Raw genomic sequence first — 57,671 nt, 5'->3', positions numbered from 1 at the left:
TACCACCAACCTCACTCGCAAAGTCAACGCCAAATGACGGACCCCAAATGGTTAAAATACCGTTAATAAAGTAGTTAAACATTAAGTAACCCATGACAGCTGATAATACAGCTCGCCCAGGCGCTTTTTTCGCCAAAGAAATCGGAAGACCGATAACAAACACAAGCTCCATTTGATTAAATACGGTCCAACCGCCATTCTCAATTAGTGACCAGATTTGATACCAAAGACCATCTGGATTAGCCAACTCCCCCATGACAGCCTCATTCTTGAACAATGTAGCTAAACCTACAACAATACCGAAGAAGGGAAATAATAGCACTGGTACAATCATTGCACTTCCAAATCTACGAATTGCATTCATCAACATCCACCACCTATATATTTGATTTGATTAAAAATCATTTTGAACAGCAAAGGCTTATTTCTAATTTCCTTGCTAGACTGCCGTCACTTGAAGGTACCTTTCTCACAACCTAGTTAAAAGTAAAAAACAGATAGTATATACCATCAAATTATCTTAGTGAATAAGCTAACAAATGAATGTACACTATGATTTCGCTTTCACTTGTTACATTCAGTATATGATTGGCAACGCATTCATTCAATAGGTTTTGAGGGGTTAGGGAAAGCGTAACCATTTATGAACGCGTTTTCATAACGTGGGAATTTTCCCAACCAAGACAGAAAATGGGGCGAAATATCGCATCTACTCAAAGCGAAAAGTGCAATTTTTTTGCAACGCAAGTTTATTTTTTATACAATAGGAACAAACGTTTGCGATTTATCACTTTATTGCTTTAATCAAATATGCCAATAGGATAAGGAGACCGCTTTAATGACTAAAGCTAAAATTGAAAAACCAAGAATCGGAACAGATTTACCGTCTGCCACTCTTTTAGATATTGATGATTACGAAGAAGCGCTTTACCATTGCATCCTTTCTAATTGTGATGGTGAAAAAGAAAACTACGATCGAACAGAATTTACCGAAGTTGTGTTTAAACAGGTAAAATTTAATGGAGCTTCATTTAAAAATGTGGAATTAACCGATGTTGTTTTTGAAAACTGTGATCTTTCCAATGTAGATTTTTTAGAAGCCATTATTCATCGTGTTGAATTTAAAGATACAAAAATGGTTGGCGTAAATTTTGCAGATGCTACATTAAGAAATGTTCGTTTTGACGACTGTTTAATAAATCTAAGCTCATATAATTATAGTAGTCCTAAACAAGTAATGTTTGATCACTGTTCTTTAAGAAATACTGATTTTTATGCATGCAAATTTAATAAGGTTCAATTCCAGCAATGCGACTTAAATGAAGTCAATTTTTCTCAGACTCCATTAAAGAATGTAGATCTTAGTAATTCTACTTTTGAAAGGCTAATTGTTTCTTTAGACGAACTAGATGGTTGTGAAATTTCCCCTCAACAAGCAATCGCGTTTGCTACAATGTTAGGATTAAAAGTGAAAGAATAACCGCGTGCAGGGTCAAAAAGAAGGCTGCAACTGAAAGTATTCAGTTAGCGAAAGAGGGGAAGGGAATACATTAACTAATGCAAGGAATAGAAAATAAGGCATACCGAACATCAGCGCATTTCTACAGGAAATAATGCTATACTGGATGTAATCAACGTTTTTAGGTAGGAGTGTCCGATGAAATTAGAATCCTTAATCAACAAAAATTATGATAAATTAAACAAAAATGATTTGCATGTGCTGCAATATATCTTAAGTCACCGCGAAACATGCTATGATCTCAGTATTGTTGAATTGGCAAATGCCTGTTATGCTTCACGTTCTTCCATTCATCGTCTAACCAAGAAGTTAGGTTTCAGTGGCTATAGCGAGTTTAAAGTCTTTTTAAAATGGGAAGGAGAAGCGCAGCATGAAACTAATAATCTGATGGAGGCATTCCAATCAGATATTGCACAAACATTAAAAAACATAGAATCAGTTGACTTTGAAAATATCAATCAATTACTTTTTCGTGCAGATCGTATCTATATACACGGTACTGGAACCGCTCAATTAATGTGCGCTAAGGATTGTCAACGTATGTTTTCCATAATTGAAACATTTATCATCCTTATTCACGACCAAGTAGAGTTTGAAGCTATGTACCGGGGCATGAAGGATACAGACGTTGTTATTATTATTTCTTTATCCGGCGACACTCCGACGCTTATCCCTAACATTAAACAATTAAATGCTAAAGGAATTGATGTAATTACCATTACCAATTTAAAAAATAACAAGCTTGCGCAAATGTCTCCAAACAATATTTACGCTACAACAACTCCAGGATCAACAAAAGATGGTACAGAGATCACTTCGTTTGTCCCTTTCTATATCGTTATTGAAACGATGTACCGTAAATATATTGAGTATTGTGAGCAGCAAAATTAGCTAAGTATTTAAAATAAATGTCTCTAGGCAGCCCTTTTTAAGGTGTAGAACCTTTTGATAGGGCTTTTTATATAACAGCTATTCAGCAATTATTTTACATAGACTGTTTCTCTCCTAACCATTGCTATGTTATCCCAACACTTAAAAGCATAAATTGGTATATCAACACTTAGTCACCATTTTTCCTCTGCTTTGGCTGTACCAAACATTTCATGACTCTAAAAGATCGACTCAACAATAGGCTCCACTCTATAGGGAAAATTATGAATTAATTATTTTTCATCCAATTATAAAAGCTAAAATGATGATATCGTCGTCTAATATGTAGAGCCTAATAATCCAAGGAGGTGTAATTTTGAAAGGTCTCATTAAAAAAGCTCAAAATAGCGATGAAAAAGCATTTGCAAAAATATTTGAGAAGTATGAAGCTGATTTGTATAAAGTTGCGTATGTGTACGTTGGAAATCAAGATGCTGCTTTAGATGTTATTCAAGAAACTGCATATCGTTCATTCAAATCAATTAAATTCCTAAAAGAAAGTCAGTATTTAAAAACATGGCTAATCAAAATAGCAATTAATTGTTCAATAGATTATATTCGAAGTCAAACAAAAAATAAAATCATTGATATAGATAAATTGCCACTAGTTAACGAAGATTCTAGAGACTTCACGGATAATATAGATTGGAAAATTACGTTAAACGAATTAATCCAACAGCTAGAGCCTGCTGAGAAAACGGTGATTATTCTTCGATTCTACAATGACTTAACAATAAAACAAGTAGCCAAGTTATTGGAGATACCTTTAGGAACGGTTAAGACCATCTTATATAGAGCCTTAAAAAAACTGAAAAATAACATGAAAGGAGAGAGCAAACTTGAATAAAGTGAAACAAGAACTAGATAAAATATCTATTCCGAAAGAACTTAAATATAAACGAGACCTAGGCATCCATCGTGCAAAATCAGAAATGCCACGAAAAATCAGAAGTTTCAAGCTTATATATGCAGTAGCAATTACAGCTTTTCTAGCCACATTAAGTTTATTATATTTTAATAATGATAATCCACCTGAAAATCCAAACGTGCAGACGATAGAGTCAAATTATGTAATTAACATTAATGATCCGGAAGAAGTTGTTGAATTTGCAGATAATGTATTTGTCGGAAAAGTTGAGAAAGTGGATGAAACCATTATTACTAATTATCCTGAAACAAGATTTTTAATTAAAGTTTTAGAAAACATTAAAGGGAAATTAACAGAAACTGCATTAATTAACCAAATTGGCGGATATGAGGGAAATGACCTATTTTTGATGGAGGAGGATGAATTGCTTAAAGAAGGTAACACTTATCTATTTGCCACTATAAATTCTAATGAAAATGACACGAAGACGATAATCCCTGTAGGAGGAAGCATTGAAATTGGCGGAGAAGCCGAGCAAGCACAGTTAATAGAAAAGTATAACAAAATATATCAAAGCAAATGACTTTAAATACCTGGCATTCTCAGATTAAAACACAAATAATAAATTCAAAATTAATCATGGAGTGGGAAAACCCGAACTTTTTTCATTCTAATTGTCGAATTTTAAATTAAAGTTCTGGTTTCCCTTTAGCTATCAGCTATTTTCTAGCTCTATTTACTTTTTCTTGTAATTCAGAGACAATAGGATTTTTAACTGCTTCCTCAAATTCACTTAACAATCCACTTTTATTTACAGCACTCCCATCATATTTTGTATTACCATATAAAGGAATTAATAATATATTACCATCTTCTTGTTTATTAGCAGCAAATATATAAGCTTTTCCCTTTTCTAGTAATGGATCTCCTTCAAATAGATATAAAGTTTCGATTGTTTTTCCATCTACCTCTTCTTTTAAGTGTCCGCCATATTGGTTAATCACTACTTCTTTAGAAGGGAGATTACCTTGTAATTGGTGAATAGCTTCTACTTTAAATTGTGTAGTTGGGTAAGCGAAATTATCTACCTCTCCCAAATTCTCTAATACTTTGCCTGTAAAAATATAATCAACTGTTCCTGCTAATATTTGCTTATTATCAAAATCAGCCATAAAAGTTGCCCCAATTTCTATAACTTTATGCTCCTTAGGGGTAGCATTCACATTGGAATTTACCTTATTATAGCTAAATAATCCAATTACCATTATCGATATACTAAGAATAATAAATAACGTTTTTCTTTTCATTAATTTATACCTCCTTAGTTAATTGATATTACCAGCGCTGCCTTAAATCCGCCTTATCATGTTCACCTAAAACGCTTTGACAAATTCTCCCTGATCTCATAACACTTCCTGCAACATTGTTATGGTCAAGGTTTAAAGCATGCCCTAATTCATGCAGGGCAGTGTGGTTTCTTTGGCAGGAAGACATATTATTGAAATAGGTATTATTAAACATGATCTTATCAGCCCCAGTATATTGTGTCCATGAGCCCAGTACTCCGTCTGAAGCTGAATAATCAGTAAACGATAGATCTTCAATAGTAGTTGCAGTGTCGCCAGCAATATTAATGATGCCCTCAGCATCCCATCTATTGATGGCTGTATTTCTAGCCGAAGTCCATTGAGTACCACCATGGTAAGTTCCCCACCTTATTTCCCCATTATCCACGGAATGTCTATCTCTTTCCATAAAATGTGCAGATACTGGACTCGTAATTGAAAAAATTAACAGTAAGACAAAAATGGAGAATAAAATAGTTTTTTTCATTTTATAACCATTCCTTTCCTTTATAATAGTACATTTAGGTGGAAGCTTCGTTTAGTAGTTGGCTACAGGTCTATTGATAAATATGTCAAATTATTTTTATAATTTATAATAAAGATATTCATCCTCCTTTTTTGAATATTTAAATCACTTAATATAACAGTTATTCTATAAAACTTATAAAAATCCTCCCTTATTCCAAAAATATAGTTGAGTTATAAGTAGATTAAAGAAGAGCTGAGATAAAGCGTAGAAAGAGAAAAAGGAAGCTTAATGTAGATTTGATCCATATTTTGATGTAAAACCTGCAATATACAAAGCTACTATGAAAAATAATTGATTTTTCAGAGCTTGCAATTCATCAAGGTATTCCTGTTACAATCTAATTATGCACAATGAGCATGCTTCATTTACGAATAAATAGTAGTTAAAATATATAATTACGAGATAGTCTTCTTGTTTATAGGGAAGATAATCGTGTCAACCATTTTTCCTTTCCGCTATTTAGTATGGGAGCAGAAGGTAGTTTAAGGAGGTTTTACGTGGAGTGGCGGACATGATAGCATTTCTATGCGTGAGCCAATATCCCTTTCATATTGGCGTCTTGGCTCGTAAATCATGTCTGCCGAGGCTCCATGTCATACCGACTACGAATCTATCTTTTGGTTATGCTCCCAACATCAAATAGCGAGGATCCCCATTTTTCCTTTCCATATACATGTATTCTAATATGTTTGAAATTCTTGTTGCTTATCAAAGTTCACTCAGGTTTTTTCTATCTAAGAAAAATGGTATCGCCTTTTTTTGGACTGGTAACCTATCCGGATTTCATACAGTTTCCAACATAAAATAATAAACTTGCCCCTAAATTCTGTTACACAAAGCATCCCAGAATAAAATGACAAGTTTATAGTTCACAATTTATAACCCAATTTATTACTAAGAACATACTAATAATGCTAGTAAAAATTAAAAAGAGGTGCAATACCAGTCTCGACATCTGCTGAAAACCAGACATAAGAAGGTCGCTAGCTTATTGATTAGCTGATATGTAATAAACCCCACAAGGGGCTTAGATATAATATCAAGATGAAGAAGAATCAGAGCAATTAATATTCTTTTCGTAAATTCAGTTTTATAGATACATAGCTACATAGCTACTTTACTATTTGACCTGCCACCCTTCGTCATTCAAAACTTTCTTAGCAGTAAATTCGTCAATCACTAATGAATTAATATATTTACCACGAATTGCCGCAAGAGTAATATCATTTTTAAATGAGTGGCCAACCACTCCAATCGACCACTTTTTATTTAATAAAGATTCTAATGGTACACCGACAACATAATTATTTGGTAGGTTAACCTTTTCTCCCTTTTCATCGACCATTTGTGCAAGGATATGACCAACTACACCCTTTTCAAGGTATTCTTTTCTTTTCGTCTCTTCTAAATAGCCAGTCCGATGCAAACTTGAATTTTTTTCTGATAGTGAGCCGAGTCCCATTATTACAATCTTACAGCTTTCGGCAACCTGTAACACCTCTTGGATTTGCTGCTGATGGAGCAGAGCATTTTTTACTTGTTCATCCGAAACAACCGCAGGACTATTAATATATTTATAGGTGCCCTTGAATCGCTCTGCCATTTTATATGCAAGCTCAGGTCCGTCAATGGCTGGGTCCCCGCTCCCCAAGGACCCAACTAATTGGATGACATCTACATTGCTAAGATCTGTTTCAGTGATAGAATCGACAACATGTTTTATCGTCCTTCCCCATGAGATTCCAATCCGATCATTTGGTTCAAGTAAACTAAGCAGAAATCTTGAGGCAACATACCCGACGCGTTTTAACGTTACATCCGAGTTTTCGTCATCTGTCTTAACGACCAAGACATCCTTTATATCAAATGTATTTTTAAGTTGATCGGACAACTTATAATCTAGTTCTACAGGTGTATTAATGTTAATACTCACAAAACCTCGTCTTTTAGCCTCTTGAATCATTCGTGAAACGGTCGGCCTTGAAACCCCTAACAATTTGGAAATCTCTTGTTGACTTATTTCCTGTTTATAGTATAGCTCGGCTACTCGCAATACTTGATGGTCTTTAATATTCATTTGCCCTCACCTTTTAAAATTTATTTACAATAATCATAACATACACCTCTATATCGATTAAAAAAACATACCCTTAGCAATTTAACATCGCTAAGGGCTGTTTATTTTAAAACTTTCATTTTTTGATTTCCGCATTGGAACTTATGCCTTTTGTCGCAATGAGGCCTCCCGTTTTGTTCTTTCTGACTTTGGCAGATTTAATTCTTTGATATCTACTCCTTTTCTCTCTAACCGTTTAACCAAGAAAGTGATAAACAAAGGTAAGCCTACTAGACCTACAACTACAGCGGTTGCAATCTGAACCGTAGCAATCTCCATCATTGGTGCAAATGCAGGACTCGCCGCAGCGATAACGGCAGGAGTGGGAATTGCATTGCCTGCTGTTGTTCCTTCTGAAGCACCAACAATTGGATTCCATCCAAACCAGCTGTATATCAAATAAGCGGATCCGCCAGTTAGAACAACAGTTAAGATACCGATGAGTACTCCTCCTATTCCTCCTTCAACTAATGACTGCAATGAAATCCCCATCCCAATACAGAATGCAAAAAATGGAATTAATAAATCTGTTCCTTTTGAAAGAAGCCTGCGCATATCTTCATCAAGATTTCCAAGTATAGCGCCGACTACTATTGGTAAAATAACCGAAATTAAATCTGTAAAATTAAAGAGACCATCGATAAACCCCATCATTCCAAACAATGATAGAGCTACCATCGTAAGGAAAGGACCATCATTAATGGCAAGAAACGGATAAGCTGCAGTATCATCTTCACGACCATACTCTCCAGCAACCGCCAGATAAACGGCACCAGCACTATTACTCATAGCTGCGAGGATAGCAAGTGGCGCCATTCCAAGAAACAGACCATTCATACCAGCAACAGAAAAACCAATTACAGCGATTACAGCAGCGATAAACCATTTTAATAAAAGTAGGGTAAGACCTTTCTTAACAGCTGAACCAATCATATTTACACGAATTTGAGCACCCACACATACTAAAAATAAAGCAATAAACGGCAGCGTGCCATTCACTAGCAATGCTTCGGTGAATCCGCCAATTCGTAGTAGTCCCGGTGCAATTGAATTAATTATCATCCCTAAAAAGAGCGGGACGACAACCATTCCAGCTGGGATTTTCTCAATGGTTCGTTTTATTCTCATTTTAAACACTCCTTTTTAAAAATAGTCTTTGAGATGCTCTGTTATAATTCCTTCTGTAAAAAGTAAGGTCTTCTTCTGCCATCCTTGCTCGTACAAATCCTTTCAAAGAAAATCAGAATCGTATATTAAGCGCTTTCAAATAGTTGAACACTGACTTACCTACCATATTGGAAAAATTAATTACCGTTTACCTTCTTTCTGTAACAATCGCATATTTAATTGATAATTCAGAAAAAACGGAAATAGGTTCTTCTAAAGAATTTCACACATTATACATAAAAGCTAGCAAAACTAAACCTTAGTTAAATTTAACCTTCATCCATATATCCAAAATAACATTAACTCTACTCAGTACTTTTTTCTTTTCGTCTAATTAGCGAACAATATCTGCCCCCTCACTTTCTAACAGAGCATTAACTTCCTGCTCGTTTGTATTAACAACTTCGCCATATTGGCTCAACGCTAAAGCTGCCGTGAGAACTCCATATTTAAGGCCTTTTACAAAATCTCCTTCTAACCATCCGTGTAAAATTCCACCAGCCAAACCATCACCAGCACCTATTCGGTCAACAATCACTACTTTGCGGGCAGGCTCCTCATAAATAACGCCGTCTTCTAAACCTAGAACACTTTCAGCACCTCTTGACATAACTACTTTGTGAGCTTTTGAGATTTCTTTTAAATGACCGATCATTTCATAATCATCCCCCTCACAGCCAAATACAAATTTAGCATCACGCTTCGAGCAAAACAGTAATTCTACGTTTTGAATCATCGGTAGGAGGGTTTCATATGCTTCTTCTTTTTCCCATAAAGTGCTACGATAATTAACGTCAAAGCTAATTGGTACCTTAGCTTCATGTGCTCGTTTAATCAACTCTTGAACTACTTCTTTTGTATTTTTGGATAAGGCAGCAGTAATTCCAGTTAAATGAATAATCTTTGAATCTAATAAATAAGACCAATCGACATCTTCCTTACGAATATTGGTAAAACAAGTATTTTTACGGTCAAAAATGACCTTTGTCGAACGAGGTGGTGTTGCGTACTCCACATACAAGGTTGCTAAACGGAATTGATTGGACCAAATAATCTTATCTATATTAATTCCGTGACTTCGATATTCATTTCGAACCTTTTTACCTAACGGGTTATCTGGTAAGCAGCTTACCCATCCCGTTTTACGACCTAAACGTGATAAACATCCTACTACGTTCGCTTCGGCACCGGAAACTCCGATATCAAAGGAAGTTGCAATATTTAATCTTTTTCCAGCTGGGACAGATAAACGAAGACTTCCTTCTCCGATAGTTGTTACATCAAACCTCATAGTTGTTTTCCTCTCTTCCTTCTAATTTATTTAAATTTTCTAAAATTATGTTGATTTGGGTTTTATAAAAAAATAGACTATTTATAGTAATATAGAAGGGGTTCACTTGTTTAATGCAAGAATTACCAATTTAAAGGGTACGCGCCTTTTGAACAGATTGAAACACATGAAGGATTTCTTCAATCGTATATCTAAAGGGAGTGCCTTGTGTTGAACTTGCTAACAAGCTTTCCTTAGCTATCTCTTCTCCCTTTCCTTCGAGAAATGAAAGTGAAGACAAGGTCAGAGTCTCAAGTGAAGCTTCGTAGCGGTTAAGAATCCTCGGCAATTCCTCTACACTTAGATTCGGTTTTTCTCCTAAAATACTAGCAATCTCTTGATACTTATGAAGAATTTGTTCATCTTCTTTTTGAGCTTTCTCTATATTCATTTCGGTAAACGGACATACAAAACGAGCGCATATTTCTCCATGTGCCATTGAAGAGCGTCCTCCAATGATACTTGCCACTCCATGAATAATTCCTAAACGGCTATTACTCAGGGCTACTCCACTATATAAAGCAGCAATTTGCAAATAAAGCCGTTCTTCCGTTGACAAAGTGGAAAGCTGTTTAAGCTGAAAGCCTTTACGAAATAGGTGAAGACCCTCACGGCAAATACCATCTGTTAACGGATTCGCCTTATTGGAAACAAAAGCCTCCATTAATTGAGTTAGACAATCTAAACTTGAGTAAACTAAAACATCTAGCGGAAGATCCATGGTTAGTGTAGGATCGAGAATTGCTGCATATGGCCTTAAAGAGTTGGATCGAAGACTCTGCTTCTTATCTTCCCTCCGAATTACCGCATTAGCTGTAACCTCTGCTCCTGTACCAAATGTTGTCGGAACTGAGATATGAGGTACCGTTTTCTTTAAATAGTTTGGATGATCATAATAATAAAACAGGTTGTTTGTGTCATCTGCTAAAAAAGAAACCGATTTTGCCAAGTCAATCACACTTCCCCCGCCAATACTCACAATGACATCTGGTCGAAATCGCCCATAAAACTCTAGAGCATTGTCGACCATCGCAACAGTTGGTTCCCCTTTAACCAAAAACACTTCCTCTTCAAGACCTTCTCTTCCCTTAAAATCAGGAATAATCGTTAATCCCCGGCTTCTAGTAAAATACAAAACTCGCTTCACCTTTAAAGAAGAAAGAAGTTTTGGCATCGATTGGATGAAAGCATTATTCCCCACATACAACGAGGTCGGCATTTCAAAATGATATACAGACTCCATGATTTTGCCTCCTTCGTAGGAAAAAATAAAAAGATAAAATACTACTATTTCTACACTAATTTTATATAAAATATGTGATGTGTCTCACAATTTCAAGGAGTTTGTATCTTGGCTCTATTAATGGATAAAATTCAGATCGTTTACATCTTTAATCCTTAAAATCGAGGCAGTTCTTTCGCACAATCCTTATCAATAATAATGACATTAAAACACTTTTCTTTAACCGCAGTCCGCAGCGATCTCAATGGACCATTCCTTATTTTCATCCATAGGGTGGGCAAACAAAAGGACGATGAAGTAAACTACCTTTCTCAACTTTATTTAAATATAACCCTGCTTGTTGAAGATGACTTTTCTTTACATGAACCAATTGTACTTAGATAAATACTGGGTGGTTAAGTTTTCATAAACCATTCTTTTAATTACTTTTTTGCTTGAACTTTATACAGTTTTACTACTGACAAGATATAAACTTTTAAATTCCGCTTTTTACGTAAGATTACGGATAGCTGGGAATCTAAAGAAACAGGGGTATTCCAATTAATTTCTACAAATCCCTGTTTCTTTACCTCTTTTAGAATCCTCGAAACTGTAGTCCCCATGATTTCCGAAATCTTTTATGATGCTAGTAGCTTCCGTTGATAACATATAGCTGCCTAGGTAATCTGGGCATATTCTGTTCCAGAACAATACTCTCTTAAACAGTCGATTTTTTCTGACCGTACGTATCATGATAAATTCGATAACCTCGTTCAACAACTTCTTCGGATAAAGGTTCTATTTTTGTTCTTAACATCGCATAATGAACAGACTGTGCCGTTTCCTCTAATACAACCGCATTTTTTAATGCCTTTTCAGATGTTTTTCCAATCGTAAAAATACCGTGATTGCGAATTAAAATAGCCTCTGACTCTCCTATTTTCTCCACTATCTCCTGTCCAATTTCTTCTTCACCAATGACGGCGAATTGGGATATTGGGATAGTTCCGCCAAAAACAGCAGCTGAAGTTGTTGTATAGATATGCAACGGTTCTCCCGTAATGGCAAAGCTTGTAGCATAGGGAGAATGCGTGTGAACAATACCATGAACATCATCGCGATGACGATATACATATAGATGGGATGCAGTATCAACAGAAGGTTTTAAATCGCCTTCTATTACTTTCCCATGTAAATCGACAACCACCATTTTCTCTGGTGTCAGCTGGTCAAACAACACGCCACTTGGTTTGATAACAACATAATTTGTTTCTGGATCTCTTGCACTGACATTTCCGCTTGTCCATAACACCAAGCCGTTATCAACAAGTGCCTTGTTCTGAGCACATACCGTCTTTCTTAATTCCTCAAGTAGCATAAGCGTTACCTCCTTAAAGTGCTTCTAATTGAGTATCCTTTATATCTTCTTGCTCTACTTTTAAGTCAAATGTTTTAACCTGTTCTTCAGTGATATTGAATTTCTTATCTAATGCCTTTTCCATCGTATTTAATAAACCGAGAGCATCTAAACCAAATTTACGCATTAAATATTCTGCAGAAGCCCCATGTGCATACTTATCCGGAATACCTATCTTTGTTAATTTGGTTGTGATTCCATTCTCCGCAATCACATCAGCCACTGCTGAACCTAGGCCACCAATTGTCGAGTGATTTTCAAGTGTAATAACGCCATTTTTTGATTCATGAAGGGCTTTTACAACCCGTTCATCAGTAAATGGTTTTAAAGTAGAGATATGAAGGTGTTTCACATGTACGCCTTTTTCTTTTAATAATTCGACTGCCTTCATCGCCTCTTCTGTACAGATACCACTAGACAATACAGTAATGTCGTCACCTTCATTTAAAATTCTAGCTGTATTGAACTTAAATGGTTCATTTTTCGGGAACAAACGAGGCAAACGTCCGCGTAGCATTCGGATGTAAATAGGCCCATCGATATCATCGGTGGCGTCTAAGACGGTTTCAACATCGGTCGCATCCCCTGTTTCAAAAATGGTCATATTTGGAATGCTCTTTACAACGGAAATATCCTCGATTGCTTGATGAGTAACCCCACCTGGTGTCATTATCCCCGGCAGAAATCCAACTAAACGCACCTTTAAGTTAGGATATGCGACTGACATAGATAATTGGTCGTATGGTCTTCGATAAAGAAAGACAGCAAACGTATGCAGAAATGGAACATAACCTTCCCTTGCCAAACCACCAGCCCAACTTAACATGTTTTGTTCGGCCATACCCATGGAAACAAATTTTTCAGGCAATTGCTTTTTGAACTCAGCAATCTCTGTTGAACCTGTTAAGTCACCAGATAAGACAAGCGTATTTTCTCTTTCCCTTCCATATCTCACCATGTTTTCGGAATGAGGATTATTTACAAATTCAACCATATTTAGCGAACTCCTTTCTTCATATCTTCAAGAATCGCTTTAAACTGTTCGATTTCATGATCACGAAATCTTACAAAGTGAAGATTTGGCTTTCGATAATCTAACTCCGGTAGCCCTTGTGCAGAATTGGTATAACATAAAACGAACAGTGGTTTGTTTTCAGTTGGTGTTTGGCTTGCTCTCACTAATTCGTCAATATGATGTCCATCCACCGTGACACAAGTTCCACCAAACGCCTCGATACGGGAATTTATTGGTTCGATATTCATGACATCCTTTGTCCAGCCATCGTACTGTTGACCATTAACGTCGACATAAACAACTAGATTATCTAATTTATAATGAGCAGCAGCTTGGATTCCTTCCCAAGTTTGCCCTTCCTCTAACTCTCCGTCAGACATGAACAAGAAGACGCGTCCTTTTTCATTCCTCATTTTTCTAGCATGAGCAATTCCGCCTGCCTGGCTTATCGCTTGACCAAATGAACCCGTTGTCAATTCAAAACCAGGGGAATGTTCGGCACCGATTTGCTCGACAATGCTTCCATCGACATTAAATTCCTTCAAAGAATCTGGGGATAATCTTCCCGACTCAACTAAAGCCGCATAAATCACGACGGCATAGTGGGCAGGCGATATCAATAAACGGTCATACCCTGGGCCAGTAGGTCCGTTATAAGCCGCACCTGTTACATAGTCTTTATTGCTGTTTCCCGGTACCCCTCCAAAAGATGGAGCAACAAATGGTGCTTGGCTTTCTCCTAATTTCATTAACCCTCCATATAAAACAGAAACTATTTCAGCACTGGAAAGAGCTTGACTCAAATAACATCCATTTTTTTCAATAGTTAATTCTAATACCCGTTGGCGAATCCCATGAGCTATTTGTTCCATTTTTTTATAATCATATGGTTCATTTGGTTTTATCTTCGAACTTGTTGTGACATTTGATCTAATATCCATGTTCTTGCCCCCTTAATAATTTCCAAGCTATTTCTGCTGTTGTCGTTCCACATTTCTAAACTAAAAGGTCCTTTGTAACCAGCTTTGAAAAGACTCTCAAACACAGCTTTAAAATTGACGATTCCTTCTCCATATGGAACTCTTCTGAAAACTCCTTCTTTCGTATCCTTAAGATGGATACCAACGATATGGTTGATGTTCTCTGCTAGCGCCTGTTTAACATTAAAATGATGTGCCGTTAAATTCCCGACATCTGGATACATCTTTAACCAAGGGGAGTGAACTTCTTCGACGACTTCCTTTATTTGTTCTAAAGAAATTATGTCTCTGTCAACATTCTCAAGGCCAAGCATCACCCCTGCCTGACTGGCAAGTTCAGCCGATTGATACATTCCTTCTAAAAACCTTTTCTTAGAATAATCAGTTGATACTTCGTGTTCAAGTGTATAATAGCCGGCAATTTGAATGGTACGAATACCCATACTTGCTGAAAAATCAATAGCCTGTTCCATAATTTTCAATGCTTGTTGTCGAATTTTTGCTTCTTTACTACCGAAAGGAAAGTCGCGATGTGCACTTAGAACCAAATTATAGAAGTGGACTCCACTGTTTAATGTAGCTCGAAGCCATGTTGCTTTCTGTTCTGTCGACCATTGAAACCTTGGTAAACGGTCTTTGTCTAAAGCTATTTCATATAAGGAGTAACCAGCTTCAGCTACTGAGTGTAAAACCTCTTCAATATCCTTATTAAGCGGCAACGCCTTCTCATAGATTCCTAATTTTATTGTTTTCATTTGCAGCACCTCCATCATCCAAACACACGGATGATTTCATCTTTATACTCTTTCGCTGCCTGGAAAGGATTGGGGGAGTTAGCGATTTTCCTTCCAGCAATAAAGCAATAAACCGGGACATCTTTAAATAATTTGATTTCGTCAACGGATAATCCACCGGTAATACTCAACTGAAACCCTTTATCCGCTAAGCTCTTAAGTTCATTGATGACTTCTGGGCTCCATTTTTCTTCTTCCTCTACTACCTCACTAGAACGATGATAGATTAACTGTGTAATCCCTAAAGATCTCCAGTATTCGGTTTGTTCATTTGTAAAGGTTTGATTTATTTCTATCTGAACATCTTTGTTTTCACGCGATTTTACTTCCTTTACTACTGCTTCAATCGTGTCTTTTGAAGCATCACTTATGACCGTTACCCAATCAGCACCGGAGTCGAAGGCCAATTTGGCCAATTTTCCTCCGGCCTTGATAATGCGAATATCCGCTAATACGATATGGTCTGGAAATAGGCTTTTCATAATACGAACCGCTTTCATTCCATTTTCAACAGCGAGAATCGTTCCTACTTCCATCACATTCACTTGTGATTGGGATTTTTGAGCAGCAGCTAAAGAACTCGATAAATCATGATTATCTAAAGCCAGTTGTAATTTTGGTCTGCTCATGTTGGCACCTCTATTTTTCCATTTGATAAACTCTTGCAGGGTTATAAATCATAAACTTATCAAGGACTTCTTGACTAAATCCTTCATCAAGCAATCTTGGTAAGAAACGTTCTTTAATCCAGTTGAATCCAGGTCCATATCCGTATACTTTATGGTGAGATCTTCTTCCCATATCATTGGAAAGCATGATCTGATCTTCGTAACCATCTTTAACTAATTGTTTAAGCAATTCAATTCTCATGCTATCTGGATAGTATTTTGCTTTTCCAGGACCATCATAGATGATGTTTGCACCCGTCTTTAAAATTTGACGATGGTACCACAAATCAGGAAAACGATCCACATGAGCAACGATGAACTTACTCATATCTAATCCCTCTTCTAACACAATTTCACATTGTTCGATTCCCATCGTTCCAGCGGTTGTATGAGTATGAAGACATGTGCCAGCTTTCATTGCTGCACGTGCACCCGCTCTTAACACTTTCTCTTCGTTTGAGGTAATGTGATTATAAGCAGTACCAGCTTTAATCCATCCAGCTTTTACAGTCGTTCCATCCATCCCTACTTGGACATCATGCAACATTCTCTCCGCAATGTAGTTGATTGACCAATCTGTTAATTCTGGCTCCATGCCATGCTCTTCACAAATGTATCCTGTACATGCAATAACATGTACGCCTGATTCTTGAGAAGCAGTGACCATTCCCGGAGTATTTCTTCCCCATGATTGTGGAGTTGTTTCAATAATCGCCCCACCACCAATTTCTTTGAATTCTTTTAACATTTGAATTGCCAATGGAACACTGTCTAAATGGTGATCCAAATTATTTTTTGTTCCTTCCCCTTGTGGATTTGTAAGAATATGTTCATGTGCCATTGTAAAGCCCATTTTTGATGCTTCGATATCTCCTAATACTGTTCTAACCATTCCTTTTGCCATAAGATAATCCCTCCTATTCATTTGAACAAATGTTCAACTATATGAACTTTTGTTAACTTCATTATTAATATAACACAAAAAAAGCGTTTGCAAAACACTTTTTTTATATTATTTTCAGTTATTATTTTCCAAATTTTAAGCTAATACTATCTGAAAGTTATTTATTTCCACTAATAGAAGAGATGAGTGATAGAAAAGAACCTAAGAAATGCCAAAAGTGTCTTTATAACATTTAAAGAGACAGAATATTGAAAACTATAATCGGCCTTTGGATAGATAAAAATAGGTAGATGGATAGTTTCTTGCTTGTGGTGGAAATCGTTTAATTAACAGCCAAATAGAGATGCACTTAGTTAGAGCGGAGGGGGATATAAGCATGAAACAATGCCTTATTTGTAATTATCATTTAAGAAGAACATGTTACAACAAAAAGTAAAAGTAGAAAGAAGTATCTGGGTTTGCTAAATCAAAAGAGGGCAGGAGAAGTTAGGGATGAAATATAATAGTAGTTGGTACATTTTTTAAGATTTACGTTCAACAAAGTATTTTAGTTTGTTTCGCTTACTACGTTACCAAAAGTGTGACCACCTATGGGATTGTTTATATCAAAACTACATATAAGTGGCAGCATAAAAATAAATCTGGCATATGGAATTACACGCCAGAGAAATGACCGCTAAAATTTGTACCAGATATTTGCATAAGGCTGGGGGCTTTGAGCAAAAGAGAGCGACTTATGTTAATTTTGTGCCGCCGAATGTGGAGTGAACATATAACAGTTCTTTATATAAAAAGTAAGAGGTGCTGAGATTACATGTTAAATAAATTATTTTCCAGAAAAGTATTGGTAATTCTATTAGTAATAATGTTTTCTTTTAATCTTTACTGTATTTATTTAGGCTTTTTTACGGTAACCCTAAAAAAATAGTAGATACAGAAGATATAGCAAGGCAATATTTAAGAGAGGAAAAGGGCTATCAATACTCTGATATTGCTGTAATTAGAGGAAATTATAACTGGAAGGATATCCCTGAACAAAAATACGGGGGAGTAATAATGTTGGAAGGTGACGAAAAGCAATATAACTTTTATATTGAAAATGATAAAGTAATTGAAGATGATAAAATACCCAAAAAAAGTAAATAAACACCATTTCCACGTAACTCATTGAGATTATAGTTACAGGAGGTGGTGTTGTGGTGGAAACACTGATAGACAATAAACCTACGCCCCCGGCAGGATTCGAACCTGCGACACACGGTTTAGGAAACCGATGCTCTATCCCCTGAGCTACGGGGGCATATAAAATATATAACTATAAATTTCAGGCTACAAGGCTAACATATCTCACCTGCTTTTTAATCAAGCACTATCTATTATACAAAATTCCTTCCTGCTTGAAAAGTACTATGGGTAACGTCACACAGTGTACATAGTTTCCACGCTTCGATTATGATAAAATAGTTTACACCTGTTCTGTTTTTAGATTGGAGGAAGAAGCGATGACAGGAGTACCATTTATTGCTATTGAGGGGCCGATTGGCATCGGGAAAACATCCCTTGCCGAAAAATTGTCCGCTCATTTTCAATTTCAGCTCTTAAAAGAAATTGTCGAGGAAAATCCATTTCTAGGAAAATTTTATGAAAACATTGAAGAATGGAGTTTCCAAACAGAAATGTTCTTCTTATGCAATCGATTTAAGCAATTAGAAGACATAGATAAACAATACTTACGTAACGATCAGCCCGTCGTTGCTGATTATCATATATCGAAAAACATGATATTTGCTAAACGTACATTACCGAAAGATAAGTTTCAAAAGTACGAGCAAATCTATCGGATTTTAACAGAGGATATGCCTGTACCCAATATGATGATTTATTTAAATGCTAGCTTGGATACTATTTTAGAGCGAATCCAAAAACGCGGTCGACAAATTGAGCAAAACATTCAAGCATCCTACCTTGCACAGCTTGCACAGGATTATGAAGATTATATGAATCAATTTGAAAAGCTGCACCCAAATATTCCAGTTATACGAATTGATGGTGATAAACTAGACTTTGTTTGTTATCAAGAGCATTTGGTTCAGATTATTGAGCTAGTATCCATGAACTTAAAGCAACTAACAATCGATTAGAAAAGTATAGAAGGGGAACAAGCAACGATGAATCCAAGAGAAAAATATCAAATCCCACATGATAGCATTATTACCATTGCCGGTACTGTCGGGGTGGGCAAATCAACTATGACAAATGCGTTAGCGAAAGCTCTTAACTTTAAGACTTCTTATGAAAAAGTAGACACGAACCCATATTTAGAGAAGTTTTATGCAGACTTTGAACGGTGGAGTTTTCACCTACAAATATATTTCCTAGCAGAACGTTTTAAGGAACAGAAGAAAATTTTTGAATATGGTGGCGGCTTTATTCAGGATCGCTCTATTTACGAAGATACAGGTATATTTGCAAAAATGCATTACGATAAAGGCACCATGTCCAAAACCGATTATGAAACCTATACAAATTTATTTGAAGCAATGGTCATGACACCATATTTCCCACACCCTGACCTGCTTATTTATTTAGAGGGCTCCTTTGATGCTATTATTGCTCGTATTCACGAACGCGGTCGCGAAATGGAAAAAAACACCCCCATTTCCTATTGGCAAGAACTATATAAACGCTACCAAAATTGGATAAATAATTTTAATGCTTGTCCTATTCTTCGCATTAATATTTCGGATTATGACTTGATGAAAGAAGAAACATCGATTGAACCCATTTTAGAGCGTATCGGACATTTTATCCAACAATCTCGCCGTTGGAAATCACGTGATCGTGTATAAAGTTGGTTGGATCATATGAGGAAATCCATCTTAGAAAAGAAATTAGCGTTCTGTTGACCACCCTTACAAGAATTGACCTCATCAACTTTTGAGCTTACAGCTTTAAATGTTGAAACTAAACAAAAGGCTAACTAATATAAACTAAGCTGTGAAAGAGAAATGCTTCCTCACTATTTCCTTCACAGCTTAGTTTTCTTAGTTTTAATTGACCACCAAAAGCAGGTTCGAACCTTTCGAACCTGCTTCTTGTTCATTAACTCTCCTGAAATTGTGAACTTCGGCGATTTTACTAAAACTTCCAATAGAGCTGCTTACCAGCACTTTATTCCCCTAATTCTATAGACCGATCTCTTGCTGCATAGATACAATTCTTTATCATTTGTTGAAAATGATTCTGTTCTAATGTTTGAATGCCTGCTTCTGTCGTTCCGGCCGGGCTTGTTATTTTTTTTCGTAATTCTGTTGCGGACTCATTCGTTTGGTTCAACATTTTTCCAGCCCCAAGCAACGTTTGATGAATCAGCTGTTTTGCTGTAGCTGAACTCATGCCAGCTTCTACAGCTACTTGCTCCATTGCCTCGATGAGATAATAAATATATGCTGGACCACTTCCAGAAATCCCTGTTACCATATGCATTTCCGCTTCGTTCACTTGAACCGTCGTTCCAATCGTATTGAATAATTGCTCCGCTATTTGTAAATGCTCCGTTATGGCGTAAGCGCCTATACATAAAGCTGTTGCTGAATAGCCAATAGAAGCAGATGTATTGGGCATTGCGCGAATAACTGGTATCTTTAATCCAATCCATCGTTCAATCCTCTTTGTAGATATTCCTGCTGTAACAGAGAGAATCAAGTGATTATCCCTCATATATGGTTGAACGGATGCAATGGCCTGCTCCATATCACATGGCTTTGTAGCTAATAGAATAATATCTGCTTGTTCCATTAGTTGTTGTTTATTTTGCATACTAATTATTTGATACTTTTCTTTTAAGTAGGATATTCGTTGACGATTGTTCCGATTCGTAACGATGATTTGTTGCTTATCAATAATTTGCGACTGAATCAAGCCGGAAATAATTGCTTCTGCCATGGAACCTGCACCAATAAATGCAATTTTTTTATCCATTGTATATCGACCTCCTTTTTTATATCACGAAAAATTGGCTATTTATTATCATTTCTATCCTCTACATGTTTATTTTCTAATCATACCGTTAACGATTTTAAAACATTCTCCTTCTGAAGATAAAAAAAACTCCTTTCATCCTAACAATAAGGACGAAAAAGAGTTTTCCGCGGTACCACCTAATTTGACATAGTTTTTACTATGCCCAGCTTATATTGTCAACACAGATTTGATCTGCGGTCAGGTTTATTCTAACAGCTCACAGGTAGGTTCGTATCTGTCGTCTACGTTTTGGGATCTTTCAGCCGGTGAATCCCGCTCTCTGTCGTTCGTACATGATACTACTGGCCTCATCATAGCTTTTACATTTTTATTTGGTTAGTAATGTACTATATGTGTAAATGTAAAAATTGTCAAGTAATAAAGGTAAAATGATACTAATCTAGCCAACATATATTAAAAAAATCGCTACAGTGTAACGATTTTTTATATCTCCAAAATTTTATGCGCTAATTTTAAATGGAGGAGGTAGAGGGATTCGAACCCCCGCGGGCTGTTACACCCCTGTCGGTTTTCAAGACCGATCCCTTCAGCCAGACTTGGGTATACCTCCGTGGCGACAAGATATAATATACCATGTTTTTTATAGGCTTGTCAATTCCTAATAGACATTTTGAAAATTTTTTAATGATAATAATGTCTACATTATCTAAGAAGAAAAATAGCACAGCTGCAATCAGAAGGTTGTAAGATAACAGCTGTGCTATACGCGTTTGTTATACTTCTTTTACTATCGTACCAGAGTAGCGATCATGCGGAAATACGGCACCGTCTTTCTCTTCAAAAGAATTGCGATTAATGATGTATTGCAAGTTACTTAAAGTATCACGATAAGCCATCCGTTTAAAAATTTGTATCGGTGTTAATTCAAAGCCTGTTTCACTCTGCAATTCCAACCCCATTTGGTTGTAACCAACTGTTTGCCCGCGTTGTCGCAGCTGTATGTACTCGAGTGACCACATGACAACTGTTGGCGTAACGATAGCATGCACAACCTCATTCTTTACTTTTTTCCGTAAAACATATTCTACACCAGCTGTGACAGCAGCAGAAATTGCCACATCAATAAAAAAAGCTTTCATCCGTTTTTTCGTTAACGATTTCACTTCAATCCCCCCCTTCACTCGTTTAGTCCTTATACGTACAGTCTACAAATAAGTTCCCTTTAAAACCAATAGAACTTATTTATCATTTAATTAAAAAAGAGCCCGTTAACCGATGTTCCCACTAGGGGTCATTGAAAATTTCTAATAAATTCTAGTAGTGGGGATGGAATAGCTTTAAATGGAATTTTTTGCTAAACCAATTGTCAGTCAAGATACATTTGTTAAACCAAACATATCCTACTTGATTTTTTACTGATAAACTCCTTATGCACTCGCTCATAAGCTGCATCATCTGTTAACAGCTTTAATGCTGTGAACGCTGCTGCTTTTGCCCCCACAATTAGTGCTTTATCAGCTTGCTTTGATTTTGCAGCTTCTCGAAAAAGAGTCGTATGGCCAATCAAATCACTTGGGCCAATTTTAATATGTGGATGAATGGTAGGGACTACTTGGCTAATATTCCCTGCATCTGTGGAGCCTAAAGCTTTTGACTGTCTTTTATGAACCGTCTCTCCTAATTGCTCTATTTCTGTTTTAAAAATGGCATCCATACTTTCATTCAGAATAAAATTGTCCACCTCATTTTGAAATGCGGATATCTTAACTTTTGCACCCGTCGTCATAGCTGCACCCTCCGCAATTGCTTTTACTCGCTCCGTTACCTCATTTAATGTTTCTCTTGTGGCCGCCCGAATGAAGAACCTAGCCTTTGCGTAATTCGGTACGACGTTAGGAGCATCGCCTCCATCCGTAATAATACCATGTATGCGCACATCATTTGCAACATGCTGACGTAATGCGTTAATGCCATTAAAGAGTTGGATTACGCCATCTAACGCATTAATTCCTTGCTCTGGGTGAGCAGAGGCATGGGCAGTTTTGCCAAAAAACTCGAAATCCAGCGGATCGACAGCAAGGGTAGGGCCGGTTAGATTCGTTTCTGCACCAGGATGAATCATAATCGCTGCATCAATCGTTTCAACCAATCCAGCTTTGACAAAACTTCCCTTCGCACTTCCATTTGGTCCACCTTCTTCAGCAGGTGTGCCAAAGACAATTACTTCACCTCCCACTTCATTTATCACTTGACTTAAACCTATAGCAGCGCCAACACTCATTGTACCAATCAGATTATGACCACAGGCATGCCCAATCTCTGGTAATGCGTCATATTCAGCTAAAAAGGCAATCGTTCTTCCCTTTATTGGACTTTTCTTTTTAGCAATAAAGGCGGTTGGGTGACCCGCCACATCCAATTCCACTTCAAATCCGTTTTCCACTAGTATATCTGTCAATGTTTTGGCAGCGTATGTTTCCTGATTCCCAATCTCAGGGTGTGCATGAATATCATGACTAATCGTAATATACCTTGTCTTATTTTCCTCCATATTAGCTGCAATTTCTTGTTTCCAAATAGTAGTAGATTCTGTAGTAATTCCCATTAGTTCACCTCATTTTAAATTAATATCCAATCTCACTTAACGGTACAAACGTTGGAATGGAATTCCCATCACGTTCCTTTTCAATAAATTTTGCCACATCGTCCGTCTGATAAATGTCAGCAAGCTTTTTTAGTACTTTGTCGTTTTTATCTTTTTCCTGAACAGCAATAATGTTTATATACGGAGTTGCCGTTTCATCCTCATGGAAAATCGAGTCAGCCAACGGGCTTAAGCCTGCATCGACTGCAATCCCATTATTTATAATCGAAGCATCCACATCTGGGAGCACTCTTGGTGTTTGCCCAGCTACAAGTAATTCAAATTGAAGATTTTTTGGATTTTCAACGATTTTATCTAACGAACCATTGCCATCAAAATCGTCAGCCAATTTTATCAAACCAGCATCCTGTAGCAATAATAAGCCTCTGCCCATATTCGTAGCTTCTTTAGCTAAGGCAATTGTTCCGCCTTTAGGAATGTCCTCTGGTTTATCATGCTTTTCTGAATATAACCCCATTGGGGCAATTACCGTTGTCGCTATAGGCGTTAAATCTAAATCATGCTCTTTAATAAAGGCATCGAAATAAGAAACTGTTTGGAATGCATTTGCATCAATCTCTCCTTCTGCTAAAGCCAAATTAGGTTGAACATAATCGGAAAAGCGGACAATTTCGACGTTAATTCCTTCTTTTTTCGCTTTTTCTGCTACATAATCCCAGATTGACGTATCAGAACCGCTAATTCCCACCTTCACCGTTGAACTGGCTTCACTACTGGAACATGCACTGATAATGACCGATGTAATTAATAGGAAAAATATGAACGTTACTTTTTTCATTTTAAACAACTCCTTTTGTTTATCTTCTTCTCACTCGTTTGGAAAGATAATTTCCGATTGATTGTAATCCTTGCACCATTATGATAAGAATGCCTACAGTAAGGAACATAACAACCGTGTCAAATCGCTGGTAGCCATATGTAATCGCTAAATCGCCGAGACCTCCACCACCGACTGCTCCAGCCATTGCCGATGCGCCTACTAAACCAATGGTTGCTATCGTAATTCCTAGTAGCAAAGAACTTAATGCTTCTGGCAGAAGAAAACGTATCATAATCTGCCATGGTGTAGCTCCCATTGCCTGTGCTGCTTCCATAACTCCCGGATCAACTTCAAGCAATGAATTTTCAATTAATCGCGCAATATAAGGACCAGCAAATAGAATCATTGGTACAATTGCTGCCGCTGTCCCGATGGATGTTCCGACAACAAGTCTTGTAAATGGGATGACAGCAACCATCAAAATAATAAATGGAATGGAACGAAAGATATTAATCCCTGCATTCAAGATGGTGAAAACAACTTTGTTTTCCCATAAATGACCTTTTCTCGTTACTACTAATAAAACACCTAATACAAGCCCGATAAGAAATGAAAATAGCAATGACACACCGACCATGACAATTGTTTCCCAAAGCGCCTGTACTATTTGTTGCTGGTCAACTAACATTTGCCAACACTTCCTTTACCGTAATCTTTTGTTGATGAATATACATCATAGCCCGCTTTATTTCTTTCTCATCCCCTGAAAATTGAACAATTAAATTGCCTAAAGGAACACCTTGTAATTCTGTTATATTGCCAAATAAAATATTGACGTCCACTGCATACGTTTTAGCGATTTGCGATAATAAAGGTTTCCCAGCGCTATTTCCGACAAATACAATCCGATAGATATGTCTGCCTGCTGTCTGATTGTTAAGCAATGAATAGACTGAATCAGGTATCGTATCATGCATTACCGAACGGACAAACTTAGCAGTTACTGCTGTTTTCGGTTTAGAAAACACATCAAACACACTTCCTGCTTCCACGATTTTTCCTTTGTCTAAGACAGCAACTTTATCGCAAATCTCTCGAATCGCATTCATTTCATGGGTAATCATCAAAATCGTTACTCCATATTCTTGATTCACTTGCTTCAACAACTGTAAAATAGCTTTTGTTGTTTCTGGATCAAGTGCTGATGTCGCCTCATCGCATAAAAGTACTTTTGGCTTCGTTGCTAAGGCACGCGCAATTCCAACCCGTTGTTTTTGTCCTCCCGACAGTTGCTCTGGATAACTATTTGCTTTATCTTCTAAACCAACAAAAGTGAGTAAATCCATGACACGTTTCTTTACTTCCTCCTTCGCCACTTTTGCTACCAATAGGGGCATCGCGACATTTGTATACACCGTTTTAGAATTTAAAAGATTAAAATGCTGAAAAATCATCCCAATATCTCGCTTAGCTTCGCGCAATTCTTTAGCGGAAAGACTTAATAAGTCGTTTCCATCAACCATCACTTTACCAGAAGTAGGTCGCTCTAATAGATTCACACAACGAATAAGGGAGCTTTTTCCTGCACCACTAAATCCGATAACACCGTAGATTTCTCCTTTTTCCACCTGTAAATCGACGTCATCTAGCGCTTTGACTGGCCGATCTTTTCCTTCATACACTTTTGTTACATGATCAAATGTAATCATCAAGCAATTCCCCCATACTTATTTTTAGAATTGTTTTACTTAAAAATTTGTTCCATGTGAAACAATGCTTTAGAACCTTACTCCACCTAGCTTAGATCGCATCTACTCATACATTTCATTTTATCGCCATAAAAAATACCCCTTTCGAAAGAAGAGGTTTTATTATATGAGTATCCTCTTCTTATCTTTCAAACAACATGTTTGCTGGATTTGGCACAGTACTATATATTAGTCCGCTGCCGAGGCTTCTAAGGGCCAGTCCCTCCACCTCTCTGGATAAGAAGTATTCAATTGTAAAAGTATAGCTTAACCACATGTTAAAGCTTTTTTTAATGGATAAGAATATTAACATGCTACACGCGTTAAGTTCCGTGTCACTCTAATGGTTCAAGGTCATAAATTTATATAACTCTTTTCCTATATTATCGAACAAAGGCTCGGGGCGCCCGTTTAGCAACGTAGCGAATGGAACGAATCAACTAAAGATAAAGGAATCATGCCACTAACAGGGGGTATGCCGACGTGTGGGCGGCAAGCCCGTTTTTAGACGGCCTTCCTCTTAGCGACGATGATGACTTATCGTAGGGCGGCCTAGTCGCTGGGTGATGGAGCCGGACGTGGCTATCCAGTTATTTTTTTATCCCCAAGCATCTAATTTTATACTTTTGTATGAAAAAAACGCTATTTACCATTATATAACTTATTTATCTTAGGTAGTATTTCAGAATCTAAACATTATAAAGCAAAAGTTTTTTCATGATAGATGGTGGCTCGCGCTCTAGGTGAGCCATGCTGGTTTCTTATCTTATAAAAAAAGAAATCCCTCCTTATGTGATTAAGAAGGGATTTCCAATCTATGGATCCTCTTCTTATTTTTCAAGCTTACCTGCTTGTTGGATTTGGCACAGTACTATCAATAGTCCGCTGCCGAGGCTTCTAAGGGCCAATTCCCTCCACCTCTCTGAATAAGAAGTAATATTATATTTACTTTTCAGGATATTGTTTTATATCATACTACGGTTTCCTTTACCTGTCAAATAGTTTTTTAAATAGACATGTGTCAGATTTTTCACGACACTGTTATAACCCTCAATATTTCCACTTTAGATTCTTTCCAGTAGTTACAATTCTTCATATATAGCTGTACGAATTTACAATCAAAACAGCTTTACTTATACACAATCTTCTTTGCTTCACTTATTCAATCGCTTTTAAACCTACCGCCCCCGCAATGATAAAACTTAGAAATAACATACGTTTCCACCCTGCCGACTCTTTAAAAAAGAGGATGCCCATTAAGACAGCACCAGCTGCCCCTAATCCTGTCCAAATGGCATATGCCGTTCCTAGTGGAATTTCCTTCATTGCTAATGACAAAAAATAAAATCCGAATCCAAAAGTGATAACAACAGCAAATAGTCGCCCAATGCTTTTTTTCTGATTATAAAAATTTATGCTCATGACACCAAAAATTTCTCCAAGGCTTGCAATAATAAGATACACCCATGCCAAATTAATCTCCTCCGTCTGAAGGGGTTTTAAACTTTTCTTGTTTCTCGTCTGTCGTTATTTTAATCCCCACTACTCCAATAATAATTAAGCCGATAAAAATTAGTTTTGTAATCGAAAAATCTGCTCCAAAAACAATAAAGTCAATCAATACAATAGCAGCAGCTCCAGAACCTGTAAAAACAGCATAGACAGTGCCAGAAGGTAATTTTTCGCATGCTTTAATCACAAAGTAGAAGCTGAAAATAATCATTATGATCGTACCAATCCATTCCCAAAATGTTTGCGAATATCTTAAACCAATCACCCAAAACACTTCAACAATAGCAGCGAAGAGAACATATAACCATGCCATTTGATAATACTCATCCTCCTTCACGTATATTTTACCACAGGAAGAAAAACATCCTTAATAGGGGCGGATAACTGGTTCAATGTTTGATAAAAAGAAGGTATTATTATCGCCGAATGACTACTATGGGCACAAAATATCGAAATCGACGAAAGGCTGTTTCAAAACGCATTCTAAATAAAAGTTAAGTCTATTACTATAAACTATGATTGTTAGAATAAATAAAGCTATAACTTTCAACGTAATTAAGAGTTGGAATATGTTAAGTTTTCAAAAGAGTACCGGTAAACGACGCAGTAATGTACTATTTTAGTATAGAGCCTACTTTTTGAACAATCTCTATAAAAACTCGAATTTAAGAGGGTTTTGCACTTTTTTGTAGAAGAATACTATATATAAAGCAAAAAGGAGGGGGTGTCGTCATGGCTAATAGAAACAGAACGAACGTGCTGGTGAAGTATAAGAAAAAAATGGAAAGAGACCAGGCAGCAGTGATGCTCCAAACCATTGCGACAAAATTAAAAGAAGAAGGTTCTTTTACGCTTCACCAAGGTGAACAGTACAAATCGTACAGCCAGCAGAATCTGTCACAGTGGAAATCGAACTCGAAGAAAGAAATGGAAAATATGAATTTGAATTTGAACTGGAATGGCATGAAGGAGCAGAAAAAGCCCCATTAAAAATAGAATAATGTTCGTAGTCGTTATGCAATCAAAATAACTTTATCCGCGGATGAAACGCTGATTAAGCCTAAACTTTTTGCATCCGCGGATATTTGCTGTTATCTTTCAAGCTTTTTGTTTCCCTTGTTGAAATAAGGTGCTTTAGCTGTTTTTGCACCTGTCGTTTATGAAATGAGTTGCGACTTTTCTCTTCTACTTATCATTTGGTTGACACACAAAAGATTCGACAAACCATATGGATAATGGTTGACTTCGCTTATTGAATGACTTCTTTCCCACCCATATAAGGATGTAATGCAGTTGGAATAACAATCGTTCCATCCTCTTGCTGATAATTTTCTAAAATAGCGGCAACTGTACGGCCAACGGCTAAACCAGATCCATTTAACGTATGGACAAATTCCGGTTTTGCTTTTGGTTCTCTACGGAAACGAATATTGGCACGTCTTGCCTGGAAGTCTTCAAAATTAGAGCAAGAAGAAATCTCACGATACGTATGCTGACTCGGAATCCAGACTTCAATATCATATTTCTTGGCTGCTGTGAAACCTAAATCCCCTGTACACATACTCATCACACGATATGGAAGCTCTAATAATTGTAATATCTTCTCTGCGTGATTCGTTAACTTTTCTAATGTTTCATACGATTCTTCAGGTTTTACAAAATGGACAAGCTCGACTTTATTAAATTGATGCTGACGGATAAGACCTCTTGTATCTCTTCCCGCAGATCCTGCCTCAGAACGAAAGCAGCTACTAAAGGCAGCGAATTTTTTCGGTAAATCATCTACCTTTAAAATATCATCACGATAATAATTCGTTACTGGTACTTCTGCAGTCGGAGCTAAATAATAATCCCATTCTTCTAGCTTAAATGCATCTTCAGCAAATTTAGGTAGTTGCCCTGTTCCTGTCATACTAGTACGGTTCACAATTTGTGGAGGTAGCATTTCTTCATAGCCATGTTCATCGACATGTACATCCATCATCAGATTCCATAATGCACGCTCTAACCTTGCACCAAGTCCCTTATAAAATACGAACCGGCTTCCAGTTACTTTTCCTGCCCGTTCAAAATCAACAATATCCAAATCTGTTGCTATATCCCAATGAGGCTTTGGCTCATAGGTAAATGCCGCCTTCTCTCCCCAAGTTCGAACCTCTATATTATCCTCTTCATCTTCCCCAACTGGGACACTTTCATGAGGAATATTAGGGATGGATAGCATGATTTGCTCCAGCTGTTCATTAATTTGTTTTAATTCACTATCTAAAACAGCAATTTTATCGCCTACTTCACGCATTTCCTTAATGGCTGGCTCTGCGTCTTTCTTCTCTCGCTTCAACACAGAAATCTGCTTCGATACTTCGTTTCGCTTTGCCTTTAATTGTTCTGTTTCTGAAATCAGCTGACGACGTTTTTCATCCAATTCACCAAAGTGATCCAGTTCTGATAAATCCTCACCACGATGTTGTAACTTTTGCTTTACTTCTTGAAAATGATGACGTAAAAATTTCATATCCAGCATATTTACTGCCTCCTTATATGAATTAAAAATGAATTTTTCTTTATATTACGTTTATAAACGTGATACGTAGCTTACCAACACAAAAAACTCCCGTCCCATTAGATTAGGGACGAGAGCTTTACCCGCGTTGCCACCCTGATTGAAGAACACATCACTGCACTCTTCCAGCTTATCGTGATAACGGCACGTAACCGGGTTTATTTACTCTATCAAAGTGTTCGATAAACCAGTTCAAGGATGGATTCATAGCTGTTTTACATCGATTTCCACCAACCACCGACTCTCTACTGAAAAACAAACTACTACTATTTCCTGTCAATACTGTTTATGTCTTCTTATTATCTTCTATCATAGCTGATTTTTTATACGTACGCAACCGGCATAAACAAATTATTATTTGGCTTGAGCTACCATATCCATAAAATAGGAAATTAACCGATGGTCATCCGTTAATTCTGGGTGAAAGGCTGTAGCTATAAATGGTCCTTGACGAACAGCGACAATATGTTCTTTATACGCAGCAAGAATTTCCACGTCGTCCCCTACTTCCACCACATATGGAGCACGAATAAACACTGCACGGAAGTCGTCCGCAATACCAGCCACGTTGATTTCTGCCTCAAAACTTGCCACTTGACGTCCAAATGCATTCCGGGCAACTGTCATATCAATGAGACCAAGATGCGCTTTTGCTTGTCCCTGAATCAATTTGGCCATGATAATCATTCCAGCACATGTGCCAAAGATTGGTTTACCTTGACGTGCAAAATCTTGAATGGCCGTGAAAAAACCATAGCTATCCATTAACCGTCTAATGGTCGTGCTTTCACCACCTGGCAAAATTAAACCATCTATTTCCGCTAACTGTTCTTTTCTTTTTATCTCTATTGCCTGAGCATCACATGCTCGAATAGATCGAATATGCTCGCGAACTGCTCCTTGCAATGCCAGTACACCAATCGTTGTCATAAGAAAATTCCTTCTTTCTTACTCGCTGCGATCTTGCATCCGATCATGAGCCTCAATCGTTCCCATATCAAGACCCTTCATCGCCTCTCCAAGATCTTTGGATAATTCTGCGATTAATTTATAATCTTGATAATGTGTTGTTGCTTCAACAATGGCTTTTGCAAATTTAGCTGGGTTTGCTGATTTAAATATACCAGAGCCTACGAATACACCATCAGCTCCTAATTCCATCATAAGTGCTGCATCACTGGGAGTAGCAATACCTCCTGCTGCAAAGTTAACAACAGGTAGTCGGCCTTCTTCACGAATCTCGAGCAATAATTCAAATGGCGCACCGATTTCCTTTGCATATGTCATGACCTCATCACGAGACATTGCTGTCAACATACGAATTTCCGATTGTACCTGACGCATATGGCGTACAGCTTCTACAATGTTCCCAGTACCAGGTTCTCCCTTAGTTCTTAGCATAGAAGCGCCTTCTCCTATACGACGGGCAGCTTCACCAAGATTTCGGCATCCACAAACAAACGGAACTGTAAAATCTGATTTATTAATATGATAAATATCATCAGCAGGGGTTAAGACTTCACTTTCATCAATATAGTCCACACCCATTGCTTCTAGCACGCGAGCTTCCGTAATGTGCCCAATCCGTGCCTTTGCCATTACTGGAATGGATACTGCTCCAAGTACTTCCTCTGTAATAGTCGGATCTGCCATTCGAGCGACCCCACCGGCTGCCCGAATATCGGAAGGCACACGTTCAAGCGCCATAACGGCTACTGCTCCTGCTTCCTCAGCAATTTTTGCCTGCTCTGCATTGACAACATCCATAATGACGCCGCCCTTTTGCATTTCTGCCATGCCGCGTTTTACACGATCTGTTCCTATATTTGACAAAGCTATCTCCCCCTAATCTTATTCTCATCGCGTGTTCTTAGAATAAACCTTTAATCCAGTCTACCACTGTATGGAATAGATCAGCAAAGAAATCACCTATTGCACTCATTGTTAACATAAACCAATTGGATTTCTCTACAGCGCTATCGGTTACGATATCTACTGTGCTATTACTATCTTTGGTGATATATCCATAGTCATTTTCACCTTTATAAGTAATTTGCGCCGTGCCGATTTTTTCACCTTTTTTAACAGGAGCGGTTAATTCACCATCTTTATTCAATTTGTCTTTATCAATCGTATATTCTATTTCATATGAATCTTTCTCATCTGGTTTAATCGGTAAAGTTACAGATTCTGCGATTGATATACGCACATCATCTTTTTTTCCTTTTGCTACTGGAAGAGTGGCTTTATCTTCCAGTTGATATCCAGCAGGGAAAATTTCCGTGTCTTCAAATTTTTGAAAACCATAATCTAATAATCTAGCAGTTTGTTCAAAGCGCTTTGGTTCACTTTCTGTTTTCATCACAACAGATATTAAGCGACGATCTCCCTTTTTGGCAGTTCCTGTAAAAGTATACCCTGCTAAATCTGTATAACCTGTTTTTAAACCATCTACGCCTTCGTAATAGAACTTCTTAAAATTAGCCTTGTCATGCGGCAGCATCCAATTTATATTACGAAGCTCCTGTCCATCAAATTCCACAGTCGGCTTGCTTGAAATTTCCAACGCCTTTGGATAATCATGAATAAGATGGTAGGCTAGTAAAGCAGCGGATTTTGCAGAAAGGTAATTTACACCATTTGGGTCTGTCCCTTTTGGATGATTGTCTCCTAACGATTTATTTTCAATTCCAGTTGAATTGACAAATTCAAAATCCTTGAGTCCCATCTCTTCGCCCTTTTTATTCATTAATTTGACGAATTCTCCTTCTGAACCTGCAATAAGCTCAGCAAGAGCAATGGAAGCTGCATTATCCGAGTAAATCGCCATAGCATGATAGAGATCTTTTACTTTATACTCCTTCGCTTGCTTTAATCCAATTCCGGAGAAATTTGAATCTGCCGAAATGCTGTATGGGTAGTCGCTAATTTGTGTTGTTGTATCCCAGCTGATTTGACCTTTTTCAACAGCTTCCCATACTAAATACTCTGTCATCATTTTGGTCATACTAGCTGGAGGAAACAATTTATCTGCATTTTTAGCAAATAGAATTTTCCCTGTATTTGCATCTACCAAGATAGCAGATTCTGCTTCAAGATCTACTTCTGCAGCTTGGATTGATAATGGCTGTACTGCTATGGAAAACGCCATTACAACAACTGCCAGAAAAATGAAGAAACTCTTTTGAATAACATGTTTCAATTTCTTGTACCCCCAACTGTAGTTTAACCTTTTTTTCTATAAGTGGCTGTCCAAAAAGTTTGCTGCCGATATCGTTGACAGTATTAGTTATGTACAGCGATTCTACTATCAACAGTAACCTTGCTAGATCCTTTACCCAACATATCGGTCTTTCTTTTTTGAACAAACACACGAAGAATAGCGTACACATTTTTTCGTGCACTTAGATATTTTACCACATTAAAAGATAAAAAAATAGATGGGGATGTATCCCACATCTATTTTTTTGTTGCTATCTTCATACAGATTGTTCAAAAAATGTACGAACAATGGCACATCAACGTTTCTAGTTGGCTTGTTTTTCCGTTCCTTGGAAATAGATTACCCCTTTTCCTGCATGAGAATGGGTTTTCAAGGATACCTATACTAGTGCTCATGTATCTGCTGTATTCTACTAAAATCGACCACGTCTTGTGCAATTATAGAAATCAATACATCATTGTACAAGCGCACTACTCGAAACTTCACCGCCGTGAACTCAAGGTGCACAAGATGGGTTAGTATAGGCGCCTGAACAGGATACGAAAAGCTATAACAGCAATACACCGCACACAGAAAAAGTGTTTTTCTGTTTCATGGACGCTTGAGACCTTAGCCGAACTTGATATTTTTTACCTCGTTTTTGCACACGCACTTATACAATATAATTTGGTGCTTCTTTGGTAATGTGTACATCATGTGGATGACTTTCCCTTAAACCGGCATTTGTAATTCGAACAAATTGTGCATCCTGGCGTAATTTTTCAATAGTCGGCGTACCGCAATACCCCATTCCAGAACGAAGACCACCGACTAATTGATGGATGGTATCTGCTAACGGTCCTTTATAAGCTACTCGACCCTCAATTCCCTCAGGGACGAGCTTTTTAACTTCTGAATCCTCTTGGAAATAACGATCCTTAGAGCCTGCTTTCATCGCACCTACAGATCCCATTCCACGATAGACCTTGTATTGTCTACCCTGGAAAATTTCTGTTTCTCCAGGGCTTTCGGTAACCCCTGCAAACATACTTCCAAGCATAACAGCATGTGCTCCTGCTGCTAAAGCTTTTACAATGTCACCTGAGTATTTAATGCCTCCATCTGCAATAACAGGTACACCATATGCTGCTGCAGCTTTTGCACAATCATAAACGGCAGTAATTTGTGGAACACCGACACCTGCTACAACTCTTGTCGTACAAATCGACCCTGGACCAATTCCTACTTTAATAATGGATGCTCCAGCTTCAATTAAGGCTTCTGTTGCTGCCGCTGTTGCCACATTTCCAGCAATAATATCCAAATCTGGATACATTTTTCTTACTGCTTTCACTTGTTCAATCACCCCACTAGAATGCCCATGGGCGGTGTCAATCACAATTACGTCTACACCTGCTTCAACAAGCTTTTCAATCCGTTTCATTGCGTCTCCAGTAACACCTACTGCAGCTCCTGCTAATAACCTTCCTTGTACATCCTTTGCAGCATTAGGAAATTCAATTACTTTTTCAATATCTTTAATAGTAATAAGGCCTTTTAATATGCCGTTACCATCTACTAGTGGAAGCTTTTCAATCTTATATTGTTGCAGAATTTTTTCCGCTTCCTCTAAAGTGGTACCAACTGGAGCAGTCACAAGCTGTTCACTTGTCATAACATCGGAAATAGCTATTGAATAATCTTGGATAAAACGGAGATCACGATTCGTTAAAATACCTACCAACTTCTGTTCTTCAACATTATTTACAATTGGCACTCCAGAGATGCGAAATTTCCCCATCAGATGTTCTGCGTCATATACTTGATGTTCTGGGGTCAAAAAGAATGGATTTGTAATAACGCCGCTTTCAGAACGTTTCACGCGATCCACCTGTTCAGCCTGTTCTTCAATGGACATATTTTTATGAATGATCCCGATACCGCCTTGACGAGCCATCGCAATGGCTAAGCTTGCCTCTGTCACCGTGTCCATTCCTGCGCTCATTAGTGGTGTGTGCAATTTGATTTTATCCGTTAGTTTTGTGCTTACGTCCACATCCTTTGGTAATACTTCGGACTTGGCAGGCACCAATAACACATCATCAAATGTTATACCTTCTTTAGCAAACTTATCTTCACGCATCCGTTATCCTCCTTTTTTAGATTTAAAATTGTAACCTGTTTCCTGTGCATAACTATATGTGAAGCTAGAAGAAAAATACATGTATGGTAAATCCGTACTTACACAAACTAAAGTAAAGCTATTTTTATATACAATACGCCAATAGAGTGGCTTTTTCAACCCGATTTTAATGGAAATAAAAAGTAAATGGATTCAAAATTTTTGCATAGTTATGAGGTTGTTTCATATGAGTATAGAGGAGATTTTTTTAAGATATTTACAATCACAGCAGACCGCCCAATCCTATTTGCACCATTGCTATGTGCAACACAATGTGGCAGATGCGGAAATGAAGAGTTATGAAAATTGTAATGCCTTTCTCTATTACATGGATCACGGGAACCGTTTTTATAAGCAAGGGGGGCAGTCTGAACCATTCATGCAACCTATTCTATATTTTTATGGAATGGTTCATCTCATTAAGGCTTGCTTATTGACAAGACGACCTGAATACCCAGAATCCACCAACCTGCTGGCTCATGGCGTGACAGCAAGGAAAAAGAAGAAAAAGAATTACCGTTTTCTGCATGATGAAGTAAAAATACAGCATAATGGGCTATTCCCATATTTTTCAGAGCACTTATACCATCAACGTATTCCTTTTGAAAAACGCAGCATGCAAGGGTTGCTGGCACTTATTCCAGAAATGCAAGCTCTTTTTCAATTGGATTACCACCCACATTTAGTTGCGGTAGGAAGTCTTTCATCGCCGCTGTTTGAATTTCCAATCAGTCTGTTGGATAACTACCATCTAACGGAAACTGCTTTTATTCGGCGCATTCGGACTTATTTGCCGCCGATTAAATATATAGACTCAGATCAGCAAATGATTCGAATGGAGGTAGAGCATCCTATTACGGAACCGCATGGTCCTTTTTTTATGCATCAGCAAACAAAACAATTATTTTTCCCTATCAATCGGGAAGACTATTTACCGATTCATGAAGTGATGGTTCACTATTTGGTGCTTTACAATTTAAGTATGCTTTGTCGTTATGAAACAGAATGGTGGGGCGATCTCTTTGTCAATAAACCGGATATCGATTTTCCATATATTAAGCAATTTTTACAAGTAACGGCTTATAAAATTCCTTATTTATTGACAGCTGAATTATATAAGCAAAAGCATAGTTAATTCATTTATCCCGCATGTAACTGCGGTTGGAAGATAATGATGCTAGTAATTTCAAAAGTGAATGGTGTAGTCATTTTGTTCCGGAAATAGATGTATACGCCTGCGGGAGGAAAGGCATCGGCGAGACCAAGCAGCGCGTTCGCATGATGAAGCTCAAAAGCGCCCGACGTAACGACGCATATTTCCAGAAGCGGGTTAAATGTATCATCTATCATTTCTATAATAGTTTGGATTTTACTTTAATAAAAATGCTTTTGTCTCCGTTTCTTTCCTACTACGTGGTGAACCTTAGTGGAAAGCGTGAAATTCGACTGTAAGTGAAATGTCCAAATTGGTTTAGAAACTTTTAGGTCATACCCTTACAATACTAACAATCCGTAGGGGGATGAAGAACGCTCCATATTTGAAGTTTCTCCTTATTCAATTACAATAATTCTTCAATAAACAGCTGTGGATGATTGTCTAAAGCAATAATCTGCTTATTTTCATCCAGACGAACCATGGGACGCGTCGGTTTATGGTGATCGGTAAATACGATTTCTGCTAATTTTTGATTGGATAGCCTTACCCTTGTTCCAATGGAAAAATGAGTCATGATTTGGATAAATGATTGAATGGTTTCTGGATCAAGTTTGCTGAATTGTTCTTTTTGCAGTACTTCTATCACTTGAAATGGGGATTGCTTTTGCTGGTACCATCGTTCGCTTGTCATTGCATGATACGTGTCACAAACAGCAATAATACGTGCATAACGATTGATTTTTCCTTCTGTTAACCCTAATGGATAACCACTACCATCAAGTCGTTCATGATGCTGTATAATAGCCTGCTTTATTTCTGATTTCAAAATTGGTAGGTTTTTTGTTAATCGGTAGGAGTACGTTGGATGCTTTTTTATTTCTTCCATTTCTGCTTCACTTAACGTTGATTTATTATGAATTATTTCTGGAGAAATACGAGCCATTCCACAATCACTTAACAAAGCTCCTAGGCCTATTTGCAGCCATTCTCCTTTTGGATAGCCTGATTTATATGCTACATACGCTGCTAAAATAGCCATCGCTATATGGTGATGATATAAATAATCTTCTTTTTTAGCATATTGATGTAACTTAAATACAAACTTATTAACTTCTTCCATTTTTTCTAATATTGGTAAAAATAAAGCCCGTACCTCTGTAATATCAACCCCGGCTCCGTTCTGCCATTTAACAAACATTTTTTTATATTGGTGCACAATATAATGATAATGCCTTTCAAAAGAAGTGGCAGGTTGTGCTGATTGTTCTGTTTTCTTATTATCATTACGCCATGCTTCACCACTAGCCTTTTTCGGAGAAACATCTACTGTTTCAATTAAAAATTTATGCAGGACCGTAATGTGTTCCTCCGTAATCACTGTATTTTTAGGAATTAATGGACGTTGTGATTTTCCCTTTACATCCCGAAGCAAGACACAACCTGGTGACAATTCATTGGATTTCACCCACACGTGGAATTCCCCCTCCCAAATGAGTAAAGTTCATGTATCTTTATAATACATGTATCGCGTATGTAACTGGCAGTAGGTCCTGCCTTTCTATTCTGTGATGTGAATCCCTGATGGAGAAGCGTGTAATCTAACTGCATGTCCAATGTCTAATTCGATTTAGAGACCTTTAAGGATCATACCATTCTCGATAATAACAATCCCTAAGATGAATAAAGCCCCACTAACTGTTAAATGTAATCGCTTTTACAATAATTAAATGAAAGGAACATGCATGAACGGAGGGCAACCGAGCCCTCCAATTGCAATTTATTTACACATCATACATGGTTAGTGAGCCGCATCAACATTTTATTCATTACTACTTTCTGGCTCTTCTGATGCTTCTTCTTCATGATCTGTAATTTCCTGTTCCTCTTCGTCCTCATCTGGATCAATTCGAGCAACCGTTGCTACTTCCTCCTCATCATGCAAACGAATTAGCCGAACCCCCATCGTATTTCTACCTGTTACCGATATACTTTCTACAGGAATACGAATGAGCACACCAGCAACCGTAATTAACATCAAATCTTCTTCTCCAGACACTGCCTTTACTGCTACGACATGTCCCGTTTTTTCGGTTAAATTACAAGTAAAAATTCCTTTTCCGCCACGATTCGTAATTCGATATTCTGATTCTGGTGTCTGCTTACCAAAACCTTTATTAGTTACATGGAGAATTTTTGCATCCTCTTGTAGAATTTCCATAGAAACAACTTCGTCATCTTTTCGTAACGAAATTCCTTTTACCCCGGCTGCATTTCTTCCCATAGGACGGACCTGCTTCTCAGGAAAACGAATAAGGTAACCGTTTTTCGTTGCAATCATAATATCCTTTGTTCCATCCGTTAAGCGAACCGATATAAGCTCATCTTCGTCACGAAGACCTACTGCTATTAGCCCGCCTTTGCGGATGTTCGCAAATTGCGCTAAGGACGTACGTTTCGAAATACCATGCTTCGTTGTAAAGAATAGAAACTGATCATCCCGATAGTCATTAACAGAAATGACCGCATTGACCCATTCACCTTTTTCAACTTGCAAAAGATTAATAATTGGTATCCCTTTCGCCGTTCGACTAAATTCAGGAATCTCATAACCTTTCGCTTTGTATACTTTTCCTTTATTGGTAAAGAATAAAATCGTATCATGTGTAGAAGTGGAAACGAGATGTTCAACAAAATCATCCTCGTTCGTTCCCATTCCTTGTATCCCGCGACCACCGCGTTTTTGCGTACGATACGTGGAGGAAGGAAGACGTTTAATATAACCTTGATGGGTTAACGTAATGACAATATTTTCTTCTGGGATTAAATCCTCATCCTCAAAGAAATCACTGCCGCCAATTACTATTTCGCTACGTCGATCATCATTAAAACGTTCTTTAATTTCGGTAAGCTCCTCACGGATGATTTCTAATACTTTTTCTTCATCTGCAAGAATCGCTTTTAATTCTTCAATTAGTTTCTTTAATTCCTTATATTCATCTTCAATTTTTTCCCGTTCCAAGCCAGTTAAACGTTGCAAACGCATATCCAAAATAGCTTGCGCCTGCTTCTCAGATAAATCAAAACGCTCCATTAATCCGTTACGAGCAACATCTGCTGTCTTGGAGTTACGAATAAGTTTTATAACTTCGTCTAAATGATCTAACGCAATACGCAACCCTTCCAAAATATGAGCACGAGCTTCTGCTTTACGTAATTCAAATGCTGTTCTGCGTTTAATAATCACTTTTTGATGTTCTAAATAATGTTCAAGACATTGTTTTATGTTTAGCACTTTTGGACGTCCACCTACAAGTGCCAACATATTAATACCAAACGTTGTTTGCAATGCTGTATGCTTGTATAAATTATTTAATACAACATTCGCATTGGCATCACGTCTAAGCTCGATAACTACTCTTAATCCTTCACGGTCTGATTCATCACGCAAATCCGTAATTCCATCAATCCGTTTATCTCGAACAAGCTCGGCAATTTTTTCGATTAATTTCGCTTTGTTTACTTGATATGGTAATTCTGTAGCAATAATCCTTGGTTTACCATTTGCTGTTTCATCAATCGTAACTTTTGCCCGAATGGTGATCGAGCCTTTACCTGTTTCATACGCTTTGCGAATACCACTGCGGCCAAGAATCTGTCCCGCTGTTGGAAAGTCAGGACCATGAATATAGTCTTCCATCAGTTCATCAATGGTTATATCAGGATCTTTACTTAATGCGAGTACAGCATTTATCGTTTCCCCTAAATTATGTGGCGGGATATTCGTTGCCATACCTACTGCAATACCAGAAGCACCGTTCACTAATAAATTTGGAAAACGCGCGGGGAAAACAACTGGTTCTCGTTCCGAGCCGTCATAGTTATCGGTATAATCAATCGTATCTTTATTAATATCTCGTAGTAATTCCATGGATATTTTTGACATTCTTGCTTCTGTATAACGCATGGCTGCTGCTGAATCACCATCAACTGAACCAAAATTCCCGTGTCCATCTACTAGCATATTCCGATAGCTGAAATCCTGAGCCATCCGCACCATTGCTTCGTAAACAGCCGAGTCACCATGTGGATGATATTTACCAATTACCTCTCCGACAATACGTGCTGATTTTTTATACGCTTTATCTGCATGCATTCCTAAATCATTCATTGCATATAATATTCTTCGATGTACAGGCTTTAATCCATCACGGACGTCAGGCAATGCACGAGAAACAATAACACTCATTGCATAATCCAGAAACGATGTACGCATCTCTTGTCCGAGATTAATTTCCTGTACTTTTGGACGTTGTTGATCCGCCATTTTACGACTACCTCCATTTACTCATCTATCCAAGCAGAAATTCATTTATCATTGAGTTCCGATCCATTTTATCTAGACAATCATTGGTCTATAAAAAGGATATTTGGTTTATAAATTGCTAGCCTATATATCAAGGTTTTTCACATACTGTGCATTTTCTTGAATAAAGTTTCGTCTCGGCTCTACTTTATCTCCCATTAGCACATCAAAGATTTGATCAGCATCGATGGCATCAGACAATTCAACTTGCAGTAATGTGCGTGTATCGGGACTCATTGTCGTTTCCCAAAGCTGCGTTGCATTCATTTCCCCAAGCCCTTTATAACGCTGTAATCCAGGCTTAGGAGTCTTTGGCAATTCCGCTAATATTTGCTCCATTTCTTTGTCATTGTATGCATAACGAACAGCTTTTCCTTGTTGAATTTTATAAAGCGGCGGCTGTGCAATATATATATAACCATGCTCAATTAAAGGTCGCATATAACGATAGAAGAAAGTAAGTAGTAATGTGCGAATATGTGCTCCATCCACGTCAGCATCTGTCATCAAGACAATTTTATGATAACGCGCCTTGGAGATGTCAAAGTCTTCGCCAATGCCTGTCCCTAGAGCTGTAATAATCGAGCGTACTTCATTGTTGGATAGAATTCTATCTAAACGGGCTTTCTCCACATTCAAAATTTTTCCCCTTAGTGGTAAAATAGCCTGAAAATGGCGATCTCGCCCTTGCTTCGCTGAACCACCAGCTGAGTCACCCTCAACGATGTACAGTTCACTAATAGATGCATCCTTAGATGAACAATCTGCTAATTTACCAGGTAAATTGGAGACTTCTAAAGCACCTTTTCTGCGTGTTAATTCTCGAGCTTTTTTAGCTGCATCACGGGCTCGTGATGCCATTAACCCTTTTTCTACGATTATTTTAGCTACGGTTGGATTTTCAAAGAGAAACTTTGAAAATAGCTCACTAAAAATAGAGTCAGTTACAGTTCGAACTTCACTATTGCCTAATTTTGTTTTCGTTTGACCTTCAAACTGAGGATTCGGATGCTTTATCGAAACAATCGCCGTCAATCCTTCACGGACATCCTCACCAGACAGATTTGGATCCGTTTCTTTAAATAAATTATTTTTTCTCGCGTAATCATTTATGACACGTGTTAATCCTGTTTTAAATCCAGATTCATGCGTACCACCTTCGTACGTATGAATATTATTGGCAAAGGAATATAAATTGCTCATAAAGCCGTCGTTATACTGGATCGCTACTTCTACAGAGATACCTTGCTCTTCGCCTTCCGCATAGAAAGGTTCATGCAATACTTCTTTTGTTTGATTAATAAATTCTACATAAGAACAAATACCACCCTCATAACAATAGCTGACGGGTTCTGTTTCATTACGCTTATCTTCAATGGTAATGGTAAGTCCTTTATTTAAAAATGCTAGCTCACGTAACCGCTGTGTTAATGTATCAAAATTATACTCTGTTGTTTCATCAAAAATAGTTGGATCTGGTGTAAAATGCACGACCGTACCGGTAATATCTGTTTCACCAATGACTTTAATTTCCCCTTGTGGGACACCTTTCTCAAACCTTAAGAAATAAATTTTATTGTCGCGATGAACAGAGACTTCTAAGCTTGAGGAAAGCGCGTTTACAACAGAAGCACCAACACCATGAAGTCCTCCAGAAACCTTATAACCACCTCCGCCAAATTTTCCTCCCGCGTGAAGTACAGTCATAATAACTTCTAAAGCTGGTCTACCTGTTTTTTTCTGAATATCAACAGGGATGCCACGTCCGTTATCTTTTACCGTAATGCTATTGTCTTTTTCAATAGTCACTTCAATATGATCACAATAACCGGCTAAAGCTTCATCGATACTATTATCCACGATCTCCCATACAAGATGGTGCAACCCCTTTTCACTTGTAGAACCAATGTACATTCCAGGTCGTTTTCGCACAGCTTCCAAACCCTCTAAAACTTGTATTTGGTCTGCATCGTACGCCTGTTCCTTCATGACTTTATCTTCCATTGACATGTTTTCACTTCCATTTCTATACTTCTTCCGATTCCAATTCCTTTATATCGTCTGAAAAATCATCAAGCTTACTGATCGTTGAAATCATACTGGCTCTTTTTTTCAGCGTGGATACAGACAAAGAGCTGTAATAAATTTGATCTTTCGTTATCATGATGGACTTTGCTTCTTCTAGTGGACCTTTTATTTTATTATCTGCATAAGCTGCTGACATGAATTCCTCCATAATCGTCGATGATGAAATTAAGTGATAATCAATAATGGCAATAACATCATTGGAATGTATAACATGATCATTCCCAATATGAATAAACATGACGATACCCCCGTATTTATGTTTCTACCTTTCCATCTTTCACACGAAAAATAGTAGCTTGATTCAATGTTTCATGCTGGATACCATCAACACTCGTTGTTGATACGAAGGTTTGCACCTTCCCATGAATCGTTTGTAACAAATGCGATTGACGATAATCATCTAATTCACTTAATACATCATCAAGCAGTAAAACCGGATATTCGCCAACTTCGTTATAAATCAATTCAATTTCCGCCAATTTAACGGATAAAGCAGTTGTGCGCTGTTGCCCTTGTGATCCATAAATTTGCACATCTTTATCATTCACATAAAACAGCAGATCATCGCGGTGTGGACCAATTAGAGTAGTTCCACGATCGATCTCTTTCTCTTCAATATCAATAAATTTCCGACTATATATATCTGCTATTTTTCCCTTCTTTGCTTCTTCTGATACTTCTATTGTTGGAGAATAGGCAATATCCAAGGTTTCTAAATTTCGACTTATGCCATAATGAATCGGCTGAGCCCATTTTCTTAGTAAATTCAAAAAAACAAACCGCCTTTCTAATAAAGTTGCGGCATGTTCAATAAGTTGATCTGTTAAAACGTGCAATATCGTTCGATCCTGGTTAGATTGTCGTTGCAACTGCTTTAATACATGGTTTCGTTGTTTAAGAATCTTTTGATATTGTCCTAAGTGATAGATATAACGTGGTTGAATTTGACCTAACTCCATATCCATAAATCGACGGCGAATTTGTGGTGCTCCTTTGACAAGGGTCAAATCCTCTGGAGCAAACATCACTACATTAAAGGCTCCTATATAATCGCTTAACCTTTTTTGCTCTATTCGATTTAACTTTGCTTTTTTTCCCTTTGCTGAAATAACAATTTCTAGCGGAAATGATTGATTTCGTTTTGAGACTCTACCTTCTATTTTAGCATATTCTTCTTCCCATTTAACTAGTTCCTTTTCCCTGGGAGTGCGGTGGGATTTTGTAAATGCTAATAGGTAGATCGCCTCCATCAAGTTCGTTTTTCCTTGCGCATTTTCGCCTATGATTACATTGATTGTATGATCAAATGTAATATCCAGACTTTCATAATTACGATAATTTTTTAATTGGAGTTGTTGTATATGCATGTTTCATCCTCTTTTAATACAGGGAATAATTCATCTAGCGGGTATTTCAAAGTCTCACACGATTAAGAACTCTCTCTATTTTCATGAAAGGATCAAAAGCTTGTGTGTACCAATTTTGGAGAGAAGACAGCGTTTATTTTTTGCATTGGCATGCTAGCTGAAGAAGGCTGGTTTCTATACTTTTATCCTTCTTTTGCTTGTTCGACTTGAAAACAACCAACTTCATCAATTTCCACCATGTCGCCATTATATAATTTCCTTCCGCGGCGATGTTCACGCTCTCCATTTACAAGTACACCAACATCTTGTAAATAGGTTTTCACCATACCGCCGGATTCTAAAATATTAATTAGTTTTATAAATTGACCCAATTGGATATATTCTGTTTGGATCGTTATTTTTTCACACATCTATATCACTCGTTTTCATTTTTTTAAAGGGGTTTCCATTTTGTTATATAAATTACTAGTCTACCCCTTTTATCCGGCATATAAAGTGCTGGAAGACGCCCACTTCAGAAGTTGAATAATTGTACTGCAACAGGTTTAAGTGGGGGATAACAGCACCTAAATGCTTGATTCGTTCATCTAATTTAATTGAAAAGCAATGACGTTCAATCACTCATATTCCTATTTTACTAAAGATTTGCCTATAAGGAAAGGCATCCTACTTCTTTTTTGAAATAAACACTGTATTGAGCCTTAAATACGTTTTTAGAAGCTGTTTTTGCATATCCTTTCGTACGGTTATTTTTAAAAAAGTTTTTTCCGGTTTTTCTACAATCATTCAGTTCAGCCTATTGTCACTCCACTACCCGCATTTCTTCGGTAATTTTTTTGCACTATAGGAAAGTATAAGATTTCTTTGTTTATAGTATAAGAAAAACAAAGGCTTCCGCCATAAGACTTGGCGACAAGCCAAGTTTTTCTAAAAAGATAAGAAAGTATAAAATTTGTTGCTTTGGGATAAGGGAATAACTGAATAGCCACGTCCGGCTTCAGCGCCCAGCAACGATGCGACTTTAGAAATGCGCCCTACGATAAGTCATCATCGGTTCGTTACCTCACCGTGATTCCTTTATCTTTAGTTGATTCGTTCCATTCGCTACGTTGCTAAACGGGCACCCTGCGCCTTTGTTCTAAATAAGAATAATGGGATATAAAAACTCCCCCTTAGTTAAAACAGATTTTTATTTTTTAATCTGTCACCTTAAGGGGGCATATCCTTATAAAAAATTCCATCATCGCTATGTAAAAATACTTCGCTTTCCGCAGGTACGGTCTCAGATATCTCAGAAAGCAAAATCATTTTCTGAGTTATATTCCGCTTTTCCTATCGAATTCTACATATTTTGCCTATGCTAAAAACTTGCGTATACGCAATTGCCGATGTTATCGCAGGTTAACTGGCTGTAAAGACCACCACTTCAAGAATTATAAGTAAGGGATCAACAGCCAGTTAAAGCCCGATTCATTCAACTAACAATCAGTGGGGGATGAAGAAAACCCTCACTGATTGAAGTTTCACTTTATTGTTCGTTTTTTTAATCAGTTGTTCTAGTGATATAACAGCATTTTTTTCTAATGGAATGGATAGATATTTAATACGTCCGTACTGGTAAAATAAGCTGCAAAATGGAATCATCTTCTACAGGCTGGATAATAAATGGACGCATTGCACCAGTAAAGGCAATTTTTACTTCTTCATAATCGATTACTTTTAACGCATCAATCATATATTTTGAACTAAACGAAATTTTTAGATCCTCGCCTTCCATCGAGGACATAGTCACTTCTTCGGTTACATTTCCAATCTCCGGATGGTTACTCGTTATTTCCACCCGGTTATTTTCTTTTGTTGTTAAACGAACGACATTATTACGCTCCTCTTTTGCTAATAAAGAGGCCCGATCAATCGTATGCAATAAATCTTTTGTCCTCACATTTAAAACGGTTTTACTTTGGTCTGGAATTAAACGTGATGTTTCTGGGTAATTTCCATCCAGCAGTCTGGATAAAAATTGTAAATGCTTTGTCCGGAATAAAATTTGGTTACTCGTTACGCTGATTTGAATTTTTTCTTCGCTATCATCAATTATTTTGTTTAATTCATTTAGGCTTTTCCCTGGAACTACAACATTAGAGAATTCATTGGTCGTTTCTGTTACTGGAACTGTCCGTGAAGCTAATCGATGACTGTCCGTAGCAGAAAAAGTGAGCGTTTGGTCAGCTAATTTCATATTTACACCAGTTAAAATAGGTCTTGTTTCCATGCTTGATACAGCAAAAACAGTTTGCTTAATGAGGCTTTTTAAAAGATCAATCGGTATTTCGAAACTATCATCCGTTTGCAATTTAGGGAGTTGTGGGTATTCTTCAGCATCTTGTCCATTTAAGTTAAATTTTGCTTTGCCAGATTTAATCGTTACTTTTAAATTTTCATCTACTTCAATCTCAACCGTTTGTTCTGGTAGTTTACGAACAATATCTGGAAAATATTTGGACTGTAAAACGATACTTCCCTCTTCAATATGATCTACATGAACGATCCCATCTTCTTCTGCTGGAATATATGATTCTATGGAAATATCAGAGTCACTACCAGTAAGCGTGATACCATCCTTTCTTGCTTCCAATTTGATTCCCGTTAAAATAGGAACAACCGTACGAGATGAAATAGCTTTCATCACGTTTTGAACAGCTGTCATCAATTGATCTCGCTGAATAATAAATTTCATATACTTGATCCTCCTAATGGAAGTTTACTATGCATTTGTTAATAGATTTAATTTTTTTCTGCATCCATGCATATATTTAATTATTTTTAATAAAAACAGTAATAATAGTAATAAGGCTTGTTGATATGTGGATAACTACTAAATAAACAAACAGAGTGAGTTATTCACATGTGGATAACGTGTACATAAGCAAGCATTACTTGTCCACAGTGTGCACAAGCTAAATGAGACAACAAATAAAGGTATGCTTATTCTGCAGTTTGGAAATTTTGCATGAAAGCTACTTTGATCTAGGTAGTCGAATAATTTAAAGTGACTTTATTTGTTCTTTAATTTCTTCAATTTCTTTAGCTAATTGTGTATCGTTTTCCATCAGTTTTGATATTTTTTCGTGAGCATGGATAACCGTTGTATGATCTCTTCCTCCAAATTCTTCACCAATTTTAGGTAGGGATGCATCCGTCATTTCTCTTGATAGATACATCGCTATTTGCCGCGGAAAGGCAATGGATTTCGTCCGTTTTTTTGCTATGAAATCTTCTAATCGAACGTTGTATCTTTCGCCAACCGTTTCTTGGATACTGGCAATGGTAATGACTTTTGGTTTATTACTAGGAATAATATCTTTTAAAGCATCTGCAGCTAGGGAAGCATCAATATCTTGGTTAACGAGAGACGAATAGGCAACGATGCGGATTAAGGCACCTTCCAATTCCCGGATATTTGTATCAATTTGATTAGCAATGTACAGCATCACTTCGTTCGGAATGTCTAATCCTTCTGCTTTGGCTTTTTTTGTTAAAATGGCAATTCTGGTTTCTAAATCTGGTGGTGTAATATCTGTAATGAGTCCCCATTCAAATCTTGAGCGCAGTCGGTCTTCTAGTGTGGGAATTTCTTTAGGAGGACGGTCACTAGAGATAATGATTTGTTTGTTATCATCATGCAATGCATTAAATGTATGGAAAAATTCTTCCTGCGTTGATTCCTTTCCAGCAATAAACTGAATATCATCAATTAATAAAATATCGACATTGCGATATTTATTGCGAAAATTAACGGTTTTATTATCCATAATTGCGTTAATAAATTCATTGGTAAATTTTTCTGATGATAGATAGACAACTCTTGCGTCTGGATTATGGTCTTGGACATAATGCCCAATTGCATGCATCAAATGTGTTTTCCCTAATCCAACACCACCGTAGATAAATAATGGGTTATAAGCCTTTGCTGGTGCTTCAGCTACAGCTAAGGAGGCAGCATGAGCGAATCGATTTCCTGCACCAATAACAAACGTATCAAATGTATATTTGGCGTTTAACATTGATTTTGGATGTTCATTATGGGCATTTGTTTTGTTTTCCTTTGCTGTTGCATTAGCATCTGTTTCTGTACCAGTATTCGGAATGATAAACTTTGCTTCAATATCTGATCCAGTAATTTCTGTTAAAATCTCCGAAATAAGTCTAGTGTATTGATTTTCCAGCCAATCCCTCGCAAATTCATTTGGAGCTGAAACAATTAACGTATTTTTGTCTAAAGCTTCTGCCTTTGTGTTTTTTAACCATGTATCAAAGCTAGGCTTACTAATTTTTTCTTCTATTTTTTCAAGTGCTGCTATCCATATTTCTTGTATATTTTCCAAACAGGAGTTCACTCCTTTCTAATTAAAATGTGGTTCGTTCATTGATGAGGGATATACATATAGATTTTTAGTCCTGCCATTAGTCTAATTGAATAGTAGAGATTACTGATGTCATCGTACACATGACAGAAAAAGCCTCTCTCAATCTATAAGTGCATGTTCAAAAAAAGCAGAAAAAAGGAAAGTGCAGTCCATTGTCAGTTCTTATGGAGGGTATACCAATCTCCGCGCAACTGAATAATGAAGTACAATCATAGTTCCTTTTAACACGCTTTAGAACAAATCTCTAATAAGATGGAAAGGCATATCAAAATCCAATATAGCAATCTGCGAGCATGTGGATAATTGCGAACAGTAAACAATAGGATAAAGTGCATTTATAAACGATATCCACACACTTGTTGATAACCTTATGAACGATGCTGTTTATAAGTATCCACATCTTATCCACAATCTGTGAATAAGTGTGATTTCTATTTTTTATTTTCACAGGTTAAACACAAATATAATACCAGAAAAAAGTAAGAAGTGCAATGGCTTTTCGACACTTATCCACAAAGTCCATAGCTTGTAGACAATTTTTATCCACACCACTATATTTTGTGAATGATTTGTCGATAATTGTTGTGGATAGAAAAAAATAAAAGAAAAATCACTAACAAGGGGTGTGGATATCTTTCTTCTTGTGCGTGTCCTATAAATAATAAAACTCTGTAAAGATGAGAATCCCCAAAAACAGTAGATATTCGTGAAGACTCTCGAAAATGAAATACATATTTTCTCCTTGCGATGTTTCGTTAATTTAGCCTTTGTTGTCAGTGGGAGAACAGGGAGCGGTAAATCCGATAGAAGCAGTTTCTTGCTTGCGAGAAAGCTAAGGTCTTGCTTCGAAAAACGAGTGTATATCCACTCCAAGAGGTTGAGAAGTGATCATTCTAAACTTACTTTTCTTAAATTAGCTTTAATAGCGAGAAATTGTAGTAGCTACGTAAATATTTAGCACATACGATTTTTAAGAACAAGTTGACAGATACACTTATTTTTACGTATAATTACAAAGACTGTCTGATGACGGCTTAAGAAATGGAAAGAATTCATCCCTTAGGGAGGTGCAAGATAAATGAAAAGAACGTTTCAACCAAATAATCGTAAACGTAAAAAAGTACATGGCTTCCGTACACGCATGAGCACAAAAAATGGACGTAAAGTAATTGCTCGTCGTCGTCGTAAGGGTAGAAAAGTCTTGTCAGCATAGGCCACTGAAAATCAGTGGTCTTTTTTCCATGTAACAGGAAAAAATTTTATACAATGAAGTCTATTTGTTTGATGAGAGAGATATGTATGTTTGAAGAATAACAATGCAGTGTGGAAATTTACTGTTACCGAAAGCTTGGTGCTAGCCAAGTTTTCTTTAACAATAAAGAAAATCCGTTTACATTTAATTTTTGAACAGCCTATGGAAAAGCATACTTTTGTGTAAGATAATAATATTGGAAAAGATTGCGCCTTACATATATGAGTTAGCTGTAGTCAAGCAGATGAAGTGTTTATTGTAGTAAAGGTGATCACGTTGAGGAAAGAATTTCGAATTAAAAAAAATAATGATTTTCAATATGCGTTTAAAGCGGGGAAATCCTTTGCAAACCGGCAGCTCGTCATCTATTATGTGAAGAGAGAGGGGCAGACGCATTTTCGGATCGGGCTTTCCGTTGGTAAAAAAATTGGCAATGCGGTGACCAGAAATCGCATTAAGCGATATTTACGACAAGCTTTTTTTGAATTACAACATGACATTGCTTTTCCGTATGATATCGTCATTATTGCCAGACAACCAGCGAAGCAAATGACTTATTTGGAAATAAAAAAAAGTTTAACACATTTATTATATAAGGAACAATTGTTAAAAAATCAATAAAATTGATATAGAATCTTCCTTTTATTTAAGTTAAAATAACGGTAGGTAAGAGAAGAACTTGTCTTGTATGGAGTTAGGAGGAAATGTGTTGCGTAAAAAGTTTTGGTTGCTAGTAGGTCTTATAGGTTTACTGGCAATTTTATCTGGTTGTACAGAAGTAAATGAACCAATTACGAAGGAAAGTGAGGGAATTTGGAATTCTTACTTCGTTTATCCAATTTCTTGGCTTATCACCTATTTTGCTGAATTATTTAATAACAATTATGGATTGGCGATTGTGGTTGTAACGATCATGGTTCGTTTACTATTGTTACCGTTAAATGTGAAGCAGCTAAAAAGTTCTAAGGCGATGCAAGATATTCAGCCTAAGCTAAAGGAACTACAGCAGAAATATAGTTCTAAGGATGCGAATACTCAGCAAAAATTACAACAAGAAACGATGGCATTATTTCAAAAGCATGGTGTTAATCCACTTGCAGGTTGTTTGCCCATTTTCATACAAATGCCGATTTTAATCGGCATGTACCATGCTATTATGCGAACAGAATCGATTAAAACAGGAAGCTTCTTATGGTTTGAATTAGGTTCACCTGATCCCTATTATATTTTACCGCTGATTGCCGGAGGGGCAACATTTCTACAGCAAAAGCTTATGATGGCAGGAAGTCCGGCAGCACAAAATCCACAGATGATGGTAATGTTATATGTGATGCCGATTATGATTACGGTCTTTGCTATTTTCTTCCCAGCTGCATTAGCGTTATACTGGGTAGTAGGTAATATCTTTATGGTTGCTCAGACGTTATTTATCCGTAAGCCGATGATGGCTGCAAATAATGGAGGAGACAAAAAGTGAGAGAAATAACTGCTAGTGGACAAACAGTTGATGAAGCGGTCCAGGCAGCATTAGAGCAGTTAAAAACAACCAGGGACCACGTTGAAGTTAATGTCATTGATGAAGGAAAAAAAGGATTGTTTGGTGTATTTGGTACCAAACGTGCTTACGTTAAAGTAAGAATCGTGGAAAACCAAATTGAAAAAACAGAAAAATATTTGAAGCAAATCATGAAACAGATGAACGTTTCCGCAACGGTTCGTACAACTGTCGTAGACAATCATGTAACATATGAAGTGACTGGTGATGATATTGCTGTATTAATCGGAAAACGAGGTCAGACGTTAAATGCATTGCAATATTTATTGCATTTAGCGATGAATAAAAGTGGCACTGAATTTTATACAGTTACTTTAGATGCGGAAGGATATCGCAGTCGTCGCAAAGAAACGTTGGAAGCATTGGCAAAAAAAATGGCTGATAAAGCAGTTCGTTTAAATAGAAAAGTGGCTTTAGAGCCAATGCCTGCTTTTGAGAGAAAAATCATTCATAATGTATTGCAAGAAAATGAAGCAATAACCACGTATTCCGATGGTCATGAACCACATCGGCATATCGTTATACAACCATAATATAACATTCGTAAATCCTATCTAGTGTACAACATGCTAGGTAGGATTTTTTATCCCGTATATAAGGTGCTGTAAGATTCCCGCTTCAGGAGTTGGATAATCTGTACTATAACAAGTCTAAGTGAGCTAAATACCTATTCGTTCAGAGGCCTTTAGGTCATACCATACGGTACTAACCATCAGTGGGGGATTAATGAACTCCCGCTGTATAGGAACCTATAAAATGAGGTGCTTGTGGATAATGAAATAACCGACTAGCATCGTCCGGCTTCATCGCTCAGCAACGATGCGACTTTAGAAATGCGCCCTACGATAAGGCCTCATCGGTTCGTCTCTAAGAGGAAGACCGACTAAAAACAGGCTTGCCGCCCAGACGTCGGCATACCCCTGTTTTAGTGGCATGACTCCTTTACCCCGGATATAAGGTGCTGTAGACTCCCACTTTAAGAATGGTGAGCTGAAAGTCGAAGCGGGAGGTAACAGCACCTAAATCCCCGATTCGTTCAACTAACAATCAGCAGGGATGAGGAAAACCCCGCTGATTGAAGGTTCACTTTATCTTTAGTTGATTCGTTCCATTCGCTACGTTGCTAAACGGGTGCTCTGCGCCTTTGTTCAAGGTGTTAGGTCATACCCAACGCAGTACTAATCCGGAAAAAAAATCCTCTTTAACTCTATCTAATTGAAATTTTCCCGTTATCACAAACACTTTGAATAAGAATTTTTAGATGAAAATAAATTCTATACGTATTTGGTTGCCCCGTTAATATGTTGCTGTGGAAAAGTCGTATTGATATACGATATCCACATGTGAATAACTATTAAATGAATGGGAAAGAAAAATAGGTTGTGGATAACTTTATTTTGTGATATTCTGTTAAGTTAGTGACGATAAAAAAACGCACTTAAAATAGATATCATATTAACAGGTTGGAGGTGATTCGTAAATGGAAACAGATACAATTACTGCTATCTCTACACCGATTGGTGAGGGGGCAATCGCAATTGTTCGATTAAGCGGTCCTGAGGCTATTTCCATCACAGCTAATGTTTTTAAAGGGAAAAATTTATTTGATGTGCCTTCACATACGATTCATTATGGAAAAATTATCGATCCCGAGACAAATGAAATTGCTGAAGAAGTAATGGTTTCTGTCATGCGCGCACCGAAAACATTTACACGTGAAGATGTTGTTGAAATTAATTGTCATGGTGGAATGGTCGCTGTCAACCGTGTGCTGGAAATCATTTTAAGTAAAGGAGCTCGGTTGGCTGAACCAGGTGAATTTACGAAACGTGCTTTTCTGCATGGGAGAATTGATTTATCACAAGCAGAAGCAGTGATGGATTTAATTCGCGCTAAAACAGACAAAGCGATGTCAGTTGCATTAAAGCAGATGGATGGGCGATTATCCGCACTCATTCGACGTTTACGTCAGGATTTACTGGAAACAGTGGCACATGTTGAGGTAAACATTGATTACCCAGAATACGATGATGTCGAAGAAATGTCACATGATATGATGCGTACGAAGACGAAAGAAGTGCATCAGGAAATTGTGGAGCTGCTGCAAGTGGCGAAGCAAGGGAAAATTTTACGAGAAGGTCTGGCTACAGCTATTATTGGCAGGCCAAATGTTGGCAAATCGTCGCTTATGAATACGCTTGTCCAAGAAAATAAAGCAATTGTTACAGAAATTCCCGGAACGACTCGCGATATTATTGAGGAGTATGTTAGTGTAAGAGGTGTTCCGTTACGCTTAGTTGATACAGCTGGTATTCGTGAGACGGAGGATATTGTTGAAAAAATTGGTGTAGAGCGTTCCCGCCAAGTGTTAAAAGAGTCGGATTTAATCTTATTTGTGCTTAATTATAATGAGGCATTATCAGACGAAGATGATAAGCTATTTCAAGCAATTCAAGACTTGGATTATATTGTTATTATTAATAAAACGGATTTAGAACAGAAACTGAATCTAGCTCGCGTTGAAGAGCTGGCTGCGGGAAAGCCAATTGTTACTACCTCCTTAATTAAAGAAGAAGGTGTTCATGAACTAGAAGAAGCCATTGCGAAAATCTTTTTCGCTGGAGATATCGATACAGGTGATCTCACTTATGTGTCGAATGTCCGGCATATCCAATTACTCAAACAGGCAAAACAAGCGTTAGAAGATGCAATGGAGGGCTTAGAACTTGGGTTGCCATTAGATATCGTGCAAATAGATGTGACCAGAACGTGGGAATTATTAGGTGAAATCATCGGGGATACAGCAAGTGACAGCCTCATTGATCAGCTATTCTCACAATTTTGTTTAGGAAAATAATTTACTCTAATATTAGAAAGGATGAGACCAATGACTTATGATGCAGGACATTATGATGTAGTCGTGGTCGGTGCAGGACATGCAGGTGTGGAGGCTGGACTTGCAGCTGCAAAAATGGGAGCAAAAACATTAATGCTCACGTTAAATTTGGATATGATTGCGTTTATGCCATGCAATCCTTCTATTGGCGGACCTGCCAAAGGGATTGTCGTGCGTGAAATTGATGCTCTAGGTGGTGTCATGGGTAAAGTAATTGATAAAACGCATATTCAAATGCGCTTATTGAATACAGGAAAAGGACCTGCAGTGCAAGCTCTTCGTGCGCAAGCAGATAAACCTTTATATATTAAAGAAATGAAAAAGATCATTGAAAATGAGAAGAACATTACGTTGCGCCAAGGAATGGTGGATCGGTTAATTATTGAAGACGGTGTTTGTAAAGGGGTTATTACGGAAACAAATGCTGCGTACAGTGCAGAAACAGTCATTATAACAACTGGAACGTTCATGCGCGGAAAAGTCCTTATGGGTGACTTGGAATATGAAAGTGGACCAAATAATCAACGACCAACGATTAAATTATCCGAAAACTTGGAGGAACTGGGATTTGAAATCACTCGATTTAAAACAGGTACACCTCCACGAGTAAATAGTCATACGATCGATTATTCAAAAACGGAAATACAACCAGGCGATGAGACTCCGCGCAGCTTTTCGTACGAAACAACAGAATATATTACGGATCAAATCCCATGCTGGTTAACGTATACGAATGAATTTACCCATCAAATCATAAATGAAAATCTGTCTCTTTCCGCTATGTATTCAGGAATGAAAAGGGGAACAGGTCCTAGATACTGTCCGTCCATTGAGGATAAAATTGTTCGCTTTAATGATAAGCCCCGTCACCAAATTTTCCTAGAACCAGAAGGAAGAGATACGGAAGAAGTGTATGTACAAGGATTGTCTACTTCTCTACCTGAATCCATTCAGCATAGCATAGTAAGAAGTGTGGAAGGATTGGAAAATGCAGAAATTATGCGAGCAGGCTATGCCATTGAATATGATGCGATCGTACCGACACAGCTATGGCCAACATTGGAAACAAAGAAAATACCTGGATTATTTACAGCAGGGCAAATTAATGGCACATCAGGCTATGAGGAGGCTGCTGCACAAGGAATTATGGCTGGTATTAACGCGGCTGCAAAGGTGCTTGGTAAAGACCCAGTTATTCTAGACCGCTCACAAGCTTATATAGGCGTGCTGATTGATGATTTGGTGACAAAAGGGACCAATGAGCCGTATCGATTGTTAACGTCACGTGCAGAGTATCGTTTGTTGCTTAGACATGATAATGCAGACTTACGCATGACCGAATTGGGATATAAGCTTGGTTTAATATCGGAAGAGCGCTATGCTGCATTTACAGAGAAATACCGTTTAGTAGAAGAAGAGAAGAAAAGGCTGCAAAAATTAGTGATTAAGCCTTCAACGGAAGTAAATGCATGTTTAGAAACAGCAGGCGCTTCACCAATGAAAGAGGCGGTCAAAGCGTATGATCTATTAAAACGTCCAGAGCTTTCATATGATCTATTAGCACCTATTATTGATGCTGATCCATCGCTTCCACATGAAGTTACCGAGCAAGTTGGTATTCAAATTAAATATGAAGGATATATTAAAAAAGCGAATGATCAAGTAGCACGCATGTTGAAGATGGAAGAAAAGAAAATACCGGAAGATATTGATTATGATGCGATTAGTGGCATTGCTACTGAAGCAAAAGAAAAGCTGAAAACAGTTCGTCCGCTATCCGTTGGTCAAGCTTCACGTATTTCAGGTGTAAACCCAGCTGATATTTCGATCTTAGTTGTTTATATTGAACAGGGAAATATATCTCGGTTAGCGAATTAAAATGATAACAAGCAGATTTAGTTTGTAGCTAAGTCTGCTTGTATCTACATAAGGAGTATGAACATGAACCCGGAACAGTTTTTTCAAGCTATGCAAGAAAAAGGAATTCAATTAAACGTGCATCAAAAAGAACAATTTTCCATATATTTCACCACATTAATTGAATGGAACGAAAAAATTAACTTAACTGGATTAACTGCTGAAGACGATGTTTATTTAAAGCATTTTTATGATTCACTCAGTGCAGCTTTTTACTTTGATTTTACGAAGGTTCAATCCGTCTGTGATGTTGGAGCTGGTGCAGGTTTTCCAAGTATCCCACTGAAAATTTGCTATCCGCACTTGCAAGTAACCATTGTGGATTCATTAAAAAAGCGAATTGGTTTTTTGAATCAATTATCAGTGGCCTTATCTTTAGAAAATGTTGCTTTTTATCATGACCGTGCGGAGAACATGGGTAAAAATGCATCTTTTCGCGAGTCTTTTGATTTGGTTACTGCTAGAGCGGTTGCCCGTATGTCTGTATTAAGCGAACTTTGTTTACCACTTACAAAAAAACAGGGAACTTTTTTGGCAATGAAAGGTGCAAAAGCAGGGGAGGAGATAGAGTTAGCTAAACCTGCGATTGAAGTGCTTGGTGGAGAGTTAAAACAAATGCATACGTTTACGTTGCCTCATGAGGATAGTGAGCGTTCCATTATTGAAATTTATAAAGCCCGAAAAACGCCTAAAAAGTATCCAAGAAAAGCAGGGCTACCGAATAAGGAACCAATGGAGTAGCTTAGACATGTAATGGCACTTTTATTTAGTTAATAGACAAGAAATAGGCATATTCTTTCTGCAAAAAATATGATAAAATGAAGACAACGTATGCCTCGACGGAATACTATTTGAACATTACGCTAGCAGTTTGCTGCTGCGTTTTTTCTTATATAGTAGAAATATGGCTTTGGATACAGATCCTTTTGATAGACGTGAATTCTAAGTGGAAGATAAAAGCAATGATGCTATTTTTCTTTAAAAATCATTATATATGAATTCTTGATTTGGTTGACGCATTGTTGCACGTTCTGTTATGTTGAAGCGCCATATAATTTGTATGCAGTAAAAAACTTAGATTTTAGCTCCTTCTAAATAAATGAAAGAATGGATGCGCAAATATAAAAATAATTAGTTACCCGTTTATCCCGTATATAAGGTGCTGTTAGACCCCCACCTTAGGAGTTGGATAATCTTGCAACAAAGTCTGAGGGAGATAACAGCACCTA

49 protein-coding genes, 2 tRNA genes, 1 pseudogene, 2 riboswitches and 1 other annotated feature (1 of these 55 only partly in view) are annotated in these 57,671 nt (G+C 37.4%); of the genes and pseudogenes, 16 read left to right on the top strand and 36 right to left on the bottom strand.

The genetic code is table 11. The annotated features are described in order from the left end of the window. A protein-coding gene (locus BKP57_RS10895) for an alpha-glucoside-specific PTS transporter subunit IIBC (protein ID WP_072741530.1) crosses the window boundary here: on the bottom strand, nt 1-364 show its 5' end (the start). The gene continues 1,247 nt to the left of window position 1, outside the view; only the first 364 of its 1,611 coding nucleotides appear in the window; the start codon lies at nt 362-364; the stop codon falls past the left edge of the window. A 474-nt stretch (nt 365-838) separates the two neighbouring features. On the opposite strand from BKP57_RS10895, the gene BKP57_RS10890 reads away from it, so the two are divergent. The 4 genes from BKP57_RS10890 to BKP57_RS10875 all read left to right on the top strand — a co-directional run bounded on the left by BKP57_RS10890 (nt 839) and on the right by BKP57_RS10875 (nt 3,900). Then, on the top strand, nt 839-1,480 hold the full coding sequence (locus BKP57_RS10890; protein WP_050350542.1) for a pentapeptide repeat-containing protein: 642 nt from the start codon (nt 839-841) through the stop codon (nt 1,478-1,480). 177 nt (nt 1,481-1,657) lie between these two features. Next, entirely contained in the window at nt 1,658-2,410 is a 753-nt protein-coding gene (locus tag BKP57_RS10885) for a MurR/RpiR family transcriptional regulator (RefSeq protein ID WP_072741529.1), read from the top strand. 355 nt (nt 2,411-2,765) lie between these two features. Then, nucleotides 2,766-3,296 (top strand): RNA polymerase sigma factor, encoded by a 531-nt coding sequence (locus BKP57_RS10880; protein WP_072741528.1) that lies wholly within the window; start codon nt 2,766-2,768, stop codon nt 3,294-3,296. Next, nucleotides 3,289-3,900 carry a hypothetical protein gene (locus tag BKP57_RS10875; protein ID WP_050350545.1) on the top strand — a complete coding sequence of 204 codons (612 nt, stop codon included), beginning with the start codon at nt 3,289-3,291 and terminating at the stop codon, nt 3,898-3,900. Before BKP57_RS10880 ends, BKP57_RS10875 begins: the two co-directional genes overlap by 8 nt. Nucleotides 3,901-4,036: 136 nt before the next feature. On the opposite strand, the gene BKP57_RS10870 is transcribed toward BKP57_RS10875, so the two are convergent. From BKP57_RS10870 to BKP57_RS10810, 13 genes are all read right to left on the bottom strand, one after another. After that, on the bottom strand, nt 4,037-4,624 hold the full coding sequence (locus BKP57_RS10870; RefSeq protein WP_050350546.1) for a hypothetical protein: 588 nt from the start codon (nt 4,622-4,624) through the stop codon (nt 4,037-4,039). 28 nt (nt 4,625-4,652) lie between these two features. After that, entirely contained in the window at nt 4,653-5,150 is a 498-nt protein-coding gene (locus tag BKP57_RS10865; RefSeq protein ID WP_050350547.1) for a zinc metalloprotease, read from the bottom strand. A gap of 1,162 nt (nt 5,151-6,312) precedes the next feature. Further along, on the bottom strand, nt 6,313-7,269 hold the full coding sequence (locus BKP57_RS10860) for a sugar-binding transcriptional regulator (protein WP_050350548.1): 957 nt from the start codon (nt 7,267-7,269) through the stop codon (nt 6,313-6,315). A 141-nt stretch (nt 7,270-7,410) separates the two neighbouring features. Continuing rightward, entirely contained in the window at nt 7,411-8,436 is a 1,026-nt protein-coding gene (locus BKP57_RS10855; RefSeq protein WP_050350549.1) for a 2-keto-3-deoxygluconate permease, read from the bottom strand. Between the two features lie 373 nt (nt 8,437-8,809). Continuing rightward, on the bottom strand, nt 8,810-9,766 hold the full coding sequence (locus BKP57_RS10850; RefSeq protein ID WP_050350550.1) for a sugar kinase: 957 nt from the start codon (nt 9,764-9,766) through the stop codon (nt 8,810-8,812). Between the two features lie 130 nt (nt 9,767-9,896). After that, nucleotides 9,897-11,048 carry an iron-containing alcohol dehydrogenase gene (locus BKP57_RS10845; RefSeq protein WP_072741527.1) on the bottom strand — a complete coding sequence of 384 codons (1,152 nt, stop codon included), beginning with the start codon at nt 11,046-11,048 and terminating at the stop codon, nt 9,897-9,899. A 697-nt stretch (nt 11,049-11,745) separates the two neighbouring features. Continuing rightward, the gene (locus BKP57_RS10840; RefSeq protein WP_072741526.1) at nt 11,746-12,405 is read right to left on the bottom strand and encodes an L-ribulose-5-phosphate 4-epimerase; all 660 of its coding nucleotides are present in this window, start codon (nt 12,403-12,405) and stop codon (nt 11,746-11,748) included. A 13-nt stretch (nt 12,406-12,418) separates the two neighbouring features. Then, a complete protein-coding gene (locus BKP57_RS10835; RefSeq protein WP_072741525.1) occupies nt 12,419-13,438 on the bottom strand; it encodes a transketolase family protein in 1,020 nt (339 codons plus the stop codon). A gap of 2 nt (nt 13,439-13,440) precedes the next feature. Continuing rightward, entirely contained in the window at nt 13,441-14,400 is a 960-nt protein-coding gene (locus BKP57_RS10830; RefSeq protein WP_082240866.1) for a transketolase, read from the bottom strand. Beyond that, entirely contained in the window at nt 14,361-15,194 is an 834-nt protein-coding gene (locus BKP57_RS10825) for an L-ribulose-5-phosphate 3-epimerase (RefSeq protein ID WP_050350555.1), read from the bottom strand. Before BKP57_RS10825 ends, BKP57_RS10830 begins: the two co-directional genes overlap by 40 nt. A 14-nt stretch (nt 15,195-15,208) precedes the next feature. Beyond that, on the bottom strand, nt 15,209-15,862 hold the full coding sequence (locus tag BKP57_RS10820) for a 3-dehydro-L-gulonate-6-phosphate decarboxylase (protein WP_050350556.1): 654 nt from the start codon (nt 15,860-15,862) through the stop codon (nt 15,209-15,211). Nucleotides 15,863-15,872: 10 nt separating this feature from the next. Continuing rightward, nucleotides 15,873-16,805, bottom strand: coding sequence for a phosphotriesterase family protein (locus BKP57_RS10815; protein ID WP_072741524.1), 933 nt, complete (start codon nt 16,803-16,805; stop codon nt 15,873-15,875). Between the two features lie 1,227 nt (nt 16,806-18,032). After that, a tRNA-Arg gene (locus BKP57_RS10810) sits at nt 18,033-18,105 on the bottom strand. Between the two features lie 202 nt (nt 18,106-18,307). On the opposite strand from BKP57_RS10810, the gene BKP57_RS10805 reads away from it, so the two are divergent. Beyond that, nucleotides 18,308-18,946 (top strand): deoxynucleoside kinase, encoded by a 639-nt coding sequence (locus BKP57_RS10805; RefSeq protein ID WP_050350561.1) that lies wholly within the window; start codon nt 18,308-18,310, stop codon nt 18,944-18,946. Between the two features lie 27 nt (nt 18,947-18,973). Continuing rightward, nucleotides 18,974-19,654, top strand: coding sequence for a deoxynucleoside kinase (locus BKP57_RS10800; protein ID WP_050350562.1), 681 nt, complete (start codon nt 18,974-18,976; stop codon nt 19,652-19,654). Nucleotides 19,655-19,976: 322 nt separating this feature from the next. Here the strand turns inward: BKP57_RS10800 and proC are convergent, their stop codons facing one another. From proC to BKP57_RS10755, 9 genes are all read right to left on the bottom strand, one after another. Further along, on the bottom strand, nt 19,977-20,786 hold the full coding sequence (gene proC / locus BKP57_RS10795; protein ID WP_072741523.1) for a pyrroline-5-carboxylate reductase: 810 nt from the start codon (nt 20,784-20,786) through the stop codon (nt 19,977-19,979). 520 nt (nt 20,787-21,306) lie between these two features. Continuing rightward, nucleotides 21,307-21,399: transfer RNA gene (locus tag BKP57_RS10790), tRNA-Ser, on the bottom strand. A 163-nt stretch (nt 21,400-21,562) separates the two neighbouring features. After that, entirely contained in the window at nt 21,563-21,952 is a 390-nt protein-coding gene (locus tag BKP57_RS10785; RefSeq protein ID WP_050350564.1) for an RDD family protein, read from the bottom strand. Nucleotides 21,953-22,173: 221 nt separating this feature from the next. Beyond that, nucleotides 22,174-23,394, bottom strand: coding sequence for a M20 family metallopeptidase (locus tag BKP57_RS10780; protein WP_072741522.1), 1,221 nt, complete (start codon nt 23,392-23,394; stop codon nt 22,174-22,176). A 19-nt stretch (nt 23,395-23,413) separates the two neighbouring features. Beyond that, nucleotides 23,414-24,232, bottom strand: a complete 819-nt coding sequence (locus BKP57_RS10775) for a MetQ/NlpA family ABC transporter substrate-binding protein (protein WP_050350566.1) — start codon at nt 24,230-24,232, stop codon at nt 23,414-23,416. Between the two features lie 19 nt (nt 24,233-24,251). Further along, nucleotides 24,252-24,902 (bottom strand): methionine ABC transporter permease, encoded by a 651-nt coding sequence (locus tag BKP57_RS10770; protein WP_050350567.1) that lies wholly within the window; start codon nt 24,900-24,902, stop codon nt 24,252-24,254. Beyond that, complete coding sequence (locus BKP57_RS10765) at nt 24,892-25,923, bottom strand: methionine ABC transporter ATP-binding protein (RefSeq protein WP_050350568.1); 1,032 nt, start codon at nt 25,921-25,923, stop codon at nt 24,892-24,894. The genes BKP57_RS10770 and BKP57_RS10765 overlap by 11 nt, the downstream gene beginning before the upstream one ends. A 178-nt stretch (nt 25,924-26,101) precedes the next feature. After that, a riboswitch (SAM riboswitch) is annotated at nt 26,102-26,206 on the bottom strand. Nucleotides 26,207-26,789: 583 nt separating this feature from the next. Next, nucleotides 26,790-26,895: riboswitch (SAM riboswitch) on the bottom strand. 225 nt (nt 26,896-27,120) lie between these two features. Beyond that, a complete protein-coding gene (locus tag BKP57_RS10760) occupies nt 27,121-27,435 on the bottom strand; it encodes a DMT family transporter (RefSeq protein ID WP_050350569.1) in 315 nt (104 codons plus the stop codon). Nucleotide 27,436: 1 nt separating this feature from the next. Next, nucleotides 27,437-27,787: a DMT family transporter gene (locus tag BKP57_RS10755; protein WP_050350570.1), complete on the bottom strand. Its 351-nt coding sequence runs from the start codon at nt 27,785-27,787 to the stop codon at nt 27,437-27,439. 419 nt (nt 27,788-28,206) lie between these two features. Here BKP57_RS10755 and BKP57_RS23430 point away from each other — a divergent pair. Further along, nucleotides 28,207-28,338, top strand: a pseudogene (locus BKP57_RS23430) (amphi-Trp domain-containing protein); the annotation flags it as partial. Nucleotides 28,339-28,376: 38 nt separating this feature from the next. Continuing rightward, a complete protein-coding gene (locus tag BKP57_RS23425; RefSeq protein WP_399478975.1) occupies nt 28,377-28,475 on the top strand; it encodes a hypothetical protein in 99 nt (32 codons plus the stop codon). A 248-nt stretch (nt 28,476-28,723) separates the two neighbouring features. Here the strand turns inward: BKP57_RS23425 and serS are convergent, their stop codons facing one another. The 5 genes from serS to guaB all read right to left on the bottom strand — a co-directional run bounded on the left by serS (nt 28,724) and on the right by guaB (nt 35,382). Next, nucleotides 28,724-29,998 (bottom strand): serine--tRNA ligase, encoded by a 1,275-nt coding sequence (serS, locus tag BKP57_RS10745; protein ID WP_050350572.1) that lies wholly within the window; start codon nt 29,996-29,998, stop codon nt 28,724-28,726. A gap of 102 nt (nt 29,999-30,100) precedes the next feature. Then, nucleotides 30,101-30,326, bottom strand: a binding site (T-box leader). Between the two features lie 65 nt (nt 30,327-30,391). Further along, a complete protein-coding gene (gene pdxT / locus BKP57_RS10740) occupies nt 30,392-30,967 on the bottom strand; it encodes a pyridoxal 5'-phosphate synthase glutaminase subunit PdxT (protein ID WP_050350573.1) in 576 nt (191 codons plus the stop codon). An 18-nt stretch (nt 30,968-30,985) separates the two neighbouring features. Continuing rightward, a complete protein-coding gene (gene pdxS / locus BKP57_RS10735; protein ID WP_072741520.1) occupies nt 30,986-31,870 on the bottom strand; it encodes a pyridoxal 5'-phosphate synthase lyase subunit PdxS in 885 nt (294 codons plus the stop codon). 37 nt (nt 31,871-31,907) lie between these two features. Then, entirely contained in the window at nt 31,908-33,239 is a 1,332-nt protein-coding gene (locus tag BKP57_RS10730) for a serine hydrolase (protein ID WP_050350574.1), read from the bottom strand. A 673-nt stretch (nt 33,240-33,912) separates the two neighbouring features. Further along, on the bottom strand, nt 33,913-35,382 hold the full coding sequence (gene guaB / locus BKP57_RS10725) for an IMP dehydrogenase (protein ID WP_050350575.1): 1,470 nt from the start codon (nt 35,380-35,382) through the stop codon (nt 33,913-33,915). Between the two features lie 226 nt (nt 35,383-35,608). Here guaB and BKP57_RS10720 point away from each other — a divergent pair, with 226 nt between their 5' ends. After that, the gene (locus tag BKP57_RS10720) at nt 35,609-36,556 is read left to right on the top strand and encodes a YaaC family protein (protein WP_072741519.1); all 948 of its coding nucleotides are present in this window, start codon (nt 35,609-35,611) and stop codon (nt 36,554-36,556) included. A gap of 424 nt (nt 36,557-36,980) precedes the next feature. On the opposite strand, the gene BKP57_RS10715 is transcribed toward BKP57_RS10720, so the two are convergent. From BKP57_RS10715 to dnaA, 8 genes are all read right to left on the bottom strand, one after another. After that, nucleotides 36,981-38,048, bottom strand: a complete 1,068-nt coding sequence (locus BKP57_RS10715; RefSeq protein WP_072741518.1) for an HD-GYP domain-containing protein — start codon at nt 38,046-38,048, stop codon at nt 36,981-36,983. Between the two features lie 348 nt (nt 38,049-38,396). Continuing rightward, a complete protein-coding gene (gene gyrA / locus BKP57_RS10710) occupies nt 38,397-40,901 on the bottom strand; it encodes a DNA gyrase subunit A (RefSeq protein ID WP_050350578.1) in 2,505 nt (834 codons plus the stop codon). 123 nt (nt 40,902-41,024) lie between these two features. Beyond that, nucleotides 41,025-42,950, bottom strand: coding sequence for a DNA topoisomerase (ATP-hydrolyzing) subunit B (gene gyrB, locus BKP57_RS10705; RefSeq protein WP_050350579.1), 1,926 nt, complete (start codon nt 42,948-42,950; stop codon nt 41,025-41,027). Nucleotides 42,951-42,966: 16 nt separating this feature from the next. Continuing rightward, entirely contained in the window at nt 42,967-43,266 is a 300-nt protein-coding gene (gene remB, locus BKP57_RS10700; protein ID WP_050350580.1) for an extracellular matrix regulator RemB, read from the bottom strand. 16 nt (nt 43,267-43,282) lie between these two features. Beyond that, nucleotides 43,283-44,395 carry a DNA replication/repair protein RecF gene (recF, locus tag BKP57_RS10695; RefSeq protein ID WP_050350581.1) on the bottom strand — a complete coding sequence of 371 codons (1,113 nt, stop codon included), beginning with the start codon at nt 44,393-44,395 and terminating at the stop codon, nt 43,283-43,285. 182 nt (nt 44,396-44,577) lie between these two features. Then, nucleotides 44,578-44,805: a S4 domain-containing protein YaaA gene (gene yaaA, locus BKP57_RS10690; protein ID WP_072741517.1), complete on the bottom strand. Its 228-nt coding sequence runs from the start codon at nt 44,803-44,805 to the stop codon at nt 44,578-44,580. Nucleotides 44,806-45,995: 1,190 nt separating this feature from the next. Next, nucleotides 45,996-47,132 (bottom strand): DNA polymerase III subunit beta, encoded by a 1,137-nt coding sequence (gene dnaN, locus BKP57_RS10685; protein ID WP_050350583.1) that lies wholly within the window; start codon nt 47,130-47,132, stop codon nt 45,996-45,998. 307 nt (nt 47,133-47,439) lie between these two features. Continuing rightward, complete coding sequence (gene dnaA, locus BKP57_RS10680; RefSeq protein ID WP_050350584.1) at nt 47,440-48,780, bottom strand: chromosomal replication initiator protein DnaA; 1,341 nt, start codon at nt 48,778-48,780, stop codon at nt 47,440-47,442. Between the two features lie 1,120 nt (nt 48,781-49,900). On the opposite strand from dnaA, the gene rpmH reads away from it, so the two are divergent. The 7 genes from rpmH to rsmG all read left to right on the top strand — a co-directional run bounded on the left by rpmH (nt 49,901) and on the right by rsmG (nt 57,183). Next, the gene (rpmH, locus tag BKP57_RS10675) at nt 49,901-50,035 is read left to right on the top strand and encodes a 50S ribosomal protein L34 (RefSeq protein ID WP_050350585.1); all 135 of its coding nucleotides are present in this window, start codon (nt 49,901-49,903) and stop codon (nt 50,033-50,035) included. Between the two features lie 315 nt (nt 50,036-50,350). After that, nucleotides 50,351-50,695 carry a ribonuclease P protein component gene (gene rnpA, locus BKP57_RS10670; protein ID WP_050350586.1) on the top strand — a complete coding sequence of 115 codons (345 nt, stop codon included), beginning with the start codon at nt 50,351-50,353 and terminating at the stop codon, nt 50,693-50,695. 88 nt (nt 50,696-50,783) lie between these two features. Beyond that, nucleotides 50,784-51,551 carry a YidC family membrane integrase SpoIIIJ gene (gene spoIIIJ, locus BKP57_RS10665; protein WP_072741516.1) on the top strand — a complete coding sequence of 256 codons (768 nt, stop codon included), beginning with the start codon at nt 50,784-50,786 and terminating at the stop codon, nt 51,549-51,551. Beyond that, nucleotides 51,548-52,162 carry an RNA-binding cell elongation regulator Jag/EloR gene (jag, locus tag BKP57_RS10660; RefSeq protein ID WP_050350588.1) on the top strand — a complete coding sequence of 205 codons (615 nt, stop codon included), beginning with the start codon at nt 51,548-51,550 and terminating at the stop codon, nt 52,160-52,162. The genes spoIIIJ and jag overlap by 4 nt, the downstream gene beginning before the upstream one ends. A 947-nt stretch (nt 52,163-53,109) precedes the next feature. Next, nucleotides 53,110-54,486: a tRNA uridine-5-carboxymethylaminomethyl(34) synthesis GTPase MnmE gene (gene mnmE, locus BKP57_RS10655; RefSeq protein ID WP_050350589.1), complete on the top strand. Its 1,377-nt coding sequence runs from the start codon at nt 53,110-53,112 to the stop codon at nt 54,484-54,486. Nucleotides 54,487-54,516: 30 nt separating this feature from the next. After that, nucleotides 54,517-56,403, top strand: a complete 1,887-nt coding sequence (gene mnmG, locus BKP57_RS10650; RefSeq protein WP_072741515.1) for a tRNA uridine-5-carboxymethylaminomethyl(34) synthesis enzyme MnmG — start codon at nt 54,517-54,519, stop codon at nt 56,401-56,403. A 63-nt stretch (nt 56,404-56,466) separates the two neighbouring features. Further along, complete coding sequence (gene rsmG / locus BKP57_RS10645) at nt 56,467-57,183, top strand: 16S rRNA (guanine(527)-N(7))-methyltransferase RsmG (RefSeq protein WP_050350591.1); 717 nt, start codon at nt 56,467-56,469, stop codon at nt 57,181-57,183. Nucleotides 57,184-57,671: the final 488 nt, after the last annotated feature.

This window comes from Virgibacillus sp. 6R (assembly GCF_001895305.1).
In the GTDB taxonomy this organism is placed as follows: domain Bacteria; phylum Bacillota; class Bacilli; order Bacillales; family Amphibacillaceae; genus Virgibacillus; species Virgibacillus pantothenticus.
The sequence above is the reverse complement of the archived record's forward strand: the minus strand, read 5'-3'. Positions and strand labels throughout refer to the sequence as shown.

What these genes read in the sequence shown, in the direction of transcription:
- BKP57_RS10890 (WP_050350542.1), top strand. Translation starts at nt 839, where the DNA reads ATGACTAAAGCTAAAATTGAAAAACCAAGAATCGGAACAGATTTACCG.
- BKP57_RS10885 (WP_072741529.1), top strand. Translation starts at nt 1,658, where the DNA reads ATGAAATTAGAATCCTTAATCAACAAAAATTATGATAAATTAAACAAA.
- BKP57_RS10870 (WP_050350546.1), bottom strand. Translation starts at nt 4,624, where the DNA reads ATGAAAAGAAAAACGTTATTTATTATTCTTAGTATATCGATAATGGTA.
- BKP57_RS10865 (WP_050350547.1), bottom strand. Translation starts at nt 5,150, where the DNA reads ATGAAAAAAACTATTTTATTCTCCATTTTTGTCTTACTGTTAATTTTT.
- BKP57_RS10860 (WP_050350548.1), bottom strand. Translation starts at nt 7,269, where the DNA reads ATGAATATTAAAGACCATCAAGTATTGCGAGTAGCCGAGCTATACTAT.
- BKP57_RS10855 (WP_050350549.1), bottom strand. Translation starts at nt 8,436, where the DNA reads ATGAGAATAAAACGAACCATTGAGAAAATCCCAGCTGGAATGGTTGTC.
- BKP57_RS10850 (WP_050350550.1), bottom strand. Translation starts at nt 9,766, where the DNA reads ATGAGGTTTGATGTAACAACTATCGGAGAAGGAAGTCTTCGTTTATCT.
- BKP57_RS10845 (WP_072741527.1), bottom strand. Translation starts at nt 11,048, where the DNA reads ATGGAGTCTGTATATCATTTTGAAATGCCGACCTCGTTGTATGTGGGG.
- BKP57_RS10840 (WP_072741526.1), bottom strand. Translation starts at nt 12,405, where the DNA reads ATGCTACTTGAGGAATTAAGAAAGACGGTATGTGCTCAGAACAAGGCA.
- BKP57_RS10835 (WP_072741525.1), bottom strand. Translation starts at nt 13,438, where the DNA reads ATGGTTGAATTTGTAAATAATCCTCATTCCGAAAACATGGTGAGATAT.
- BKP57_RS10830 (WP_082240866.1), bottom strand. Translation starts at nt 14,400, where the DNA reads ATGGATATTAGATCAAATGTCACAACAAGTTCGAAGATAAAACCAAAT.
- BKP57_RS10825 (WP_050350555.1), bottom strand. Translation starts at nt 15,194, where the DNA reads ATGAAAACAATAAAATTAGGAATCTATGAGAAGGCGTTGCCGCTTAAT.
- BKP57_RS10820 (WP_050350556.1), bottom strand. Translation starts at nt 15,862, where the DNA reads ATGAGCAGACCAAAATTACAACTGGCTTTAGATAATCATGATTTATCG.
- BKP57_RS10815 (WP_072741524.1), bottom strand. Translation starts at nt 16,805, where the DNA reads ATGGCAAAAGGAATGGTTAGAACAGTATTAGGAGATATCGAAGCATCA.
- BKP57_RS10805 (WP_050350561.1), top strand. Translation starts at nt 18,308, where the DNA reads ATGACAGGAGTACCATTTATTGCTATTGAGGGGCCGATTGGCATCGGG.
- BKP57_RS10800 (WP_050350562.1), top strand. Translation starts at nt 18,974, where the DNA reads ATGAATCCAAGAGAAAAATATCAAATCCCACATGATAGCATTATTACC.
- proC (WP_072741523.1), bottom strand. Translation starts at nt 20,786, where the DNA reads ATGGATAAAAAAATTGCATTTATTGGTGCAGGTTCCATGGCAGAAGCA.
- BKP57_RS10780 (WP_072741522.1), bottom strand. Translation starts at nt 23,394, where the DNA reads ATGGGAATTACTACAGAATCTACTACTATTTGGAAACAAGAAATTGCA.
- BKP57_RS10775 (WP_050350566.1), bottom strand. Translation starts at nt 24,232, where the DNA reads ATGAAAAAAGTAACGTTCATATTTTTCCTATTAATTACATCGGTCATT.
- BKP57_RS10770 (WP_050350567.1), bottom strand. Translation starts at nt 24,902, where the DNA reads ATGTTAGTTGACCAGCAACAAATAGTACAGGCGCTTTGGGAAACAATT.
- BKP57_RS10765 (WP_050350568.1), bottom strand. Translation starts at nt 25,923, where the DNA reads ATGATTACATTTGATCATGTAACAAAAGTGTATGAAGGAAAAGATCGG.
- BKP57_RS10755 (WP_050350570.1), bottom strand. Translation starts at nt 27,787, where the DNA reads ATGGCATGGTTATATGTTCTCTTCGCTGCTATTGTTGAAGTGTTTTGG.
- serS (WP_050350572.1), bottom strand. Translation starts at nt 29,998, where the DNA reads ATGCTGGATATGAAATTTTTACGTCATCATTTTCAAGAAGTAAAGCAA.
- pdxT (WP_050350573.1), bottom strand. Translation starts at nt 30,967, where the DNA reads ATGACAACGATTGGTGTACTGGCATTGCAAGGAGCAGTTCGCGAGCAT.
- guaB (WP_050350575.1), bottom strand. Translation starts at nt 35,382, where the DNA reads ATGCGTGAAGATAAGTTTGCTAAAGAAGGTATAACATTTGATGATGTG.
- BKP57_RS10720 (WP_072741519.1), top strand. Translation starts at nt 35,609, where the DNA reads ATGAGTATAGAGGAGATTTTTTTAAGATATTTACAATCACAGCAGACC.
- gyrA (WP_050350578.1), bottom strand. Translation starts at nt 40,901, where the DNA reads ATGGCGGATCAACAACGTCCAAAAGTACAGGAAATTAATCTCGGACAA.
- gyrB (WP_050350579.1), bottom strand. Translation starts at nt 42,950, where the DNA reads ATGTCAATGGAAGATAAAGTCATGAAGGAACAGGCGTACGATGCAGAC.
- remB (WP_050350580.1), bottom strand. Translation starts at nt 43,266, where the DNA reads ATGTTTATTCATATTGGGAATGATCATGTTATACATTCCAATGATGTT.
- recF (WP_050350581.1), bottom strand. Translation starts at nt 44,395, where the DNA reads ATGCATATACAACAACTCCAATTAAAAAATTATCGTAATTATGAAAGT.
- yaaA (WP_072741517.1), bottom strand. Translation starts at nt 44,805, where the DNA reads ATGTGTGAAAAAATAACGATCCAAACAGAATATATCCAATTGGGTCAA.
- dnaN (WP_050350583.1), bottom strand. Translation starts at nt 47,132, where the DNA reads ATGAAATTTATTATTCAGCGAGATCAATTGATGACAGCTGTTCAAAAC.
- rpmH (WP_050350585.1), top strand. Translation starts at nt 49,901, where the DNA reads ATGAAAAGAACGTTTCAACCAAATAATCGTAAACGTAAAAAAGTACAT.
- mnmE (WP_050350589.1), top strand. Translation starts at nt 53,110, where the DNA reads ATGGAAACAGATACAATTACTGCTATCTCTACACCGATTGGTGAGGGG.
- mnmG (WP_072741515.1), top strand. Translation starts at nt 54,517, where the DNA reads ATGACTTATGATGCAGGACATTATGATGTAGTCGTGGTCGGTGCAGGA.
- rsmG (WP_050350591.1), top strand. Translation starts at nt 56,467, where the DNA reads ATGAACCCGGAACAGTTTTTTCAAGCTATGCAAGAAAAAGGAATTCAA.